The organism is Enterococcus hailinensis (genome assembly GCF_045862035.1).
GTDB classification, from domain to species: Bacteria; Bacillota; Bacilli; order Lactobacillales; family Enterococcaceae; genus Enterococcus_A; species Enterococcus_A hailinensis.
Map to the genome: position 1 here is coordinate 1 of NZ_BAAFRV010000006.1, position 57671 is coordinate 57671.

The 57671-nt window shown below is 38.7% G+C and carries 53 protein-coding genes, 8 tRNA genes, 1 rRNA gene and 2 pseudogenes (1 of these 64 running past the window's edge); 48 read left to right on the forward strand and 16 right to left on the reverse strand.

Features of this window, described 5'->3' with window-relative positions; translation table 11 throughout:
- Positions 1-88 precede the first annotated feature (88 nt).
- From rrf to gor, 14 genes are all read left to right on the forward strand, one after another.
- A 5S ribosomal RNA gene (rrf, locus tag ACKTSC_RS06060) occupies positions 89-204 on the forward strand.
- Positions 205-214: 10 nt separating this feature from the next.
- Positions 215-287: transfer RNA gene (locus ACKTSC_RS06065), tRNA-Val, on the forward strand.
- A gap of 3 nt (positions 288-290) precedes the next feature.
- Positions 291-363 (forward strand) — tRNA-Lys (locus ACKTSC_RS06070).
- Between the two features lie 9 nt (positions 364-372).
- Positions 373-454: transfer RNA gene (locus tag ACKTSC_RS06075), tRNA-Leu, on the forward strand.
- A 20-nt stretch (positions 455-474) separates the two neighbouring features.
- Positions 475-550: transfer RNA gene (locus ACKTSC_RS06080), tRNA-Thr, on the forward strand.
- A gap of 1 nt (position 551) precedes the next feature.
- Positions 552-623: transfer RNA gene (locus ACKTSC_RS06085), tRNA-Gly, on the forward strand.
- 22 nt (positions 624-645) lie between these two features.
- Positions 646-731 (forward strand) — tRNA-Leu (locus ACKTSC_RS06090).
- 12 nt (positions 732-743) lie between these two features.
- Positions 744-817 (forward strand) — tRNA-Arg (locus tag ACKTSC_RS06095).
- A 20-nt stretch (positions 818-837) separates the two neighbouring features.
- Positions 838-911 (forward strand) — tRNA-Pro (locus ACKTSC_RS06100).
- A gap of 118 nt (positions 912-1029) precedes the next feature.
- Positions 1030-1497 carry a CtsR family transcriptional regulator gene (locus ACKTSC_RS06105; protein WP_407855804.1) on the forward strand — a complete coding sequence of 156 codons (468 nt, stop codon included), beginning with the start codon at positions 1030-1032 and terminating at the stop codon, positions 1495-1497.
- Between the two features lie 5 nt (positions 1498-1502).
- The gene (locus ACKTSC_RS06110; protein WP_407855805.1) at positions 1503-3995 is read left to right on the forward strand and encodes an ATP-dependent Clp protease ATP-binding subunit; all 2493 of its coding nucleotides are present in this window, start codon (positions 1503-1505) and stop codon (positions 3993-3995) included.
- 247 nt (positions 3996-4242) lie between these two features.
- Positions 4243-5157, forward strand: a complete 915-nt coding sequence (locus tag ACKTSC_RS06115) for a peptidase U32 family protein (protein ID WP_332581567.1) — start codon at positions 4243-4245, stop codon at positions 5155-5157.
- 26 nt (positions 5158-5183) lie between these two features.
- A complete protein-coding gene (locus tag ACKTSC_RS06120) occupies positions 5184-6425 on the forward strand; it encodes a peptidase U32 family protein (protein ID WP_407857120.1) in 1242 nt (413 codons plus the stop codon).
- A 241-nt stretch (positions 6426-6666) separates the two neighbouring features.
- The gene (gene gor, locus ACKTSC_RS06125) at positions 6667-8016 is read left to right on the forward strand and encodes a glutathione-disulfide reductase (RefSeq protein WP_407857121.1); all 1350 of its coding nucleotides are present in this window, start codon (positions 6667-6669) and stop codon (positions 8014-8016) included.
- A 34-nt stretch (positions 8017-8050) separates the two neighbouring features.
- Here the strand turns inward: gor and ACKTSC_RS06130 are convergent, their stop codons facing one another.
- The 4 genes from ACKTSC_RS06130 to ACKTSC_RS06145 all read right to left on the reverse strand — a co-directional run bounded on the left by ACKTSC_RS06130 (position 8051) and on the right by ACKTSC_RS06145 (position 11799).
- The gene (locus ACKTSC_RS06130) at positions 8051-9004 is read right to left on the reverse strand and encodes a biotin--[acetyl-CoA-carboxylase] ligase (protein WP_332581570.1); all 954 of its coding nucleotides are present in this window, start codon (positions 9002-9004) and stop codon (positions 8051-8053) included.
- A 107-nt stretch (positions 9005-9111) separates the two neighbouring features.
- Entirely contained in the window at positions 9112-9915 is an 804-nt protein-coding gene (locus ACKTSC_RS06135) for an ABC transporter ATP-binding protein (RefSeq protein ID WP_332581571.1), read from the reverse strand.
- Positions 9893-10807, reverse strand: a complete 915-nt coding sequence (locus ACKTSC_RS06140; protein ID WP_407855808.1) for an ABC transporter permease — start codon at positions 10805-10807, stop codon at positions 9893-9895. The genes ACKTSC_RS06135 and ACKTSC_RS06140 overlap by 23 nt, the downstream gene beginning before the upstream one ends.
- Before the next feature lie 26 nt (positions 10808-10833).
- Positions 10834-11799, reverse strand: a complete 966-nt coding sequence (locus tag ACKTSC_RS06145) for an ABC transporter substrate binding protein (protein ID WP_407857122.1) — start codon at positions 11797-11799, stop codon at positions 10834-10836.
- 70 nt (positions 11800-11869) lie between these two features.
- Between ACKTSC_RS06145 and ACKTSC_RS06150 the strand changes: the two genes are divergently transcribed.
- The 5 genes from ACKTSC_RS06150 to msrA all read left to right on the forward strand — a co-directional run bounded on the left by ACKTSC_RS06150 (position 11870) and on the right by msrA (position 21834).
- Positions 11870-12004, forward strand: a complete 135-nt coding sequence (locus ACKTSC_RS06150) for a hypothetical protein (protein ID WP_332581574.1) — start codon at positions 11870-11872, stop codon at positions 12002-12004.
- Between the two features lie 500 nt (positions 12005-12504).
- The gene (gene rpoB, locus ACKTSC_RS06155) at positions 12505-16122 is read left to right on the forward strand and encodes a DNA-directed RNA polymerase subunit beta (protein WP_332581575.1); all 3618 of its coding nucleotides are present in this window, start codon (positions 12505-12507) and stop codon (positions 16120-16122) included.
- A 74-nt stretch (positions 16123-16196) separates the two neighbouring features.
- Positions 16197-19850, forward strand: a complete 3654-nt coding sequence (gene rpoC, locus ACKTSC_RS06160; RefSeq protein WP_407855810.1) for a DNA-directed RNA polymerase subunit beta' — start codon at positions 16197-16199, stop codon at positions 19848-19850.
- Positions 19851-20102: 252 nt separating this feature from the next.
- A complete protein-coding gene (locus ACKTSC_RS06165; RefSeq protein WP_407857123.1) occupies positions 20103-21200 on the forward strand; it encodes an LCP family glycopolymer transferase in 1098 nt (365 codons plus the stop codon).
- A gap of 109 nt (positions 21201-21309) precedes the next feature.
- On the forward strand, positions 21310-21834 hold the full coding sequence (gene msrA, locus ACKTSC_RS06170) for a peptide-methionine (S)-S-oxide reductase MsrA (protein ID WP_407857124.1): 525 nt from the start codon (positions 21310-21312) through the stop codon (positions 21832-21834).
- Here msrA and ACKTSC_RS06175 read toward each other — a convergent pair.
- Both ACKTSC_RS06175 and ACKTSC_RS06180 read right to left on the reverse strand, forming a co-directional pair.
- The gene (locus ACKTSC_RS06175; protein WP_407857125.1) at positions 21831-22262 is read right to left on the reverse strand and encodes an A24 family peptidase; all 432 of its coding nucleotides are present in this window, start codon (positions 22260-22262) and stop codon (positions 21831-21833) included. The two genes, msrA and ACKTSC_RS06175, sit on opposite strands and share 4 nt — an antisense overlap.
- 9 nt (positions 22263-22271) lie before the next feature.
- Positions 22272-22517, reverse strand: a pseudogene (locus tag ACKTSC_RS06180) (prepilin peptidase); the annotation flags it as partial.
- A gap of 116 nt (positions 22518-22633) precedes the next feature.
- On the opposite strand from ACKTSC_RS06180, the gene ACKTSC_RS06185 reads away from it, so the two are divergent.
- Positions 22634-23101, forward strand: a complete 468-nt coding sequence (locus ACKTSC_RS06185; protein WP_407857126.1) for a Dps family protein — start codon at positions 22634-22636, stop codon at positions 23099-23101.
- Between the two features lie 41 nt (positions 23102-23142).
- Here the strand turns inward: ACKTSC_RS06185 and argH are convergent, their stop codons facing one another.
- Together argH and ACKTSC_RS06195 are read right to left on the reverse strand one after the other, a co-directional pair.
- Complete coding sequence (gene argH / locus ACKTSC_RS06190; RefSeq protein WP_407857127.1) at positions 23143-24516, reverse strand: argininosuccinate lyase; 1374 nt, start codon at positions 24514-24516, stop codon at positions 23143-23145.
- 313 nt (positions 24517-24829) lie between these two features.
- Entirely contained in the window at positions 24830-26038 is a 1209-nt protein-coding gene (locus ACKTSC_RS06195) for an argininosuccinate synthase (RefSeq protein ID WP_407857128.1), read from the reverse strand.
- A gap of 351 nt (positions 26039-26389) precedes the next feature.
- On the opposite strand from ACKTSC_RS06195, the gene rplM reads away from it, so the two are divergent.
- The 15 genes and pseudogenes from rplM to ACKTSC_RS06270 all read left to right on the forward strand — a co-directional run bounded on the left by rplM (position 26390) and on the right by ACKTSC_RS06270 (position 37477).
- A complete protein-coding gene (rplM, locus tag ACKTSC_RS06200) occupies positions 26390-26818 on the forward strand; it encodes a 50S ribosomal protein L13 (RefSeq protein ID WP_342741676.1) in 429 nt (142 codons plus the stop codon).
- Positions 26819-26833: 15 nt separating this feature from the next.
- Positions 26834-27226, forward strand: a complete 393-nt coding sequence (gene rpsI / locus ACKTSC_RS06205; RefSeq protein WP_332581235.1) for a 30S ribosomal protein S9 — start codon at positions 26834-26836, stop codon at positions 27224-27226.
- A gap of 217 nt (positions 27227-27443) precedes the next feature.
- Positions 27444-29281, forward strand: a pseudogene (locus ACKTSC_RS06210) (heavy metal translocating P-type ATPase).
- Between the two features lie 49 nt (positions 29282-29330).
- Positions 29331-29555: a heavy-metal-associated domain-containing protein gene (locus tag ACKTSC_RS06215; RefSeq protein ID WP_332581237.1), complete on the forward strand. Its 225-nt coding sequence runs from the start codon at positions 29331-29333 to the stop codon at positions 29553-29555.
- Between the two features lie 4 nt (positions 29556-29559).
- On the forward strand, positions 29560-30081 hold the full coding sequence (locus ACKTSC_RS06220) for a ferritin-like domain-containing protein (RefSeq protein WP_332581238.1): 522 nt from the start codon (positions 29560-29562) through the stop codon (positions 30079-30081).
- A 16-nt stretch (positions 30082-30097) separates the two neighbouring features.
- Complete coding sequence (locus ACKTSC_RS06225; protein ID WP_332581239.1) at positions 30098-30754, forward strand: Crp/Fnr family transcriptional regulator; 657 nt, start codon at positions 30098-30100, stop codon at positions 30752-30754.
- 226 nt (positions 30755-30980) lie between these two features.
- A complete protein-coding gene (locus ACKTSC_RS06230) occupies positions 30981-31397 on the forward strand; it encodes a MarR family winged helix-turn-helix transcriptional regulator (RefSeq protein WP_407857129.1) in 417 nt (138 codons plus the stop codon).
- A gap of 13 nt (positions 31398-31410) precedes the next feature.
- Positions 31411-31977, forward strand: coding sequence for a hypothetical protein (locus ACKTSC_RS06235; protein WP_407857130.1), 567 nt, complete (start codon positions 31411-31413; stop codon positions 31975-31977).
- A 26-nt stretch (positions 31978-32003) separates the two neighbouring features.
- Positions 32004-32213 (forward strand): hypothetical protein, encoded by a 210-nt coding sequence (locus tag ACKTSC_RS06240; protein WP_407857131.1) that lies wholly within the window; start codon positions 32004-32006, stop codon positions 32211-32213.
- 120 nt (positions 32214-32333) lie between these two features.
- The gene (locus ACKTSC_RS06245) at positions 32334-33311 is read left to right on the forward strand and encodes a tRNA dihydrouridine synthase (RefSeq protein WP_407857132.1); all 978 of its coding nucleotides are present in this window, start codon (positions 32334-32336) and stop codon (positions 33309-33311) included.
- 64 nt (positions 33312-33375) lie between these two features.
- A complete protein-coding gene (locus tag ACKTSC_RS06250) occupies positions 33376-33756 on the forward strand; it encodes an ASCH domain-containing protein (protein WP_407855818.1) in 381 nt (126 codons plus the stop codon).
- Positions 33757-33838: 82 nt separating this feature from the next.
- Entirely contained in the window at positions 33839-34342 is a 504-nt protein-coding gene (locus tag ACKTSC_RS06255) for a macro domain-containing protein (RefSeq protein ID WP_407857133.1), read from the forward strand.
- Between the two features lie 556 nt (positions 34343-34898).
- A complete protein-coding gene (locus ACKTSC_RS06260) occupies positions 34899-35555 on the forward strand; it encodes an LPXTG cell wall anchor domain-containing protein (protein ID WP_407857134.1) in 657 nt (218 codons plus the stop codon).
- Positions 35552-37141 (forward strand): SpaH/EbpB family LPXTG-anchored major pilin, encoded by a 1590-nt coding sequence (locus tag ACKTSC_RS06265; protein ID WP_407857135.1) that lies wholly within the window; start codon positions 35552-35554, stop codon positions 37139-37141. Before ACKTSC_RS06260 ends, ACKTSC_RS06265 begins: the two co-directional genes overlap by 4 nt.
- Positions 37142-37183: 42 nt before the next feature.
- Positions 37184-37477, forward strand: a complete 294-nt coding sequence (locus ACKTSC_RS06270; RefSeq protein WP_407855821.1) for a nucleotide pyrophosphohydrolase — start codon at positions 37184-37186, stop codon at positions 37475-37477.
- Between the two features lie 32 nt (positions 37478-37509).
- Here ACKTSC_RS06270 and gloA2 read toward each other — a convergent pair whose 3' ends face one another.
- A complete protein-coding gene (gene gloA2, locus ACKTSC_RS06275) occupies positions 37510-37899 on the reverse strand; it encodes an SMU1112c/YaeR family gloxylase I-like metalloprotein (RefSeq protein ID WP_407857136.1) in 390 nt (129 codons plus the stop codon).
- Positions 37900-37973: 74 nt separating this feature from the next.
- Entirely contained in the window at positions 37974-38327 is a 354-nt protein-coding gene (locus ACKTSC_RS06280) for a winged helix-turn-helix transcriptional regulator (RefSeq protein WP_071857963.1), read from the reverse strand.
- A gap of 144 nt (positions 38328-38471) precedes the next feature.
- On the opposite strand from ACKTSC_RS06280, the gene ACKTSC_RS06285 reads away from it, so the two are divergent.
- Complete coding sequence (locus ACKTSC_RS06285; protein ID WP_407857137.1) at positions 38472-39671, forward strand: MFS transporter; 1200 nt, start codon at positions 38472-38474, stop codon at positions 39669-39671.
- Positions 39672-39689: 18 nt separating this feature from the next.
- Here the strand turns inward: ACKTSC_RS06285 and ACKTSC_RS06290 are convergent, their stop codons facing one another.
- Both ACKTSC_RS06290 and ACKTSC_RS06295 read right to left on the reverse strand, forming a co-directional pair.
- The gene (locus ACKTSC_RS06290; protein ID WP_407857138.1) at positions 39690-41060 is read right to left on the reverse strand and encodes an MFS transporter; all 1371 of its coding nucleotides are present in this window, start codon (positions 41058-41060) and stop codon (positions 39690-39692) included.
- Positions 41061-41263: 203 nt separating this feature from the next.
- Positions 41264-42061 carry a TraX family protein gene (locus tag ACKTSC_RS06295; RefSeq protein WP_407857139.1) on the reverse strand — a complete coding sequence of 266 codons (798 nt, stop codon included), beginning with the start codon at positions 42059-42061 and terminating at the stop codon, positions 41264-41266.
- 396 nt (positions 42062-42457) lie between these two features.
- Between ACKTSC_RS06295 and ACKTSC_RS06300 the strand changes: the two genes are divergently transcribed.
- Entirely contained in the window at positions 42458-42871 is a 414-nt protein-coding gene (locus ACKTSC_RS06300) for a Rid family detoxifying hydrolase (protein WP_407857140.1), read from the forward strand.
- Positions 42872-42907: 36 nt separating this feature from the next.
- Here the strand turns inward: ACKTSC_RS06300 and ACKTSC_RS06305 are convergent, their stop codons facing one another.
- Complete coding sequence (locus tag ACKTSC_RS06305) at positions 42908-43915, reverse strand: YeiH family protein (protein ID WP_407857141.1); 1008 nt, start codon at positions 43913-43915, stop codon at positions 42908-42910.
- Positions 43916-44025: 110 nt separating this feature from the next.
- Here ACKTSC_RS06305 and ACKTSC_RS06310 point away from each other — a divergent pair, with 110 nt between their 5' ends.
- The 10 genes from ACKTSC_RS06310 (at position 44026) to alsE (ending at position 52854) form a co-directional block, all read left to right on the forward strand.
- Positions 44026-44856 (forward strand): LysR substrate-binding domain-containing protein, encoded by an 831-nt coding sequence (locus ACKTSC_RS06310; RefSeq protein WP_407857142.1) that lies wholly within the window; start codon positions 44026-44028, stop codon positions 44854-44856.
- Between the two features lie 81 nt (positions 44857-44937).
- Entirely contained in the window at positions 44938-45969 is a 1032-nt protein-coding gene (locus ACKTSC_RS06315) for a C39 family peptidase (RefSeq protein ID WP_407857143.1), read from the forward strand.
- A gap of 135 nt (positions 45970-46104) precedes the next feature.
- Positions 46105-46677 (forward strand): LemA family protein, encoded by a 573-nt coding sequence (locus tag ACKTSC_RS06320; RefSeq protein ID WP_407857144.1) that lies wholly within the window; start codon positions 46105-46107, stop codon positions 46675-46677.
- Positions 46678-46692: 15 nt separating this feature from the next.
- Positions 46693-48003, forward strand: coding sequence for a TPM domain-containing protein (locus tag ACKTSC_RS06325; RefSeq protein WP_407857145.1), 1311 nt, complete (start codon positions 46693-46695; stop codon positions 48001-48003).
- A gap of 218 nt (positions 48004-48221) precedes the next feature.
- Positions 48222-49709 carry a BglG family transcription antiterminator gene (locus tag ACKTSC_RS06330; RefSeq protein WP_407857146.1) on the forward strand — a complete coding sequence of 496 codons (1488 nt, stop codon included), beginning with the start codon at positions 48222-48224 and terminating at the stop codon, positions 49707-49709.
- Positions 49696-50112: a PTS sugar transporter subunit IIA gene (locus ACKTSC_RS06335; RefSeq protein ID WP_407857147.1), complete on the forward strand. Its 417-nt coding sequence runs from the start codon at positions 49696-49698 to the stop codon at positions 50110-50112. The genes ACKTSC_RS06330 and ACKTSC_RS06335 overlap by 14 nt, the downstream gene beginning before the upstream one ends.
- Positions 50113-50199: 87 nt before the next feature.
- Entirely contained in the window at positions 50200-50517 is a 318-nt protein-coding gene (locus tag ACKTSC_RS06340) for a PTS fructose transporter subunit IIB (RefSeq protein WP_071857973.1), read from the forward strand.
- 47 nt (positions 50518-50564) lie between these two features.
- A complete protein-coding gene (locus ACKTSC_RS06345; protein WP_332581262.1) occupies positions 50565-51014 on the forward strand; it encodes a fructose PTS transporter subunit IIA in 450 nt (149 codons plus the stop codon).
- Positions 51015-51032: 18 nt separating this feature from the next.
- Positions 51033-52133, forward strand: a complete 1101-nt coding sequence (locus ACKTSC_RS06350) for a PTS fructose transporter subunit IIC (protein ID WP_407855831.1) — start codon at positions 51033-51035, stop codon at positions 52131-52133.
- 16 nt (positions 52134-52149) lie between these two features.
- Positions 52150-52854, forward strand: a complete 705-nt coding sequence (gene alsE / locus ACKTSC_RS06355; protein ID WP_407857148.1) for a D-allulose 6-phosphate 3-epimerase — start codon at positions 52150-52152, stop codon at positions 52852-52854.
- 50 nt (positions 52855-52904) lie between these two features.
- Here alsE and ACKTSC_RS06360 read toward each other — a convergent pair whose 3' ends face one another.
- From ACKTSC_RS06360 to ACKTSC_RS06370, 3 genes are read right to left on the reverse strand one after another with little or no spacing between them, the layout of a single operon-like run.
- Entirely contained in the window at positions 52905-54662 is a 1758-nt protein-coding gene (locus ACKTSC_RS06360; protein ID WP_407857149.1) for an ABC transporter ATP-binding protein, read from the reverse strand.
- A complete protein-coding gene (locus ACKTSC_RS06365; RefSeq protein WP_407857150.1) occupies positions 54643-56367 on the reverse strand; it encodes an ABC transporter ATP-binding protein in 1725 nt (574 codons plus the stop codon). Before ACKTSC_RS06365 ends, ACKTSC_RS06360 begins: the two co-directional genes overlap by 20 nt.
- Positions 56368-56405: 38 nt before the next feature.
- Positions 56406-56834 carry a MarR family winged helix-turn-helix transcriptional regulator gene (locus ACKTSC_RS06370; RefSeq protein WP_332581518.1) on the reverse strand — a complete coding sequence of 143 codons (429 nt, stop codon included), beginning with the start codon at positions 56832-56834 and terminating at the stop codon, positions 56406-56408.
- Between the two features lie 510 nt (positions 56835-57344).
- Between ACKTSC_RS06370 and ACKTSC_RS06375 the strand changes: the two genes are divergently transcribed.
- On the forward strand, positions 57345-57671 hold the beginning of the coding sequence (locus ACKTSC_RS06375) for a glucosaminidase domain-containing protein (protein ID WP_407857151.1). The gene runs 1794 nt beyond the window's last position; 327 of the gene's 2121 nt are visible here — the first part of the coding sequence; its start codon is at positions 57345-57347; its stop codon lies off the right edge, out of view.

The following is a 57671-nucleotide window of genomic DNA, read 5'->3' on the forward strand; positions in this document are numbered from 1 at the left end:
ATCGAGGACTTAACCAAAAAAATTGATCTTGGCTGTTTGAATGTTTCTGATCCAGTTTTGAGTGAACGAAGTTTACTCAAACAAATAGTGTGGTGGCGATAGCGAGAAGGATACACCTGTTCCCATGTCGAACACAGAAGTTAAGCTTCTTAGCGCCGATTGTAGTGAGGGGTTGCCCCTTGTGAGATTAGGACGTCGCCACGCGTTTTCTTATGGAGGTTTAGCTCAGCTGGGAGAGCATCTGCCTTACAAGCAGAGGGTCAGCGGTTCGATCCCGTTAACCTCCATTTGAGCCGTTAGCTCAGTTGGTAGAGCATCTGACTTTTAATCAGAGGGTCACTGGTTCGAGCCCAGTACGGCTCATAAGTATATGCGGGTGTGGCGGAATTGGCAGACGCACTAGATTTAGGATCTAGCGCCTAACGGCGTGGGGGTTCAAGTCCCTTCACCCGCATTTCTATTTTTTTGTTTGTTGCCGGCTTAGCTCAGTTGGTAGAGCATCTGATTTGTAATCAGAGGGTCGAGGGTTCAAATCCTTTAGCCGGCACCATGCGGAAATAGCTCAGTGGTAGAGCACCACCTTGCCAAGGTGGGGGTCGCGGGTTCGAACCCCGTTTTCCGCTTTCCTGACCAGAGGAAAAAAACGCCGGGGTGGCGGAACTGGCAGACGCACAGGACTTAAAATCCTGCGGTGAGTGATCACCGTACCGGTTCGATTCCGGTCCTCGGCATTAATTAAATACGCACCCGTAGCTCAATTGGATAGAGTACTTGACTACGAATCAAGGGGTTAGAGGTTCGAGTCCTCTCGGGTGCATAGTTTTTTTTTTTATTTCCCGGGAAGTAGCTCAGCTTGGTAGAGTACTTGGTTTGGGACCAAGGTGTCGCAGGTTCGAATCCTGTCTTCCCGATAAAAGAAGGTAGATACCTTCTTTTTTTTTATCTAAATTTTTAAAGAAAAGCGTTCTTCTTTATTTCAGACTGTAAATTCGTTATAATTATGGTCAGTAATAGTCAATAGGAGGCGATATGGTGAGTAGAAATACCTCTGATTTGATCGAATCTTATTTGAAGGATATCTTAGAAAATAGTGAAATTATAGAAATTCGAAGAGCAGAAATGGCCCAACAATTTAATTGTGTACCATCACAAATAAACTATGTGATTAATACACGTTTTACGTTCCAGCGTGGATATTTAGTTGAAAGTAAACGTGGTGGTGGCGGGTATATCCGAATCAGCAAAGTTAAGATTTCCGATCAGCATTATTTTTTAGAACAGTTGATGGATTCGTTTAGTGGTGAAATTTCTGAAGCAAACGCATTTGGAATTATTCAAAAATTATTTGAAGAAGATATCATTACAGAGAATGAAGGCAATTTAATGTTAAGTGCAATTTCAAAAAATAGTTTAGGAATCAGTCAAATAGAGAATCGATTACGTGCAAGAATCCTTCATGGGTTTTTAGAGCGTTTAAGCTATGAAAAGAAGGAGTGAAGAATATGGATCAGCTATATACAGAACGTGCAAAAGCAGTATTAGCAATTGCTCAACAAGAAGCAAAATATTTCAAACACCGTTCAGTTGGCTCAGAACATTTATTGCTAGCCTTAGTGATCGAGCAACAAGGAATTGCTGGTAAAGCATTGCGTCAAATGAACTCAAATGAAAATGATATTCGTGAAGAAATTGAACACATGACTGGCTATGGGTCTGTTAAATCATATACTGAGGGTGGATATCTCCCGTATTCTCCACGTGCCAAACAAATTTTGATTTTTGCTGATGATGAAGCAAAACGGTTCAATGCAAAATTAGTTGGTACAGAACATATCTTATTAGGTTTATTGAGAGATGATGAAATTTTAGCTTCTCATATTTTAGTAAATCTGGGATTGAGTCTTCCAAAAATGCGTCAAACTTTATTGAAAAAAATGGGTGTGAGTGAGAATACTAACCAAGGAACTGCTAGTCGTAGAAAACCTACAGCCAAACCAACCCAAAGTAATGCTCAAGGGACGCCTACTTTAGATGGACTGGCTCGAGATCTAACAAAATTAGCTAAGGAAAAACGTTTGGATCCAGTAGTTGGACGTGATAATGAGGTTCGCCGGGTTGTTCAGATTTTAAGTCGTCGTACTAAAAACAATCCTGTCCTTGTCGGTGAGCCTGGTGTAGGTAAAACTGCTATTGTAGAAGGTTTGGCGCAACGAATTATTGCTGGTGACGTTCCTGAAGATATGCGTGGAAAGCGATTGATGATGCTTGATATGGGAGCGTTGGTTGCTGGAACAAAATATCGTGGTGAATTTGAAGATCGCTTGAAAAAAGTTATCGATGAAATCTATCACGATGGACAAATTATTTTGTTTATTGATGAATTGCATACATTGATTGGTGCTGGCGGAGCAGAAGGTGCAATTGATGCTTCCAATATTTTAAAACCGGCATTAGCTCGTGGTGAATTACAAACGATCGGTGCAACCACGTTAGATGAATATCAAAAATATATTGAAAAAGATTCTGCATTAGAACGTCGCTTTGCTCGAGTACAGGTTGAAGAACCAACTCCTGAAGAGGCGGAAGAGATATTAAAAGGATTAAGAGCTCGTTATGAAGAACATCATGGAGTCGAAATCACTGATGAAGCTCTTCATGCAGCTGTTTCGTTATCGGTTCGTTATATCAACTCTCGTCAATTACCAGATAAGGCCATTGACTTAATGGATGAATCTTCTGCTAAAGTTCGTTTAGATTCAACGGACGAAGTATCTGAGCTTTCAGAACTAGAAGAAGAAGTTCAAGATTTGGTAACTGAAAAAGAAAAAGCGATTCAAAATCAAGATTTTGAATCGGCAGCTCGTTTACGCTTACGCGAAAAACAGCTTTCAGAAATGTTAGAGCAAGCTAAAATCAAAGCTGCTAAACAAGAGACTGGTTATCTTGATCAAGTAACAGATGAAGATGTGGCAGCTGTTGTTTCTCAATGGACTGGTGTTCCGTTGCAACAATTAGAGAAAAAAGAAAGTCAACGATTATTAGATTTAGAAACTGTTTTGCATAAACGTGTAGTTGGCCAAGAAGAAGCTGTTAAAGCTATTTCAAGAGCTATCCGACGTGCTCGAAGTGGATTGAAAGATCCAAATCGTCCAATTGGTTCATTTATGTTTTTAGGACCAACGGGTGTAGGGAAAACAGAATTAGCCAAGGCATTAGCTGAAGCGATGTTTGGTAGTGAAGAAGCTTTAGTAAGAGTTGATATGTCTGAGTACATGGAAAAATATAGTACTAGTCGTTTGATTGGTTCGCCCCCAGGTTATGTGGGCTATGAAGAAGGTGGGCAATTGACCGAAAAAATTCGTCAAAAACCTTATTCAGTTATTCTATTGGATGAAGTCGAAAAGGCGCATCCGGATGTTTTCAATATCTTATTACAAGTATTAGATGATGGTCATTTGACTGATTCGAAAGGTCGAAAGGTTGATTTCCGCAATACGATTCTAATCATGACTTCTAACATCGGTGCAACAGAGCTTCGTGAAGAAAAAAATGTTGGTTTCAATGCGAAAGATATCACGAAAGATCATTCAGCTATGGAGAAACGAATCCTAGAAGAATTGAAGAAAAGTTTCCGACCAGAGTTTATCAATCGAATCGATGAAACTGTTGTCTTTAAATCGTTAGATCAAGAACAAATCCATGAAATTGTAAAAATCATGAGTCGCTCAGTTTTAGAACGAATGAATGAGCATGAAATAAAAGTGAAAATCACGCCAGCTGCATATGATGTTATTGGTAAAGTTGGTTTTGATCCTGAATATGGAGCTCGCCCAATACGTCGTGCACTGCAAAAAGAAATTGAAGACCGTTTAGCTGAGGCTTTGTTATCGGGGCAAATTCAATTAGGAGATGCTGTAACGATTGGTGCAAGTAAAGGTAAAATCACGTTAACAGTTAAAAATCCGAAAGAAGAAAAAATTCCAGCAAATGTATAAATTGGAAAGAGGCAGGACAGCGTTCCGGCCTCTTTTTGTATGTATATTCTTAAATCTTTCTATTAGCGTTAGTTGGAAACTTTTAAAAGCTGTGATAGTATGGGAAAGTCTAAAAGAAGACCAATCAGCTGAGTTAAGATTAATTATTTTATTAAAAATAATTAGCAACATCAGGTCATTGGCAGATAGGTGAAGGGCAACTCATCTTTTTGAGTGTAATCACCGAGTGAAATTGGGAGGACAACAAATGATCGAAGTAATTGCGACAGCTGAATCAATGGCGCAAGCCGAAGAATTATTAGCTGCCGGAGTAGATACCTTATACATTGGCGAAGAAGAGTATGGTTTACGACTGCCACATTCTTTTACGAGAACAGAACAAAAGCAATTGATTGAATCAGCACACGCTAAAGGTAAAAAAGTGAATATTGCTGTCAATGGGATCATGCATCCTGATAAGATGAAAAAAATTCCAGAATATCTAGATTTTTTAGCCGAAGTAAAACCGGATAATATCGTTGTTGGGGATACTGGGGTAATCTTTTTATTACAAAACTATGATTTATCCTATATCTATGATGCGGAAACACTAGTGACGAATGCGCGCCAAATCAATTTTTGGCATAAAAAAGGTGCGGTCGGAGCTGTATTAGCACGTGAAGTTCCTTTCGAAGAAATGAAAACTTTAAAACAGCATGTTGAAGTGCCAACGGAAGTTTTGGTCTACGGCGCTACATGTATCCACCAGTCAAAACGTCCTTTACTAAATAATTATTTCAATTATACAAAACAAACGGAAGAATCATCGAAAGACCGCGGATTATTTATTTCAGAACCGAAAAAGGCAGAAACACATTACTCTATCTATGAAGATCAACATGGGACACATATTTTTGCCGATAATGATGTCAACTTAATTAATGAAGTTGACGAGTTAGCTCAAACAGGTTATCAAACATGGAAATTAGATGGATTATTTACTCCTGGAAATCAATTTGTAGAAGTAGCTAAGGCATTTATTTCTGCAAAACTAGCGCTTGAAACAGGAACTTGGGATGAAAAAGCTCAACTTGCTGCTCAGCAATTAATCCAAAAAAATCATCCAGTCGAACGTGGAATGGATACTGGTTTTTATCACTTAGATCCCAATGCAATTAAATAAAGAAATTTAGAACTAGGAGCAACAATATGACAAAGAGAAATTTAAAACGGCCGGAAGTTTTAGCTCCAGCCGGTACATTAGAAAAATTAAAAACAGCAATCCATTATGGGGCAGATGCGGTCTATATTGGCGGCGATGCTTACGGGTTGCGTTCACGTGCGGGAAATTTTTCATTTGAAGAGATGGAAGAAGGCGTGGCTTTTGCCAAAAAATATGGTGCAAAAGTTTATGTAGCCGCAAATATGGTAACCCATGAAGGAAATGAAAAGGGTGCAGGAGACTTTTTTAAAAAATTACGTGATATTGGTATCTCAGCTGTAATCGTTTCTGATCCTGCGCTGATTGAAATTTGTGCTACAGAAGCACCGGGATTGGAAATTCATTTATCTACTCAAGCTTCTGCCACAAATGCGGAAACTTTGAAATTTTGGCAAAATGAAGGATTGGAACGGGTTGTATTAGCTCGTGAAGTATCGATGGAGGAGTTAGCTGAAATTCGTCGCAATACAGATATCCAAATCGAAGCCTTCATTCATGGAGCAATGTGTATTTCTTATTCTGGCCGTTGTACGTTATCGAACCATATGTCGATGCGTGATGCTAATCGTGGTGGATGTTCACAATCATGTCGCTGGAAATATGATTTATTTGATATGCCTTTTGCTCAAGAACATCGTTCTTTAACCGAAAATGGTGATGTGACGGAAGAATTTTCAATGAGTGCGGTTGATATGACAATGATCGAACATATCCCCGACTTAATTGAAAATGGCGTTGATAGTCTAAAAATCGAAGGTCGCATGAAATCGATCCATTATGTCTCAACTGTCGCAAACGTTTATAAAGCAGCGGTTGATAGTTATATTGCTGACCCGGATAATTATGTCTGTAAGCAAGAATGGATCGACGAATTATGGAAAGTTGCACAACGAGAATTGGCAACGGGTTTTTATTACAATGTGCCAACTGAAAATGAACAGTTATTTGGACCGCGTCGTAAAATTCCGGTTTATAAATTTATTGGTGAAGTATTAAGCTACGATGAAACAACGGGGATTGCTACTGTTCGTCAGCGGAATCATTTTTCTGTAGGAGATGAAATCGAATTTTATGGACCAAACTTCCATCATTTCGAACAAACAATTACAGAAATGAAAAATGATGAAGGGGAATCGATCGACCGAGCCCCCAACCCAATGATGATTTTAACGCTACCAGTGGCACAACCAGTTAAACCTGGAGATATGATCCGCAAGAAAAAAGACTAAGTGATTCTTAGTCTTTTTTCTTTTTGTATTTTTTATCAAAAGAAAAGTGTTGTTGAGATTAAAAATAGTTAGGCAAAAAAGAATTAATTTTTCAAAGAATGTATTAAAATAGAGATATTGAGTTTATACGCCAGTGCTATTTTTCAACGGGCATGACTGAGTGATTTTTACATAATAAATGAGAACTGTAGATACTTATTAAAATAAGACCATCAAATAAAGGTAACTAGGAGGCAAATGAATGAAAGAGTATGATTATATCGTCGTTGGCGGAGGTAGTGGCGGAATTGCATCTGCTAATCGAGCTGGTATGCACGGCGCAAAAGTTTTATTGATTGAAGGCAATAAAATCGGTGGCACATGCGTCAATGTGGGCTGTGTTCCTAAAAAAGTGATGTGGCAAGCCAGCAGCATGTTAGAAATGATCGAACGGGATGTACCAGGCTATGGTATCCAAGCAGAAGTTGGGAAATTTGATTTCAAAGAATTAGTTGCCCGACGTGAAAAATACATTGATTTTTTACATGGGGCTTATTATCGCGGATTAGACAGTAATAATGTGGAACGAATTGAAGGATATGCTACGTTTGCATCTGATCATGTGATCACAGTCAATGGGGAAGAATATACGGCAACTAATGTGCTGATTGCAACTGGCGGACGTCCTAGTCAAATGAAAATTCCTGGTGGAGAATTTGCCATCGATTCTAATGGCTTCTTTGAATTAACAGAACAACCAAAAGACATCGTTGTTCTAGGAGCTGGGTATATTGCGGCTGAATTAAGCGGTGTATTACAAGGAATGGGTACGCAAGTCCATTGGGCTTTTCGTCATAGTCGTCCATTGCGAACCTTTGATACGATGTTAGCTGATAATTTGGTAGAAATTTATCGCGACAACGGAATGAAACTTTATGATCATCATGTAGCAAAAGAAATTAAACGAACAGAAGATGGACGATATACGGTTCATTTTGAAAATGGCAATACGCTCTCGGGTGAATATGTGCTGTTTGCTGGCGGACGCATTCCAAATACAGATCAATTAGGATTAGAAAACACTTCGGTCACATTAAATGAAAAAGGTTTTGTGATCGTTGATAAATTTCAAAATACGACCAGTGAAGGAGTTTACGCAGTTGGCGATGTTATTGGAAAAATCGATTTGACACCAGTGGCCATTGCTGCCGGCCGTCGATTATCTGAACGAGTTTTTAATGGAAAAACAGAAGAGTTTTTAGATTATGAAAATGTTCCAACAGTGATCTTTACGCATCCAACGATGGCAACTATCGGTTTGTCTGAAGAAACGGCTATAGAGCGTTATGGAAAAGAGCAAATCAAAATCTATCATTCTCGTTTTACACCGATGTATTTTGCTTTAGGTGACTATCGTCAAAAATGTGATATGAAATTAGTCTGTCTTGGTGAAGAAGAAAAAATCATTGGACTTCATGCGATCGGTATCGGTGTTGATGAAATGCTACAAGGATTCGCAGTAGCGATCAAAATGGGTGCAACGAAAAAAGATTTCGATGATACAGTAGCGATCCATCCAACTGGTAGTGAAGAATTCGTTACAATGAGATAAATAAAAAGCTTTGCCATGATGGCAAAGCTTTTTTTTATTGAATCGAACTCAAGCTGATCTCACCAGAAGAAAGTGTCATTTGTTCATCACCTAAATCTACGACTAGTTCACCTGTATCGGTAATTGCGACGGCTGTACCAAAATAGTTTTTTTCTTTACGCTTAAAAGTAATTTTTTTACCTAAGACAAACGATTTTTCACGGTACAGTGCTAAATAGTTTTCAGGTTCTGCTAATAGCGTAAAGAATTGATTCCAAATATCGATAATCAATTGGTTTCGTGTGCAATTTGGTTGTCCATCAGGAAATAAAGAAGAGGCTTTTGATTGTATCTCATTAGGGAAATCTTCTTGAGGGATAGAGAAATTGATCCCCATACCAATGATGATATATTTTAAAGAATTCGTTTCGATATCTGTCATCGCCTCAGAGAGGATACCGGCAACTTTTTTTTGATTGATATAAATATCATTGACCCATTTGATTTGACTATTTACACCCAAATGTTCATCAATCGCTTTTGCGACGGCAACAGCCATCAACACGGTATACTGGGGTAATTCTTGTAATTGTTCTTTTGGTTCTAATAACAAACTCATATAAATCCCTTGCTGCTTCACGGCAAAGAAGGGACGATTGAATCTGCCGTGAGGAGCTTCTTGCATATCAGCAACGATCAATAAAGGAGATTTTTTTCCGTCGATTACGGATAATTGCGCATCTTTCATCGTGGAAGCCGACGTTTCTAAAACGGTCACGTCCAGAGGTTGTTGGATCTGAGTTTTGATTTCGTCAGCATCTAGGATATCAGAAGAATGATAACGATAACCCGTAGCTAAATGTTGAATCTGATACCCTTTTTTTTCTAGTTCTTTGATGGCTTTCCAAATAGCCGTTCGGGAAACGCCCAGTTCTTGTGCTAATGCTTCGCCGGATAAGATTTCGTCAGTAGATTTTAAACGAGCTAATATTTTTTCTTTAGTAGACAAGGGGACACCTCCATTGGTTTTACGGTATTTTTCTATGGGCTCAGTGTAACAAAAAAGCAGACTACATAAAAGTAGTCTGCAAAGAAAGAAGGATTTTACTGCTAAAATTAACTAAGTAGTAAAGCATCATCTTTTAATTCAACACCGGAGTTTTGTTGGAACATTTCCATCAATTTCGGTACAGTTAAATGTTGTTTTTCTTCTTGTTTTAAATCCAAAGCGATTTGACCTTGATGGAGCATGATCAAACGGTTTCCGTAGCGGATCGCATCTTCCATATTGTGGGTAACCATGAAGGCCGTTAATTCTTGTTCACGAATCAATCGTTCAGTCAATTCCATTACAGTTAAAGAAGTTTTTGGATCGAGTGCCGCAGTGTGTTCATCTAATAAGATCAAATCTGGTCGTTGCAAGGTAGCCATCAACAGAGTGATCGCTTGGCGTTGACCGCCAGAAAGCAATCCGATTTCTGCATCTAACCGATTTTCTAAATTTAGATTTAACATTGCTAGTTGTTCTTTGAAGAAGTTTCGATCTTTACTTTTGACGCCTTTTGAGAAACCACGTTTATGACCGCGTTTCATAGCTAGCGCTAAGTTTTCTTGAACAGATAGACGTACAGCAGTCCCCATCTTAGGATCTTGGAAAACACGGCTAATTTTTTTTGAACGACGAGTAACGGAATATTTTGTGATCTCTTCTTCGTTTAAGAACATTTGGCCTTCTTCAATTGGTAAAGTTCCAGCTACACTGTTCAACAAGGTCGATTTTCCAGCACCATTACCACCGATGATCGTTACAAATTCGCCAGGGGCTAAACTAAGATTGATTCCTTTTAAGGCATGGTTTTCATTATTTGTCCCACGCTCAAAATATTGATGTAGGTTACTAATTCTTAAGACTGGTTGCATTTTGTTTTTCCCCTTTCTTTTTTGGTGTGAATTTTGAACGGATCTGCGGCAAGGAAAGGCAAAGAACCAAGACGATTGCTGAGGCTAATTTAGAATCCGTTGGTTGTACATTCATTTCGAATACTAGAGCTAAGATAAAGCGGTAGATGATGGCCCCGGCAACGATTGTTGCTAGACGAATGCCGATCGATTTGTTTCGCAATAATACTTCTGCAATGATGATTGATGCTAAACCAATAACGATCGTTCCAACACCGGAATTTAAATCAGCAAAGCCGTTGTTTTGTGCCAAAAGTGCACCTGATAATGCGATGCTACCATTTGAGATCATGTAACCGACTAATTTCATATTTTCTGTTCGAATACCATTTGCTTCACTCATATCAGGATTATCCCCTGTAGCGCGTACCGCCAAACCAATTTCAGTTTGGAAAAACAAGACTAGAAGTAGGATAACTAAAACAACAATCAAAAGGCCAATCAAAATGACGGCATTGTTTTTTGTTAAGCCTGTATTTTGAGCAGCAGTGAAGACGGTACTCTCGCCAAGTAAAGCGATGTTTGGCGCTCCCATAACTCGAGAGGTAATGGAGTAAAGGCCCGTCATAGTGATGATTCCAGCTAATAAAGCAGGGATTTTAAATTTGGTATTCAAAATTCCGGTCACTAGACCTGCTAGCATGCCGCCGCAAAAGGCTAATAAAGTAGCAAGGATGGGATTCAATCCGTTCACAATCCCGATTGCGGCAATCCCGCCGCCTAAAGGAAAGCTTCCTTCAGCGGTAAGATCAGCAATATCTAAAATACGAAAAGTTAAGTACACTCCGATCGCTAGTAACGACCAAAGCAATCCTTGAGACGTCGAGGATAATAACAAAGAGATAACATTCATGGTTTTTCCTTCTTTCTAAAGCCTATCTATTTTGGTTCTTTAATACTGTCTGGATCAATTCCTAAAGCTTTAGCCATATCTTTATTGACCACTAATTTTAAAGTATCTGCTGATTCTACAGGTGTATCTGCTGGTTTCGCATCACCATCTAAGATTTTTGCGGCCATTTTACCAGTTTGTTTTCCAAGAGCTTCATAGTCGATTCCGACGGTTGCCAAGCCGCCTTCATTAATTTGTTCCGCCGATCCAGCAACTAATGGAATTTTCTTTTCTTTTACTACATCGCCGATAACAGCGGCAGCACTAGCAAAGGTATTATCAGTTGGAACATAGATGCCATCGACATCACTAGCTAATGATTCAGTGACTTGCTGCACGTCATTTGTTGTGTTTGCGGTTTTTACTTTGACATCAACTCCAGCTTTTTTTAATGCTTTTTCAGCTAGGTCTGCTTGAATCTTAGAGTTGGCTTCACCAGCGTTGTACATGATTCCGATCGTTTTAGCATCGGGAATAATGGATAAAAGCAAGTCGACTTGTTTATCGATTGGTACCATATCAGTTGTACCCGTCACGTTTCCCCCCGGTTCTTTATCACTTTTTACTAATTTTGCTTCTTTTAAATCAGTAACAGCTGTGACAGCGATTGGGATATCCGTCGTAGCATTTAATAATGATTGAGCTGCTGGAGTCGCGATTCCTAGTAGCAGGTCTGGGTCATCTTTAATCAATTTTTCACTCATACTCTTCAAGTTGTCTTGGTTATTCTGGGCATTTTGGTAATCGATTTTCAAATTATCGCCCTCTTTGTAGCCACCTTCGGCTAATCCTTCTTTAAAACCTTCATAGGCATTGTCTAACGATGCATGCTGAACTAATTGTAAAACGCCCACATGCTTCATATTGTCATCGCTTGCGCTATCCTGGCTTCCGCAAGCACCTAACATCAATAAACTAACCAATCCAATTCCTGCTAATACTGTCTTTTTCATCTTTTTTCTCTCCTTTATAGTAAAAAAATCACCCACCTAGAAGTATAGAAATTCTAAGTGGGTGATATGAATGCAAGAAAGTATTATGCTTCAGCCACTTAGATTTCTCTATGCGGCCGGCGGTACGTCAAAATTCTCTAGCCATCATAGATACAAAAAACACTTAGGTCGTTTGTATCCATTCAATGAATACAAACCTATCTAAAATAGCTAAAGTAATAGCGGTTATTCAGTTGTAAGTTTTGTGTGTTCAACATAAGAACAACCTCCAACGTGTTAAGATGTACATTAGTATACGTGAAGAAAAATGAGATGTCAATAATAAAAGGGAGAATATTCAGAATATTCGAAAATGTAAATCATATGATAAAGCGATTGGTTTACTGAAAATGTTAAGAAAAGGTTGCGTGGTGAGTTACTAGCCTTTGAAGCTATTGACTTTTATGTTAAATTTATGTATTATATTAATTTGCTAAAACTATCTGAAATGATAAAAGGCAGGAACGAAATATTGTCCGTTCCGGCTTTTAATAGGAAACAAAAGTAGAAGCTCGCGAATATGTCTTCAAGAGAATGTTCTATTTTTGGTTTTTTTTTGCCTAAAAGCCGCAAAAAATGTCGGGTGTTACATTAATTTAATTTTTGTAACATGAATGTAATTTATCTTCGGATCGGTTTTCAAAACTTTTAAGAGGGGTGAAGAACTTGGCTGGACACGTAGTAAAATACGGGAAACACCGAGAACGTAGAAGCTTCGCACGAATCAGTGAAGTGTTGGAATTACCGAATTTGATCGAAATTCAAACAGATTCTTATCAATGGTTCCTAGATGAGGGCTTGCAAGAAATGTTTGAAGACATTTTGCCAATTGAAGACTTTAATGGAAACTTGTCACTTGAGTTTGTTGACTATGAATTAAAAGAACCTAAATACACGGTAGCGGAGGCTCGTTCACACGATGCAAACTATTCTGCGCCATTACATGTTGTATTACGTTTAGTAAACCGCGAAACTGGTGAAATCAAATCTCAAGAAGTATTCTTTGGTGATTTCCCATTAATGACTGAACAAGGAACCTTTATCATCAACGGAGCAGAACGTGTTATTGTATCCCAATTAGTTCGTTCTCCTGGCGTTTATTTCCATGGAAAAGTGGATAAAAATGGTAAAGAAGGCTTTGGTTCAACTGTTATCCCTAACCGTGGAGCATGGTTAGAAATGGAAACAGATGCTAAAGACATCTCATATGTACGTATCGACCGTACACGTAAGATTCCTTTGACGACTTTAGTTCGTGCATTAGGTTTTGGTTCAGATGATACGATTTTTGAAATTTTCGGCGAAAGTGAATCATTACGTAACACAATCGAGAAAGACTTGCACAAAAATCCAAGTGATTCTCGTACAGAAGAAGGTTTGAAAGACTTATATGAACGTTTACGTCCTGGTGAACCTAAAACAGCAGACAGCTCTCGTAGTTTGTTAACTGCTCGTTTCTTTGATCCAAAACGTTATGACTTAGCTAATGTTGGTCGTTACAAAGTAAACAAAAAATTAGATCTTAAAACCCGTCTATTGAATTTAACATTAGCAGAAACGCTAGTGGATCCTGAAACAGGCGAAATCATCGTTGAAAAAGGGACTGTTCTTACACACCAAGTAATGGAAGAAACACTTGGCGAACGTTTAGAAAACGGCTTGAATTCAGTGACTTATTATCCAACAGATGATGCAGTCGTGACTGATCCAATGACTGTTCAAGTCATCAAAGTCTTTTCACCAAAAGATCCTGAACGTGAAGTAACAGTGATCGGTAATAACTATCCTGATTCTTCAGTTCGCACGGTTCGTCCGGCAGATATCATTGCTTCAATGAGCTATTTCTTAAACTTAATGGAAGGTATCGGCAATGTCGATGATATCGACCATTTAGGAAATCGTCGTATCCGTTCAGTAGGTGAATTATTACAAAATCAATTCCGTATTGGTTTAGCTCGTATGGAACGTGTTGTTCGCGAACGTATGTCGATTCAAGATCAAGAAACATTGACACCACAACAATTGATCAATATTCGTCCAGTTGTTGCTAGTATCAAAGAATTCTTCGGTTCTTCTCAGTTGTCACAGTTCATGGACCAAACCAATCCTCTAGGGGAATTGACACACAAACGTCGTCTATCTGCCTTAGGACCTGGTGGTTTGACTCGTGACCGTGCCGGATATGAAGTTCGAGACGTTCACTATTCTCACTATGGTCGTATGTGTCCGATTGAAACGCCCGAAGGTCCAAACATCGGGTTGATCAATAGTTTGGCTTCATACGCGAAAGTGAATAAATTTGGGTTTATCGAAACACCTTATCGTCGTGTGGATCGTTCAACTGGTCGAGTAACCGATAAAATCGATTACTTAACTGCTGATATCGAAGACCATTACGTTGTTGCCCAAGCAAACAGCAAGTTAAACGAAGATGGCACTTTCGCAGAGGAAGTTGTTATGGCTCGTGCTACTTCTGAAAACTTGGAAGTAACGATCGATAAAGTGGATTACATGGATGTATCACCAAAACAAGTAGTTGCAGTCGCTACTGCATGTATTCCGTTCTTAGAAAACGATGACTCTAACCGTGCCTTGATGGGTGCCAACATGCAGCGTCAAGCAGTACCTTTGATCAATCCTAAGTCTCCTTGGGTTGGTACGGGTATGGAATACAAAGCTGCTCATGACTCAGGTGCAGCTTTACTATGTAAACACGATGGTGTTGTTGAATTTGTTGATGCTCACGAAGTTCGTGTACGTCGCGACAATGGCGCATTAGATAAATACGACATCACAAAATTCCGTCGTTCAAACTCTGGGACTAGCTACAATCAACGTCCATTAGTTGAATTAGGCGAAAAAGTCGATACTGGCGATATCTTAGCTGATGGACCATCTATGGAAAACGGCGAATTGGCTTTAGGTCAAAATGTTGTCGTAGCCTTCATGACTTGGGAAGGTTACAACTATGAAGATGCGATCATCATGAGCCGTCGTTTAGTAAAAGACGATGTCTACACTTCTGTCCATATCGAAGAGTATGAATCAGAAGCACGTGATACTAAATTAGGACCTGAAGAAATCACACGCGAAATCCCTAATGTTGGGGAAGACGCATTGAAGAACTTAGATGAAATGGGTATTATCCGTATCGGTGCAGAAGTACAAGATGGCGATTTACTAGTTGGTAAAGTAACACCTAAGGGTGTTACTGAATTATCTGCTGAAGAACGTCTATTACATGCGATCTTTGGCGAAAAAGCCCGCGAAGTTCGTGATACTTCTCTACGTGTACCTCACGGCGGCGGCGGTATCGTTCACGACGTGAAGATCTTTACACGTGAAGCAGGCGATGAATTATCTCCAGGTGTGAATATGTTAGTGCGCGTTTATATCGTGCAAAAACGTAAGATCCATGAAGGTGATAAAATGGCCGGTCGTCACGGAAACAAAGGGGTCGTATCTCGCATCATGCCTGAAGAAGATATGCCATTCTTACCAGACGGTACACCAGTTGATATCATGTTGAACCCATTAGGGGTACCATCACGTATGAATATCGGACAAGTATTGGAATTACACTTAGGGATGGCTGCTCGCCAACTAGGTATCCATGTTGCAACACCGGTCTTCGATGGTGCGCAAGATGGTGATGTTTGGGAAACTGTCCGTGAAGCTCGTATGGCTGCGGATGCTAAAACTGTTCTTTACGATGGACGTACTGGTGAACCATTTGATAACCGTATCTCTGTCGGTGTAATGTACATGATCAAATTGGCCCACATGGTCGACGATAAATTACATGCTCGTTCAATCGGACCATACTCTCTTGTTACACAACAACCATTGGGTGGTAAAGCTCAATTTGGTGGACAACGTTTCGGAGAAATGGAAGTTTGGGCATTAGAAGCATATGGTGCTGCTTATACATTACAAGAAATCTTGACTTACAAATCAGATGATGTAGTCGGTCGTGTAAAAACTTACGAAGCCATCGTCAAAGGTGAACCTATTCCAAAACCAGGAGTACCTGAATCTTTCCGCGTATTAGTGAAAGAATTACAAGCACTTGGTTTAGATATGCAAGTCTTAGATATCAACGATAAAGAAATCGAGTTACGTGACATGGATGACGATGATGATGATTTGATCACAGTAGACGCTTTGACAAAATATGCAGAACAACAACAATCTGCTAAAGAAGTCAAAGAACAAGCTGCTGCTGAAAAAGCAGAACAAAAATCTGATTTGATCCAAGAAATCGAAACTGCCGAAGACTTATAAGAGTCACACTTGCCATACGTAAGTCAGCTGATCATTAGCTGACTTACGATAATATGAATTGGAGGGAAACCCTTTTGATCGATGTAAATAAATTCGAAAGTATGCAAATAGGTTTGGCTTCTCCTGAAAAAATCAGAAGCTGGTCATACGGTGAAGTAAAAAAACCGGAAACCATTAACTATCGTACATTGAAACCTGAACGCGAAGGTTTGTTCGATGAAAGAATTTTTGGGCCTACCAAAGACTGGGAATGTGCCTGTGGTAAATACAAACGGATCCGTTATAAAGGAATCGTCTGCGACCGTTGTGGCGTTGAAGTCACACGTTCAAAAGTTCGTCGTGAACGTATGGGTCATATCGAATTAGCAGCTCCTGTAACACATATCTGGTATTTCAAAGGAATTCCTTCTCGTATGGGTCTTGTATTAGACATGAGCCCACGTGCGTTAGAAGAAATCATCTACTTTGCATCATATGTCGTAATCGATCCAGGCAATACTAGCCTAGAGAAAAAACAATTATTAACTGAACGTGAATACCGTGAAAAACGTGAACAATACGGTCAAGAATTCCAAGCGGCAATGGGTGCTGAAGCCATCAAACAACTACTTGATAAAGTAGACTTAGAAGGCGAAACTGTTGAATTAAAAGAAGAATTGAAAACTGCTCAAGGACAAAAACGTACACGTGCCATCCGTCGTTTAGATGTTTTAGAAGCATTCCGTTCTTCAGGAAACCTTCCTAGCTGGATGGTTATGGATGTTATTCCTGTCATCCCGCCAGATCTACGTCCAATGGTACAATTAGAAGGTGGCCGTTTTGCTACGAGTGACTTGAATGATCTGTATCGTCGTGTGATCAACCGTAACAACCGTTTGAAACGTTTGTTAGACTTGAATGCGCCAAACATCATTGTTCAAAATGAAAAACGGATGCTTCAAGAAGCTGTCGATGCATTGATCGATAATGGTCGTCGTGGCCGTCCAGTTACTGGACCAGGTAACCGCCCATTAAAATCTTTATCTCACATGTTGAAAGGGAAACAAGGTCGTTTCCGTCAAAACTTATTGGGTAAACGTGTCGATTACTCTGCTCGTTCAGTTATCGTTGTTGGACCATTCTTGAAAATGTATCAATGTGGTCTACCAAAAGAAATGGCAATCGAATTGTTCAAACCTTTCGTTATGAAAGAATTAGTTCAACGTGAAATTGCTTCAAATATCAAAAATGCGAAACGTAAAATCGAACGTCAAGAAGACGTTGTATGGGATATCTTAGAAGAAGTTATCAAAGAACACCCTGTTTTACTTAACCGGGCACCGACACTTCATAGATTAGGTATCCAAGCATTCGAACCGATCTTAGTTGAAGGTCGTGCAATCCGTCTTCACCCATTAGTATGTGAAGCCTACAATGCCGATTTCGATGGAGACCAAATGGCCGTCCATTTACCTCTAGGTGAAGAAGCTCAAGCAGAAGCTCGTATGTTGATGCTTGCTGCTACACATATCTTGAACCCTAAAGATGGTAAACCAGTAGTAACACCATCTCAAGATATGGTCTTAGGTAACTATTACCTAACAATGGAAGAAGAAGGCCGTGAAGGCGAAGGAATGATCTTCCGTGACATGAATGAAGCTGTCCTAGCATGGCGTAATGGATACGTTCACTTACACTCACGTGTAGCTGTTGATCCTAATACATTAGGCGACAAGCCATTCACTGAAGAACAAAAAGAACGTATGCTGATCACAACTGTTGGTAAAATCATCTTCAATGAGATCATGCCACAAGAGTTCCCTTACTTGAACGAACCAACTGATTTCAACTTAACAAAACGTACACCTGACAAATATTTTGTCGAAAAGGGTACAGATATTCCTGCAGTAATCAAAAAACAAGAAATCATCTTGCCATTCAAGAAGAAAAATCTTGGAAATATCATTGCTGAAGTCTTCAAACGTTTCAAAGTCACTGATACATCCATGATGCTTGACCGTATGAAAGACCTTGGTTACAAACACTCAACTCATGCTGGTATGACTGTTGGTATCGCTGATATCATGGCTTTAGCTGAGAAACAAGAAATCATCGATAATGCCCATAAACAAGTGGCTACGATCACGAAACAATTCCGTCGTGGTTTGATTACGGATGATGAACGTTATGAACGTGTTATCGCTGTTTGGAATGCAGCGAAAGATGAAATCCAACAACGACTAATGGAATCATTAGATGCGAAGAACCCAATCTTCATGATGTCTGATTCTGGAGCCCGTGGTAACATCTCCAACTTTACTCAGCTTGCTGGTATGCGTGGCTTGATGGCCGCTCCGAATGGTCAAATCATGGAATTGCCAATCATTTCTAACTTCCGTGAAGGTCTATCTGTCTTGGAAATGTTTATCTCTACCCATGGGGCTCGTAAAGGGATGACCGATACTGCCTTGAAGACAGCCGATTCAGGTTACTTAACTCGTCGTTTAGTTGACGTTGCTCAAGATGTTATCGTACGTGAAGAAGATTGTGGTACTGACCGCGGTCTAGAAATCTCTGCGATCCGTGAAGGTAACGAAATTATTGAATCATTAGAAGAACGTCTAGTTGGACGTTATACTCAAAAATCAGTGAAACATCCTGAAACAGGTGAAGTATTACTTCCTGCTGATGCTTTGATCAGCGAAGAAGATGCAAAACGCATCCTTGATGCAGGCGTTGAGAAATTAACGATCCGTTCAGTCTTCACATGTAATACAAAACATGGTGTATGTAAACATTGTTACGGCCGTAACTTAGCAACTGGAGACGACGTTGAAGTCGGTGAAGCAGTTGGTACGATCGCTGCCCAATCAATCGGTGAACCTGGTACTCAATTAACCATGCGTACATTCCATACCGGTGGGGTTGCCGGAGACGATATCACACAAGGTCTTCCTCGTGTCCAAGAAATCTTCGAAGCACGTAATCCTAAAGGTTTGGCTGTCATCACTGAAGTTACTGGTGAGGTAGTAGAAATCGTTGAAGATGCAGCAACTCGTTCGAAAGAAGTCACTGTCAAAGGTGAAACAGATACTCGTACGTACACTGTTCCTTATACATCTCGTATGAAAGTTGTCGAAGGCGACATGGTTCATCGTGGTGCACAATTGACAGAAGGTTCAATCGATCCTAAACACTTGTTGCAAGTTCGTGATGTTATCTCAGTTGAAACATACTTATTACGTGAAGTTCAACGTGTTTACCGTATGCAAGGGGTAGAAATCGGCGACAAACATATCGAAGTAATGGTTCGTCAAATGTTGCGTAAAGTCCGCGTTATGGATCCAGGTGACACAGACATCTTACCAGGTACATTACTTGATATTGCTGATTTCAAAGATCAAAACTACACTACATTGGTTTCTGGTGGAACTCCAGCAACATCTCGTCCAGTCTTGCTTGGTATTACAAAAGCATCATTGGAAACAAACAGTTTCTTATCTGCTGCATCATTCCAAGAAACAACTCGCGTCTTGACCGATGCTGCGATCCGCGGTAAGAAAGATCCATTACTTGGATTGAAAGAAAATGTTATTATCGGTAAAATCATTCCTGCTGGTACAGGTATGGCAACTTACCGTAATATGGAACCAAAAGAAGTCGTTGTAGCAAGCGAAAATGTGTATAGTATCTCTGATATTGAAGCACAAATGGCTGCTGAAGATGCTTTGAACAATCCATTAAGCTAATTTTTACATTTGATTTTGTAGCGAAATTGAACGGAATCAAATAAAATATGTCAAAAAAGACCATAAGATTCGTTTAGAATCTTGTGGTCTTTTTATTTTCACGGTATTATAGGAAAGTATTTGCATAAATGAGAGCGGTAACTTTAAAGAGATATTAAATTTCGTTTAGAGCAATGAATAAAACCTATTGTTATAGCGGTCTTTATGAGAAAATAACTTGAAAATATATGGATATGATGTTTGAGGTGTGGCATGAGCAAAGCGAAGAAAATTATTTTGATCGTCATTGGGATCATTGTGGTACTTGTCGGCGGCATAAGTGTTTATTTATTAAAGGTGAACAGTGATGTCGATCAGGCCGTATCGAAAATGACGAAGACAGTCAAATATACAAATAAGCGATCAGATACAGTTGATTTAAACAATGGGGAGCCTTTCTCTATTTTATTGATGGGAACAGATACTGGCGACAAGGGTCGAACATATCAAGGACGTTCAGATTCAATGATGGTCGTAACGATCAATCCTAAAAAGAAACAAACGATCATGACGAGTTTGGATCGTGATATTTATACTCAAATGGTTGGCTATAAAGGGGATGAAAATACCTATGTAGCAGAGGGCGATACGTACTATGATAAGTTAAATGCAGCGTATTCTTTAGGCGGCACTAAAATGGCGATCGAATCAGTCCAAAAAATGATGGATATTCCCATCGACCATTATGTGGAAATCAACATGAAAGGTCTAAAATCTTTAGTTGATGCTGTTGGCGGAATCGAAGTCGATAATAAAATTGAATTTACATTAGATGGTGTTCACCTGAAGAAGGGTAAGCAGACGTTAGATGGCAGACATGCATTGGAATATGTTCGGATGCGACATGAAGATCCAAAAGGGGATGTCGGACGTCAAGCACGGCAACGAGAAATTTTAACGAAGATCGTAAAAAAAATGATTTCAGTGGATTCTGTGACGCAATATAAAAAATATTTGCGCGCTGTTGAAGATTATGTCCGTACTGATCTAACATGGAATCAAATGTTGACGGTAGCTAAAGATTATACTCCCGCAGCAGAAACAATCAAGCAAACTCAGGTAGAAGGTAACGGGGAAATGATCCAAGGGATTTATTTCCAAATCTTAGGTCTGAATAGCTTGTTGGAAGATCAAAACACCTTAAAAAAACAATTAGGCTTACCGACGAAAAAAGAGTTGCCTAATTATGACGAAGACGATACGAATCAGTTGTTCTTTGATGACAGTGATGTCAAAGTCAGCGCTGGAACGCATTATGATTACACCGGCTACGGGAACATCTTATATCCAATCGATAGTGAAAATTATTAGAACTTGAGCGATTGCTCAAGTTCTTTTTTTTGGATTTATTTAATCAATGAGCAGATTGATATCTATTTTTTGAGAAAGGACTATGATAAGAGAAAAGGAGGCTGATTGTATGAAAGAAGAAACAGCGATATTTGCCGGTGGTTGTTTTTGGTGTATGGTAAAGCCGTTTGATCAAATGCCAGGCATCAAGAAAGTAGTGTCAGGCTATACAGGTGGACATGTTGCTAACCCTACTTACGAAGAAGTTTGTAGTGGAACAACTGGGCACACAGAAGCGGTCGAGATTATATTTGATCCAGAAGTCGTTTCTTATCAACAACTGGTCGAAATCTATTGGCAACAAACAGACCCGACAGATGCATTTGGTCAATTTGCGGATCGCGGTGATTCGTATCGTCCGGTGATTTTTTATGCTTCGCTTGAACAAAAGTCAGTCGCAGAACAATCAAAAGAACAGTTACAAACTAGCGGCCACTTTAAAGCGCCAATCGTAACAGCGATTGAACCGGCCCAACCTTTTTATCCGGCAGAAGAATACCATCAAGCTTTTTATCAAAAAAATCCTGCCCACTATAATGCTTACAGTGAAGGTTCTGGTCGAAAAGGTTTTATTCGCCAACATTGGGATACTTAATTTTTTAGTAACAACAAATAGAGCAAACCGATAAATAAAAAAGGGACAAAGGGAAGTTGTTCGAGTTGTTTTTGGTGTCGGGAGTGGTAAAGATAATAAAAAATCCCCGTCAGTGAAGCAACAAAAAGCAATTGGATCAACTCATAACCAGACAAGAAAAAACTCCATAGTCCAAGTATCCAAAGATCTCCCAGACCTAGACTGTTTGGGAGTATTTTTTGGCTTAGATAGAAAAATACTATAACGACTAACGGCTGCGACCAATAAATAGTAGGAAGCAAGAAAAGCGCAGTTATGAATAGAAAAATACCACTTAGAAAAAAGATCCGCATCTCTACGATCAAAAACTCCCAATCGATCACCGCTAAGACAAGAGTGCTCGTCAACCAAATCAATTTCCAAAGATTGAACCATTGAAACGTGGGCATACACCAATAGAAAAGCATTCCACAAAAAAATTCCAGCCCAAAGCTGCGCGCTGAAAATCGTTGATGACAATGTCTGCAGTGAAAACGTTGAATCATAGCAGATAATAATGGAATCATCTCCCAAGAATGAAGCCGTGTTTTACAGTGATCGCAATGAGATGGAGGAAAGACTAAGGATTGATTGTTTGGGAAGCGTACACTGACTAGTGATAGGAAAGACCCGATAATAGTTCCTAAAATAAAAGCTAGGATAATATTCCCCTCCTTTTTCGAATAAGGTACGAAAAAAGAGACAACTTGGCGTTTTCTTTGTAATTTTGGCGAAAGTGTATTATGCTTTTAGTGAAGCAAATATTAGGAGGTATAGTGAAATGAAATTCAAACAAACAAAAGAAGTATTGAACCAATTAGTAGCAGACTTAAGCCAAATGTCTATGGTCATCCACCAAACACATTGGTATATGCGCGGACCTGGTTTCTTGACATTGCACCCAATTATGGACACATTCATGGATGATGTGAACGATCAATTAGATGAAATTTCAGAACGTTTGATTACATTGGATGGTGCTCCTTATTCAACTTTACGTGAAATGGCTGACCAAACAAAAATCCCAGACGAAGTAGGCCGTTGGGATCGTACGATGGAAGAACGCTTGGCTACGTTAGTTGAAGGCTACCGCTATTTAGCTGATCTTTATCAAAAAGGGATCGAAGTATCTGGTGAAGAAGGCGATGATCCAACACAAGATATCTTCATCGAATTTAAAACAGCCACTGAAAAACGTATCTGGATGATCCAAGCACACCTTGGAAAAGCACCAGAAATTGACCAATAAAAAATAAAGCAAAAGGACGAGCAAATTTGCTCGTCCTTTTTTTATGCTAAAACTTGTTTAGCGGCGTTTATTTGAGCTATGACCTGATCAAAACCAGTACCACCTAATGAGTGGCGACGAATAACGGCTGTCTTTGAAGCCAAGGTCTCATAGATATCTGATTCGATCACAGGGCTGATAGCTTGGTACTCTGTTAAGGGCACATCTTGTAAGAAGATTCCTTTTTGTGTACAAGAAAGGACAAGCTTTCCAACGATTTCATGAGCTTGACGGAAGGGAATTCCTTTAGCGGCCAAGTAGTCGGCCAATTCTGTTGCATTTGAAAAATCTTTTTCTGTCGCATCGTGCATGACTTGCTCGTTGACCTTCATGGTAGCGATCATGCCAGCCATGATATCAAGGCTGGTGGATACGGTATGGACAGTATCAAACATACCCTCTTTATCTTCTTGCAAATCTTTGTTGTAAGCTAACGGTAAGCCTTTCATCACAGTCAGTAATCCCATCAAATCACCGAATACACGACCTGATTTTCCACGGATCAATTCAGCCATATCAGGATTTTTTTTCTGAGGCATGATTGAACTACCGGTTGAAAATGTATCGGTCAATTCCACGAATTTAAATTCATGACTACACCATAAAATCAATTCCTCACAAAAGCGTGACAGATGCATCATCAAGATCGAGCTGTTGCTAAGAAATTCTAAAATAAAATCTCGGTCGCTGACACCATCTAAACTATTGGTGTATAAGGCAGCAAAGCCTAATTCATCTGCGGTCATTTGACGGTCGATAGGGAAGGTCGTTCCAGCTAGCGCCGCACAACCTAAGGGTGAGATATCGACACGTTTGATACTTTCTGTGAAACGTTCTTGGTCTCGAGTCAACATACCATAATACGCCATCAAATGCTGGCCGAATGAAATGGGTTGAGCATGCTGCAAATGTGTATAGCCGGGCATGATCGTTTCGACATGTTTTTCCGCCTTTTCAACTAAGACTTTCCGGAATTCTTGAATTTTTTCAATAATCAGTTGGAGTTGTTCTTTTAGATATAAATGCATATCCGTTGCTACTTGATCGTTTCGACTACGAGCCGTATGCAATTTCCCGGCTACTGACCCGATCTCATCGTGCAGCATCTTTTCTAGATTTAAATGAATATCTTCGTTTTCAATCGTGAAATCTAGTTCTTCTTTGGCCGCTTTTTCTGCTAACTGCTGCAAGCCAGTTGAAATTTGAGATGCTTCTTTCTGCGTAATGATACCTGTAGCACCTAGCATTTTGACATGTGCTAAGCTGCCGATGATATCTTGCTTTGCTAATTGATAATCAAATGGGATCGAAGCACCAAAAGCATCGATCCAGGCTTCATTTTTGCCGTCAAAACGGCCGCCCCATAATTTTGCCATCGTTCATTCCTCACTTTTTTAACGAGTTCATTTAACAAAAAAGACCGCTGCAACGGTCTATTCTGTCTTGATTAGATAACCAAAAAATATTTTTTGGTTTTTATTCATAGGAGGAGGCATCTATACAGATACCTCAGGATGAAATCATTGCTGGTTTCCTTATTCCCTACCCGGAAAAGAAACTCACCTAGGAGCAATGGCAAGATGTGAAACCGGACGGCCTTATTTACCGGCAAGTAAAAGCCGCCTCACATCTGGTTTTTCTTGCAATCATCTAGTGGATCAAGAAAGCTGCAGCATCTAACTGTTCCTGTTAAACAGTCGGCTGTTTGCTTTTTGCTTGGACTTCAGCATTGACCTTTGTTGGCAGGCCCCATAGTTTGATGAAGCCGACCGCTGCTTCTTGGTCGAAGGTATCGGCAGAAGTATAAGTCGCTAAGTTTTCGTTGTATAAGCTATTATCAGATTTACGTCCTTCAACGATGACATTGCCTTTAAATAATTTGACACGCAAAATCCCATTGACCACTTCTTGCGATTGTTTCAAGAAGGCGATCAAGGCATCCATTGTTGGATTGAACCAAAGGCCGTCATAAATCATTTGGCTCAATTGTTGCTCGATCACGGGTTTGAAATGTGCCATCTCACGAACAAACGTCAAATCTTCTAACTCTTTGTGAGCTTTCATCAACACTTCTGCGCCAGGGCATTCATAGACCTCACGTGATTTGATACCGACTAAACGATTTTCGATATGATCGATTCGTCCGATACCATGGACACCTGCAATAGTATTCAATTTTAAAATTAAGGTAGCTAAAGACAATTCTTCACCATCTAAAGCTGTGGGTACACCTTTTTTAAAGGTGATTTCAATTATGGTTGGTTTGTCTGGTGTTTCTTCTAATTCTGAAGTAATCGTATAGGCACCAGCGGGCGGAGTTGCCCATGGGTCTTCTAAAACCCCACACTCACAAGCACGCCCCCATAAGTTTTGATCGATCGAATAAGGATTATCCAAATCTGCTGGGATTGGCACGCCTTTTTCAGCTGCATAATGAATCTCTTCTTCCCGCGACCATTTCCATTCGCGGACAGGAGCGATGATTTTCAAATTTGGATCTAGTGCTGCGATCGATACTTCAAAACGAACTTGGTCATTGCCTTTGCCTGTACAGCCATGGGCAATCGTAGTAGCTCCTGTTTGGTGCGCTAGTTCAACCAATTTTTTTGAAATCAGCGGACGAGACAGGGCAGAAACAAGTGGGTATGAATTTTCATAATACGTATTGCCTTGTAATGCAACTAAAACGAAATCTTGCGAAAACTCTTCACGTGCATCGATTGCATATGATTCTGATGCCCCGACTTGTAGGGCTTTATTTTTAATAAACTCGGTATCGCGACCTTCACCAATATCTAAACAGCAGGCGATGACGTCATAACCTTCGTCAACGAGCCATTTAATTGAGACTGAAGTATCTAATCCACCTGAGTATGCTAAAATCACTTTTTCTTTCATCCTGATTACTCCCTTATCGCTTTTTCATTAAACTTTAATTAATGTGTTGAAGTCATATTAGCACCGTAAAATACAAAAAGCAAGCATTTTATAAATATTTATGCAAAAATATTTCAAAATAACGTTTCTTTATTCATTTTAGGGTGGGTATATAAGTTTTGAATGTATAGTAGGAAGAACTTAATAAAGAGAAAATATTTCACGGTTTCAAAGATAAAAACATTGACATAGCAACTCATTGCAAGTATTATGGTAAATGGTATTGTTTGCCCCATGAGAGCCCCGGAAACTCAAGTGTTTGTCAAACATTCGAAACTGAAATTGGAGGAAAAAAACGTGCGTACAACATATATGGCTAAGCCAGGCGAAGTAGAACGTAAATGGTACGTAGTAGACGCAACTGATGTTCCTTTAGGACGTCTTTCAACAGTTGTTGCATCTGTACTACGCGGAAAAAATAAACCAACATTCACACCACATGTAGATACTGGTGATTTTGTAATTGTAATCAATGCAGATCAAATCAAATTAACAGGTAAGAAAGCAACTGACAAGATTTACTACCGTCACTCAAACTTCCCTGGTGGATTGAAATCTGTCTCAGCAGGCGAATTGCGTGCTAAAAATTCTCGCCGTTTGATCGAAACTTCTGTTAAAGGTATGCTTCCTAAAAACACGTTAGGACGTGCTCAAGGCATGAAACTTCATGTATACGGTGGAGCAGAACATCCACATGCAGCTCAACAACCAGAAGTATTAGATATCACAAACTTAATTTAATAGGAGGGAAATTCATTGGCACAAGTTCAATATAGCGGTACAGGCCGTCGTAAAAATGCAGTTGCTCGTGTACGTTTAGTACCAGGAACTGGTAAAATTACTGTAAATAAAAAAGACGTTGAAGAATATATCCCACATGCTGACCTACGTTTAGTAATCAACCAACCATTTGGTGTTACTGAAACAACTGGTTCATATGATGTATTCGTAAATGTAAACGGTGGGGGCTACGCAGGACAATCAGGCGCTATCCGTCACGGTATCTCACGTGCTTTATTAGAAGTAGATCCTGACTTCCGTGCACCATTAAAACGCGCTGGATTACTTACTCGTGATTCACGTATGGTTGAACGTAAAAAACCAGGTCTTAAGAAAGCCCGTAAAGCTTCACAGTTCTCAAAACGTTAATTGCTGGAATCGTTGCGAATTTATTCGCTTACGAATACAGTATGGGACGGAGATTTCAACGAAATCGAGTACCATTCATTTAACATTTCAAGACACTTTCCAATTTGGAAGGTGTCTTTTTTATTTTCATCAATCTTGATACTTATCAATGTGTTATCCTTTCTATTTCTTCATAATCGAAGGTGTTGAAGAGATAGAAAAAATGGAGGAATTGAAGATGAATATCAAGCAGCGGATTTTAGCGGCAAAAAATCAAGTGGCAATCATCAGCGGCATCCTGATCCTGATCGCCTTAGTAAGCAAATTTTTCTTAAATGAAAGTTTAATCTATGAAGTGAGTATGATCATTGCATCGGTTTTGGAGTTTTTACCGATTGGGTTACAGGCCTATCAAGCCATCAGGATAAAAGTTATAAGTATCGATCTATTGGTGACTATTGCGGTGATCGGCGCTTTTTTAATTGGAGAATACAATGAATCAGCGATCGTTACGTTCTTATTTTTGTTTGGCAATCTATTGGAACAAAAAACATTAGAAAAAACGCGTTCGGCTATCAAAAAACTGACGCAATTGGCTCCGGCAAGTGCGCTTAAAATCAAAGCACATGAAATCGAAAAAATCGATATCGAAGAAGTGGCAGTCGGAGATATACTCTTAGTCAAAACCGGCGCTCAAGTACCGGTCGATGGTGTGATCACGCAAGGTTGGGGACATGTGAATGAAGCGAGTGTCACAGGGGAATCCCAGTTGGTTAAAAAAAGATTGGTGATTCGGTTTTTTCGGGCACACTCTTAGAGAATGGTACGCTTCAAGTCAGAGCTGAAAAAATTGGCGAGGATACGACATTTGGGAAAATTATTGAGTTGGTAGAAGAAGCACAAGATAATAAGTCTGCGGCTGAAGGATTTATTACTACTTTTGCTAAATATTATACGCCGATTATTTTAGTGTTAGCAGTAGTTTTAGGTTGTCCAGGAGCTTTAGTGATTGGGGTGCCGGTCTCAAATGTAGCCGGAATCGGAAATGGTGCTCAAAATGGTATTTTGATCAAAGGTGGCGAAGTGATCGATCACTTCAAGCAAGTAGACACTTTTGTGTTTGATAAAACCGGAACATTGACGGAAGGTATTCCCACAGTTGCTAAAAATATCGAATATTCCAACGAATTTCCTCATAGTGTAGACTACGCGGCTAGTATCGAAAAAGAATCGGATCATCCTTTAGGGCGGGCAATTATTGATTTGGCTAAGGACAGCGATCAAAAAGTAACAAATACGATCGTTGTGAAAGGAAAAGGGATTACGGCCACAGTTGATGAACATCAAGTGTTAGTTGGTAATCAAAAATTATTAGCAGACTATCAAATAGAGCTGCCGGATCAGGTCCAAAAAGATTTAACAGATTTACAAGAAAATGGGCAATCGATTGGATTGATCGTGGTTGATCAACAAGTGACGAATTTGATTGGGATCAGGGACCAAGCGCGTGAAGGGGCGAAAGAAACATTAGCAAATTTGAAAAAAATGGGGGCTAAACGGTTGATTATGTTGACCGGAGATAATCAGCGGACGGCTGAAATCGTCGGAAAAGAATTAGGTCTAGAGGAAGTATATGGCAATTTATTACCAGAAGAAAAAAGTCGATTCATTAAAAAGTTACAACAAACGGGCAATAAAGTCGCTTTTATTGGAGATGGCGTGAATGACAGTCCGTCGATTGCTTTAGCTGATATTGGGATCGCTATGGGAAATGGTACGGATATTGCGATTGAAACATCTGATGTCGTGTTGATGAACTCTGATTTTAATAAATTGGTTCAAGCTTATGGGTTAACGAAAAAAACTTTTTTAAATATGCAGGAAAATATTTTGATTGCTATTGCGACGGTCATTTTTTTGATGCTGGGTTTAGTTTTTGGCTATATTTATATGGCTAGTGGGATGTTGGCACATGAAATAAGTATTTTGATCGTGATCCTCAATGGGATGCGCTTGTTAACTTATCATAAAAAACTTGATAGCTATCAAGGAAACCATCCAAGAACCGCTTTATAATTTATTTGTTAAATAAAAACAGTGTTTTTTTTACAAGGAGGAAATCACTATGGAAAAAGTTATTTTACAATTAGATACATTGAGCTGTCCATCATGCATGCAAAAAATAGAAGCAGCGTTGAGCCAACAAGCCGGAGTCAAACAAGTAAAAGTGCTATTCAATGCTAGCAAAGTCAAAGCAGAAATCGATAGTAGTTTGACAACTGCAGCGACTTTAAAAACGACGGTTGAGAATTTAGGTTATCAAATCAAATCTGTTAAAGTGAAAGCGTGAGAATATGAATGCCGAAGAACAATATCAAGCTGAATTGATCAAAGTGAAAGAAAGTCACCACACCCCAACTGCAGGAGCGATGACTAGCCATGTTTTAGCGAACTTAATGATCCATGCAACAAAATTATTCCAAGCGTATTATTCGATCAAAGGCTCATCGATCAATGGAAAATTAAAAGAATTGGCCCAAAAAGAGCAGGCGATGGCAGAGCGGCTAAATGAATTACTTTTAGCAGAAGGAGAAGTCATTCCGACTACGACCGAAGAATTTAAGCAGTACACCATGCTCGAAGAAAGTGGGGAATTTAAATATTTACCCACCGCAGATATATTGACTGCACAAGTTGCTGATTTTAATACCGAATTATTATTTATTACTAGAGCGATCAAGCTTGCTGAAAAAGCCGATTATTTTGGTTTGTCAGAATACTTAAAAGAGGTATACACTAATATCAAGGAAGCAATTCTATATTTACAAACGTATTTAGGTCATGAAGTCACCTTTGGTTTGGAAGAGGACGAATAATTAGGAGGATAAGGCGATGAACCACGATCATTTATGTATTACTCTTGTTCCTTTGTTTAATCATTTACCTTTGAAAGATCAGCAAAGGATTAATCAAGTTGTTAATCATCGGAATATTTCTAAGGGCGAAATGATTATGTCACCAGGAAAAGCAGAATTGGTGATCGTGGCGAAAGGCGCTATGAAATTATTTCAACTTTCTAGTAATGGAAAAGAACAGTTGCTTCGCGTAGTTGAACCTGGAGCTTATGAAGGAGAGACATTATTATTTGGTGCTGAAAACGAAAATCTATTTGGCGAAGCACTCCAACCAACAGAAGTTTGTGTGATAACGAAGCAGGATTTTCAGCAATTGTTGAACCGTTATCCTGAACTAACTTTGAAGTTATTGGAGATCAATGCTAAAAAAATGAATGCGATGCAACAACAGACTCAATTTTTAATGATGGAAAAAGTTGAGGAACGTTTGGCAACTTATTTATTAGACTTAGCTAAAGTAGAGGCAAGCAATCACTTCTTATTACCGATGAAGATGAAGGAACTTGCAGCTTTTTTAGGAACGACTCCCGAAACACTTTCCCGGAAATTCAAACTTTTAGAAAATCAGCAAACGATTAAACGTGAGGGATATGAAGTATCGATATTAAGTGTCGATGCTTTAGAAGATATTTAAAGTATCAATTATGGTAACAAAAGATATTCAGAAAAATACTACCGATTAATGCTTCAAGTACTATTTTTTCTAACCGTTCAATCAGATGTTTTTCAAGGCCCTTCTTCAATCAGAAGAAGGGTCTTTTTTTAGCTAGTAGAGGTAATTGATTTGACAAAAGGAATAACGGAGAATAAAATATGCTTGCGCACGCAAATAAAATAGATTTCGTGAGAGGAGTCTTTATATGAATGAACAGCAAGAGAGCAATCTAAAATGGTTGGCTAAGTTAACGAGAGAGTATCAAAAAAGTTTGGATCAAGCGTTGGTGCCGTTGCGTTTGAATTCTTCAAACTATTATTTCATTATGAAGATCCATGATTTTGGTCGTTTACCGCAAGAAAAGCTAGCGTCGCTAACGGGATTGAATGGCAGCAATGTCACTCGGACCGTTCAGAAGCTGATCGATCAAGGTTTTGTAGTTAAAGAAAAGAATGAACAGGATCGCCGTGGCTTTCTATTAGCTCTAACAGGTGTAGGGGAAGCGATCTATGGACAAGTGTTAGTGGCTGTAAAAGATGCGCAAGCAACTTTTTATACTAACTTGAATACAGAGGAACAAGAACTATTTGAACAGTTGCTAGGTAAGCTAGCAGAAGAGTGAGAGGATGAATGGAATGAGTCGTCATTTTGTAAATGAATTAATAGAATTGCCGCAAAATTATCGTATCGTTAGTGAGACGAATGAAAAAAGAAACAAACAGCTTGTAGAAGTTACACGTTATCAAACAGCCGGCGACTATACGTATAACGGCCCACGGGTCATTGAAGTCGTGGGTGCTGACCAATTGATCAGCTTTAAAAATCTAACGACTGTTCCGAAAGGTCAATTATTGAAAGCTGAACAAGCTCGGGTGTTAGCAGAGCAGCTTTTTGCTAAAACGAATCCTGTCTATGCGAAAGATCTATCTTTTATTCGTATCGAGCAACAAGAACGTTCTTTTTGGGATGACCACGGAGAATTACAGACTTTTCCAGTTCAGTGGATCAAGTTTGCTCATCAAAATGGCAGCTATAATTGGGTCACTTTAGGGGCAGCAGGAATGGTGATCGAATTGGAGATTGATTCACGTTGGGATTATTTCCGCGGCCGGCGAAAAACGGAAATGTGGGACAATGATGATTGGGTGCTGGCTCGTGAAGGGAAAGGGCCGCAATTAGCAAGCCCCAATGCGCTGGCATAACTTTGTTGAGGTGTGGAGAAGAGTAGATGGACGAACTTCGATATGAACAAGAGCTTGATTTATTAGGTCAATTAAGAGCGCGGTTACAGCGTTTAGAGGATACAGAGTACATGACTGCTTATTACAAAGGCTATAGTTCTAGTAGGATGACTGTCGATGAGATTAAAGATGCAATCGAAGAATTGACCCAAGAAATTCAATTGTTGGAAGAACGATTAGCAGAGTATGAATGGTAAAACCATGGATAAAAAATAAAGACTAAACGGCAATTTTGCTTCTTTGTTCGATCCCTAGTATAATAACGATGTTTTGAAAGGATCGCGTTGTAAGTGACGTGTCAGGAGGAAGTATACATAATGACTAACAATTTTTGGGCAGAATTGCCAAAGCCCTTTTTTATTTTGGCACCAATGGAAGATGTGACGGATGTTGTTTTTCGTCATGTCGTTAAAGAAGCCGGTGCGCCCGATGTCTTTTTTACCGAATTTACGAATTCAGATAGTTTCTGTCATCCGGACGGTATCGAAAGCGTCCGTGGACGCTTGGTGTTTACGGAAGACGAACAACCGATGGTGGCGCACATTTGGGGAGACAAACCAGAATTTTTCCGAGAAATGAGTCTTGCATTAGCCGATATGGGTTTTAGTGGAATCGATCTGAATATGGGTTGTCCCGTTCCCAATGTTGCTGAACGCGGCAAAGGCAGCGGGTTGATCTTGCGTCCAGAAGTGGCAGCTGAATTGATTGAAGCAGCTAAAGCTGGCGGTTTGCCAGTTAGCGTGAAGACTCGAATCGGTTTTTATGAACAGGCGGAAATGAAAGACTGGATCAGTCATTTATTGAAGCAAGATATTGCAAATCTATCGGTCCATTTGCGGACACGAAAAGAGATGAGTAAAGTCGATGCTCATTGGGATTTGATTCCTGAAGTAGTAAAATTGCGTGATGAGATCGCTCCGCAAACGTTATTAACGATCAATGGCGATATTTTAGACCGAAAAATGGGTTTAGAATTAGCCGAAAAATACGGGGTAGATGGTTTGATGATCGGGCGCGGGATTTTTAAAAATCCGTATGCCTTTGAACAAGAGCCTCAAGAACACACGCCAACAGAAATGATCGGGTTATTGCGTTTGCAGTTGGACTTGCAAGATCAATATGCAGAACAAGTCCCACGTTCGATCGTAGGATTGCATCGATTCTTTAAAATCTATGTCAAAGGCTTTCCTGGAGCCAATGATCTGCGGATTCGTTTGATGAATACGAAATCAACTGCTGAAGTTCGTACTATCTTAGATGACTTCGATAAAAATCAAGCAGCACTTCTTTCATAGTTAAAAAGACACTTTTACTAAGTGTCTTTTTTATTTAACGAATAAAAAGTCAGGTGGGAATAAAATGAAAGCATTATCGATTCATCCAGAATATGCTTTGGAAATTTTAAAAGGTCAAAAGACGGAAGAATACCGCACGTGGTCAACTAAGTATCGTGGCGATTTATTGATTTGTGCGACGGCTAAAAAAACACCGGGAGCTATTTCAGGCCACGCTCTTTGTGTTGTTTACCTAGATGCCATCAATGTCTTAAATGATGGGACCTATGCTTGGAAATTGACCAATCTTCGTTACCTAAAACCGTTTAAAATCAAAGGCAAACAGCGATTATATGATGTTGATGACGTAGTGATTCAAGAAGCGTTAGCTAAGCGCGATGTAGAAAAACATTTCCAAAATTTTGAGCAGATTTGGCAGAACTATTATCAAAGCTTCCTCGAATAAATCCTTTTTGAATCAAAAAAATCGTCTTTAGTCAGTAATCGTTTTATGATAGAGAAATAAAGACCAAAGATGAGGTGATCAGATGATCGAAATCAAATTAGGTGATCTTTCGCAGTTAGATTTTTCAGTTGACGCAATCGTTAATGCCGCCAATCAAGCACTGATTCCTGGTGGTGGTGTCGATGGTGCATTGAATCGTGCTGCTGGTCCGGAATTAAAACAAGCGATGGCGAAAATTGGTGGAACGCCTCCAGGAACAGCGGTGATCACGCCAGCATTCAAATTGCCGGCGAAATATGTCATTCACGCAGTCGGTCCACGTTATCAGGATGGTCAACACCAAGAACAACAAGTATTGACGAAGGCATACGAAGCAATTTTTCAATTGGCTCATGCGTATGACGTGCGTACAATTGCGATGCCAGTATTAAGTGCAGGTATCTACGGCTATCCTAAAGAAGAAGCAGCAGAAATTTTACTGTCTGTTGCAGATCGTTCAGAAAATCAAACAATTACTACGACAGTTATTATTTTCGAAGCAGCCTGGTTTGCAGTTTTTGCAAAAGTTCAGGCAGAATTAACGTAAAATTATTTAGAAATTAAAATTGAGTAACGCTTATTTTCACCCCAACATGAATAACGTCATATTTTTACTTTTTGATTGTTGGCTACCAGAAAATGGCAGAACGTAAAAACACCTACTAAAAATGTAGGTGTTTTTATTTTGTCTAGAATAATAAAAATAAAAAATTATAAACATAAATATCACTAATTAAAAAAGTTTTATAACAATAAAATTAGTTTTAAAAGCGAATAAACCGCTTTAAATAAAGTTTATTTTAAAGAAAAATAACTAGTTGTTAATTAAAGTTCAAAAAGCGCTATGAATTTATTTTGCTTAAAATTGATTATGAGCAAGTAAGGAAGGAGGGCGTTGATTGAAAAATGGGATCTGTCATTACTTGTTGGAGTCCACAAGTATTCAAGAAAAACATTTTTTCAATAAAATATGTTGAAAAATAGAACGAAGTATTTGGTGAGTTGTTGTGAACGGCCTGTCGCTGCAAAAGTTCACTTATCTGCGCAAGCTGAAAATGAGTGAATGCGAAATGAAGAACTTTTAAAAGAGGGAGGTATTGGGTTTGAAAAAAAGGATTCTGCTTTTTATTTTGTTAGTTAGCTGGTTGTTTGCACCCTCTTCTTATGCTTCAGAAGCCGAAGTTACATTGACGATCGATACTAAACAAGCTGGAGAAAAAGTAGCGGGGACAGAAGCGATTACTTTTGATCTTTTTGATTTAACTGCTTGGTGTAGCAGCCAAGATCAGAGTGAAAAAGATATCAAGCAAACATGGTTGAACCAGTATCAAAACAAAAATCAATTTCAACAATTGATCCAACACACTGGCTTGGTAAAAGTGAATGAGCAGTCGATACCCACCAATTATGATGGCATCGCTGAAACAACTGTCCCTTACCAACAATCAGGACAAAAGGCTGTCTATTTACTTGTTACTTCAGGTGAAACAGGCAATAAAGAATTTTTGCCGATGGTCATTTTTATGCCACCGGAGTTATTTAACGGATCGATGTCTCTTTATGGAAAGTATCAGGAAATCCAGCTGAAAGAATCGATCACCACTGAAAATGATACGAATAAGACGAGCACTATCGGAAAACAATTACCACAGACAAATACCGTGAATTCTAATTTTATCTTAGGCGGATTGGTTTTAGTTGTGATTGGCAGTCTTGGTCTCGTATATAAAAACAAAAATAAGGGGAGAAAAAAAGAATGAAAAAAAGAACCACACGTTTGTTGGTCACACTGACTTGTCTATTGCCATTGATCATGGGAGCATTCGGCTTTGGAAATACTACGTATGCTGATGAAAGTGAAACAGTCGATGTGACTTTACACAAGAAAAAAATGGACCAATTTCCAACTACTACGATCCAAAATACAGGGGATTTGATGTTTGAGTTTGATCGTTATGAAGGATTGCCGGGAGTAAAATTTGATGTTTGGGAAGTCAGTGCTGATTTTTATCAGCAGTTGAATAAAATTATCAAACAAGACGCTAGCGATGCGGAGTATCAAAAGGCAGTAAAAGACTTGATGAGTACGTATAAATTATCAGAAAAGGCTGGCAACCCTTTACAAACAGTTGTAACAGATGAAAATGGTGAAGCTAAATTTGAAGGACTCGAAAAACGCAACGCCGATGGGACCTATAAAATTTATCTATTTGTAGAAGAGATTGCAGAAGGTAGAGAAACAATTTCAGCACCGCTTATTTTGATTTTGCCGGTAATGAATAGTGAGGGTACGGAAAATACGGATATCCATTTATATCCAAAAAACAAAATCAAAACAGAGGTCAGCAAAGAATTATTAGATGATGCGGGTAACCCTGTAACGAATGACACCGCTGTTGATTACGAAATCGGCAAAAAAATTACGTACCGTGTTGGATTTACGATCCCAAATCAAATCGGTGAACTGGTAACGAAAGATGGGCAAGAAACACCACGTTATACCGCCCTAAACTTAAAAGATGCTGTCACACAGACTGGTTTGAAGTTTGAAGGAATCGATAAAATCGTAGTTGGAGCTGGTGATACAACAGATATCAAAACGGATTTCCTTAGTCATAGTACACCTAAATATACGAATGCAGCAGATGATTTTTCAGGCTATGCTGGATTTGAGATCAAGATGAATCTAGATCCTCAAAATCTTGATGAAGCAAAGGAAACAGCTGATTATTTGAAGCAATATGCAGGGAAGACAATCTATATTTATTACGCAGTGTCATTTACAGATAAAACGCCCGTCGATACAACGGTAGACAATAAATTTACGGTTGAGTTAGGGCATGATGGTCAAACAGACAAAAAAGAGACGGACGATGCTCCTGCGATCATTACCGGAGGGAAAAAATTCTTCAAACATGAAGCAGGTAAAGAGACACAAGCATTACAAGGCGCAGAGTTCAAAGTTTACAAAGTAGTTGATAAAAAAAAGCTTTACTTGAAGCAAGGTGAAAATACGATTTCGTGGACAGAAAATCAAGTGGAAGCAACAGTCTATACTTCAGATAAATTTGGTCAATTGCAAGTAACAGGTCTATCATTTGGTACGTATTATTTACAAGAAACGAAAGCGCCAAATGGCTTTCAATTATTGGAGAAAGACCAAGAGTTTGAGATAAAAGAAGGTTCGTTTAATGTTGCTAATCAGTTATCGATCGCCAATGTTTCAAAAGGTGGCTTCTTACCATCAACTGGTGGTACTGGGATCATCGCCTTCTTAGCGATTGGATTGGCAATGATGTTGGGCGCTTTCATTAGATACCGTCGCATCCAGCAAGCAGTAAACTAAAGGCTTTTCTGTGGTAAAATGGGAGCGAAAGAAGGTTGAGCGATGACAAGTATGGAAAAAATCAACCAATTTCGTGATGAACGAAACTGGCGCCCATTTCACAATGAAAAAGATTTAGCTTTGTCGATTTGTTTAGAGGCAGCGGAATTACTGGAACTTTTCCAATGGAAAGATTCGGCCGAGGCACGGGTACAGACGGAACGTTTGAAAGAAGAACTCGCGGATGTTTTGATCTACTCGTATATGATGGCAGACAACCTGGATTTTGACATCGATGAGATCATCAGTGAGAAATTAAAGAAAAACGCAATCAAATATCCAGTAGAGAAAGCTTAAAAAGACGTACGACATTTTGTCGTACGTCTTTTTTATTCATGTAATTCTAACGGCAAGCCATCAGGATCAAAGAAGAAGGTCATTTTTTCACCAGTATAATCGTCAGTACGTAAAGGTTCGCATTCGACCCCTTGTTCGGTTAAATAAGTAACCATTTCTTCAATATTATCTGTCTTGAAAGCGAGATGGCGTAAGCCCGCCGCTTCTGGAAAACTTGGTCGCTTTGGCGGATCTTGAACGGCAAAAATTTCTAGCTCGGCACCTTGTAATTGTAAATCTAATTTATAATCTTGGCGTTCTGGTCGATAGTTTTCACGAATGATCGGTAGTCCTAAAATATCGACATAAAAGTGTTTTGCTTTTTGATAATCAGAGACGATGATCGCCACATGGTGGATGGCAGAAAAAGTTGGTTTTGGCATAAAAAATTCCTTTCGCTTTTTCTTTAGTATAACGGATAGTAGAAAAATAAAAGCAGAGGAAGGATCGTCTGCTTTTATTTACTTTTTAACGAGATCGCTTGGCCTTGTTGTTGCAAATGATTGACGTGTTGTTCACCCCAATTACATAAACTATCTAAAATATTGGATAAGCTAAGTCCATATTCGCTTAAGGAATATTCAACTTTCGGCGGAACCTGCTGATAGACTTTACGATCAATGATTTTATCATCTTCTAATTCACGTAATTGTTGGGTCAGCATTTTTTGACTAATACCAGTGATCCCGCGTTTCAAATCACTTGGGCGCATCGGTCCATGACGTAAGTTGCATAAGATGATCGGTTTCCATTTTCCGCCGATAACATCCATCGTTGCTTCGACTCCAATCATATATTCACGATTTTCCAAAAAAAATTACCTCCTAAAACATTGATAAGACACAAAAGTTACTAAAAGGTACCTATGATACAAAAAAGTGGGTACTTATCAAAAGTTCATCAACAGTATATAGTATCTTCTCGTAGGATACAAATACTTTTTTTGGAGGAAATTATGGAAAAGAAAATATCACCAAATCTAACTTTATTGGCATTAGCGATCAATGCATTTGCGATTGGTTCAACTGAATTTATTAGTGTCGGATTATTACCAATGATCGTCAAAAGTTTCAATGTCATATTAGCTCAAGCAGGATTGACAGTCTCACTTTATGCGTTAGGGGTCACGATCGGAGCTCCATTATTGACAGTTTTAACAGGTAAATGGAATCGTCGTAATTTAATGCTGGGAATCATGATCCTATTTATCAGCGGTAATTTATTAGCGGCCTTTGCGCCAACATTTTCGATCTTATTAGTCGGTCGTATCTTAGCGGCCTTAGCACATGGTATTTTTATGTCGGTCTCAACAGTTATTGCAGCCGATGTCGTAGAACCCTCTAGACGGGCTAGTGCGATTGCGATTATGTTTACTGGCTTGACTGTCGCGACCGTTACAGGTGTACCGCTAGGAACTTTTATCGGCCAACAAACAACATGGAATATGTCCTTTATATTTATTGCCGCTGTTGGTTTCATCGGTTTAGTCGCTAGTAGTTTCTTAGTGCCACGTCACTTGCCGATTCCGGGTAAAGTTGATTTAAAAGGATTCAAACGAATTTTTTCCAATAAACCATTAGTGATGTCTTTCTTGATCACAGCTTTTGGTTACGGTGGAACTTTTGCAGCTTACACTTATCTATCACCTATTCTGGAAGATTTTGGTTTTTCAGCTAGCGCGATCGTGATCATCTTGATTGTTTATGGTTTGATGGTTGCGGTGGGTAACACTGTTGGCGGTCATTTTGCCAATGAAAATCCTTTAGCTTCATTGATCAAAATGTTCGGTTTGTTGATGGTTGCGTTATTCTTCTTATTCGTGACGATCATGATTGGAAATAATATTTTAGGCTTGATGGCAGCATTACTTTTAGGCTTGTTTGCCTTTATGAATGTACCAGGATTACAATTGTATGTTGTTCAATTAGCAGAAAAATATGTTCCACAAGATATTACGCTGGCCTCTGCTTTAAATATTGCGGCCTTTAATATCGGGATCACTTTAGGCTCAACAGTTGGAGCACAAGTAACAGGTAAAATGGGAATTGCTTATACGCCAATTTTTGGAGCAATCATCGTTCTATTAGCAATTCTTTTGACCTTTCAAGTCCGAAAAAGTGAATCAAAAACAGTTTTAACTGAATGTGAAGACTAAAAAAGAACCAACCCTGAATTAATTCAGGGTTGGTTCTTTTTTGAAGTGGATGAGACAGGCAATCAAGACGATCACTAACAAAGCCAATAGAAAAAGCAATGAGCCTTGCGAACCAGTAACTGTTCCAGCGATAAAATCATCATTGGCTTGTTGCGACAGATTGATGATCGTTGCGACGATCGCAGTAGCAACTGCGCCAGAAAATTGTTGCAGCGTGTTGAACAATGTATTGCCATCACCGTAATCTTCTTCTGATAATAAGTTCATGCCAGTTGTCATCAAGTTGCTATAAGCAAATCCGATACCGATCATATAAACGACATGACCAGCTACGAAGCCCAGTAAAATTGGCATCCGTAATAAAACAGTCAATCCAATCCAACCAATCGTTGCTAAACTTAAACCAAATAAAATCGGTTTTTTAGAACCAAATGTGTCCAAAACACGGCCAGATACCGGTGCGAGAATCGCTCCCACAGCAGCTCCCGGCATCATAACTAAACCGGCAATAAAGGCATCTTTACCTAAGACGATTTGGATAAAATTAGGGAGGACAAAAGAAATACCCAATAGTAAAAATTGACAGACGAGAAAACCACATAAGAATAAAACAAAAACTTTATTTTTCAATACGGTGATCCGAACTAGTGGATTGGCTCCGCGAGTTGCTTGGCGATAGAAGATGACGAGCCCGACAATCCCAACAGCTAATGAAATCAAACAGAACCAGCTGCCTAATTGATTTAAGAACATTAGTAAACCACTAAACAAAAGTGCTACGCCGATCAAACTGATCCAATCGAGTGAACCTGTTTTTTGAATCGGCATTTCTGGGATCGCATAAAGTCCGATAACTAAAGAAATAATCAAGATCGGCAATAAAAAGAAAAAAATTGCATGCCAGGATAGACTAGCAGTCATGATCCCGCCGTAAGTCGGCCCAATAGCTGGCGCGATCGAAGTCGTCAATGTTCCGACGCCCATCATCGTGCCTCGTTTGTGCATGGGAGTAAAGTTTAAAATGATGTGGAACATCAATGGCAAAGCGATCCCGGTACTGACTCCTTGTAATAATCGGCCGGCTAATAGAACAGCATAGCTTGGCGACCACAAATCGGTGATCAAGCCGGCAATAAAGAATAAATTAGCAATAATAAATAATTTCCGAATCGAGTAGTTTTTTAGTAGATAATTGGAAAAAGGAACCATGATGGAGATCACTAATAAGTAAATTGTCGTGACCCATTGGACCATTCCAGTAGAGATCCCAAATTGCTCGATCAAAGTAGGGAATGTCACGTTCATAGCAGTCTCGATCAATACGCCCGCAAATGACATGATCCCAGTAGCCAAAACGGCTAATAATAAATGGATGTTCTTTTCTTTCATTTTATATCCCTCGCTTTATTTCTATAACTATTAACGATGAATGGAATCGTTTTGTTCAATTGTTAAATGTTCAAAATTAACAAAAAAAGAGAGATGGTTTCTAAATTAATAGAAACCGCCTCTCTCTCGACACGCAACAACGTGTTATCTGTACGATTTATTCACATTAAGCATTGTAAGGTGTTTTGCAATCTAGGTCAAGTCTATCGTTGCATTAAGAAACTGATGATTGCAAATACGGTAATGTGAGCAGGGTAGAAAATATAGAAGAAATTGCGCATCCCGCGACCTTTTTCACCATTGTAAAGAATGATCGGAATCGCTGCGAACAGCATCATCCATTGGTAATTTGTTGTAAAAGCACTAGCAACCCCGCCGCTGCCAGTAACTAAAGTAATCACAGCAATCACTACTAAAGCAGCAACTTGCAAATATTTTTTTCCATGGAAAAGATAGAATAAAACAGCAAGTAGCACAAATAAAAAGCCGCCCTCAGTCAGTAGTAATGTTGGGATTAAAAACGTGTATATTCTAAAGAACCACATACCTGAAGTAGATCCAAGTACCGCTGGATTGGTTAATAATAGTACTGGAATAATACTTAAAATAATTGGAACAAAGAACCAAGCCAAGCCTTTAAGTAAAGTCTGTTTTTGTTTTAAGTATTCACAGGCTTGCATATAGACAGTCCCTAAAAAAATCGTTCCAAAAATATTATTGATAACAACGGCGTCACCCACCATAAAATATTTGCTTAAGATCATGGTGATGATCCCCATGATCCAATAGCCGGCTAAGAGGCGGAACATGTATCTTTTTCGATTGCGTGTATGAATAAACCCTTCTGAACTTTCAAATAAAAAGATTGGTGCCGTGATACGGCCGATCCAATTAAACCAACCCGGTATTCCCGCGAATGAGAAAAATTCCGATAAATGGTCGAAAACCATCGTAATAATCCCTAAAACTTTCAACTGGAAACCCGTCATACCTTTTTTCATAAATAAATTCGCTCCTTCTTTTTTAATAAAATAGCAAATTTTTCAGTCATTAGCCATCTTTTTGTCGAACATCGAACTTACAAAAATGTGAGATAACTAAATTAAATGATCGAAAAGAGATTGACAACAGATAGCCATTGATTTAGTATTGCAAGCATAAATTAATTTTTTTGCCATTTAAATTTAACTTAAAATGAGGAGTATCTTTATGAATTCAATGAAAATCAAACAAATTATTATTATTAGACAGAGGGCTTGAAGCTTGTTTTGAAAAAAACAGTTTGAGGTCCTGTTTGACATTTGTTGAGTGGGACGCTCCAAACGTCTCACTTCTAAGAAGTGAGACGTTTTTTATTAGCTGAAAGACCTATTAATCTAACGAAGGAGTTGTTCAAAATGAATGTAACCAAAGTAAAATTTAACGCATCAGCTGTTTACAATGTCAAAACGACGGAGGCACCACAAGCAATTGGCCCCTATGTACAAGCAAAAGTCGTCAATGGTCTTTTATATGCTTCTGGCCAAATCGCGTTAAATCCTATGAGCGGAGAATTGATCGGAAAGACGATTGAAGAGCAGACCCAACAAGTATTATCAAATGTAGGAGGATTGTTAAAAGCAGTGGGGGCTGATTATGATCAAGTCATCAAGACTACATGCTTCTTAAAAAATATGAGTGATTTTTCGATCTTCAATCAAGTTTATGAGCAATTTTTTATGAATGAAAAACCTAGTCGTTCTTGTGTCGAAGTTGCTGCATTACCTAAAGATGCTCTAGTAGAAGTCGAAGTTGTGGCGATGATCGAATAAAAAATTCGTAAAAGCCTTGGCTTTTACGAATCTATTTTAAAGCTTTAATAAGAAAATAAATAGGATAGCTGCAAGGGTTTGAACCACACCTACGGATAATCCATAAATCAAAAAACGTGGACCTTCTTTAAGGAATTTCCGAAAATCTAAACGCAGACCGATCGCGGCTAAAGCAATCGTCTCAAACCATGTACTGATGATATGGGCAGTTTGATTAAGGATGTTTGGTAGTGGGAAAAAGCTATTTACAATACAAATTATTAGAAATCCCATCACATACCAAGGAATCGGAAATTTCTTTTTCGTTACTTGAGCAGATACAGTACCGCTGCGTCGAACCTTTTGTTCAAATGAAAAAACGACAACGACTAAAAAGATGATCCGAGTGATTTTGAATAGCATGGAGAATTGAACAGTTTCGGGACTAATCAAACTAGCACCTGCGACCACTTGACCCACAGATTGGAGTGTTCCGCCTAATAAAGCACTTTTGCCTAATGAGTCATTGCCGTACAAAGCAATCCCTAAAAAAGGCAATGTAAGCATCATTATAGTACCCAGTAGATTTACTAGCGTAATGATCTGACCTTTTTCTTCATCATTTGCTTCAATGGACGGGGCGATCGCTCCGATGGCAGAGGAACCGCAAACGGCATTTCCACCGGCCATCATTAACGCCATTTTTTCGTTAAAGCCCAATTTGCGACCAATAAAATAAGTGCCTAGGATCACAGTTGTCATGATCAAAATAATAAAGCACAATCCTTTGAGCCCCATTTGACTAATAGTTTGGAAAGTCACAGTGAATCCTAGCAGGACAACGGAATATTCTAGTAAGCGACTCTCTGAAAATTTAGTTCCTTGAGCTAAAATAGGTTGTTTAAAGATAGTATTTCCCAGAATAATTCCTAATAAAATAGCAATTGTTGCACCGCCAAGTTTTGGTAGTAAAAGAGCCAGTAGTTTAGCTATTATTGCAACCCCGATCGATAATCCTAAACCAGGAAGTATCTGATTTGTTTTAGCTGTTCCATTTTTTGACATAAAAAAATCCTCTCTAAAAAAACTATGATTGTTTATTTGATAAATTTATTATAACTGAGAATTAACATTGGTATAATTTATTGATATAATAGTTTAAATAGAAAAAACTGATGGAAGTGATTGCAATATTTAAATGGTTAGAAACATTCAAAGTCGTTTACGAAACCAAGAACTTTTCTAAAGCTTCGGAAATTTTATTTATTTCACAACCAACCGTTTCAGCGCAAATTAAACAACTGGAAAATGAGTTGCGTACACAATTGTTTATCCGTAATGGTCGTAAGGAAATCATCGTTACTGCGCAAGCTGAACTCTTGTATGAGAGAGTCAGTGATTTGATCGATGATTGGGAGAAAATACAGCAAGCGGTTCAAACGGATCAAAATCAAGTGATACATTGTGTGATCGGAGCCTCTCATACATTTGCTAATTATGTTCTGCCTAAATTAATGATCGAGTTATATCAAGCATTTCCTCAGATGCATTTTAAAATCAAAATGATGAACTCGATGGAAGTCTTGCAAGCTCTAGAACAACATACGATTGATTTAGGATTTATCGAAAAACCTCTTTCTAGTAATCAAATCACCCGCTACCCATTGATGGAAGATCAACTCGTATTGGCTGGTGATGTACTAGCTGGTCCATGGTTGGTTCGCGAAAATAGCTCCGGTGTGTATTATTATACGAAACGTTTTTTAGATGAAAAAGATATCAAGCAACCCACAATCGAAATCCAGAATAATGAAGTCATCGTTGGGTTGCTGAAACAAGGATTTGGCTGTTCCGTGATTTCAGAACGTGCGGCTGCCGGAATCGCTTATCAAAAATTAGACGATAGCTTTAAACGAAAATTTTATCTAATCAAACGAAAAACAAAATCAGTCGAAGAAATCGAACGTTGTGCTGAATTTGTCACTAAGTGGGATGAACCATTCTGATTAAGAGCATAGAGATGGTATACTTATTATATTGATTAAAAGTAGCTAGCTTCTTCGAGCGAGAATAGGGAGGATATTAGATTGAAAAAGGTTAGTTTATTACTAGGATTGATTGTCGGTTTATTTTTGTTACCCGTCTCAGCAAAGGCTTCGGGAATTGCGATGTCACGAATGTATAACCCGAACAGCGGGGAGCATTTTTATACGGCGAACACCTATGAACGAGATAATTTAAAAAAAGCTGGGTGGCGTTATGAAGGAATTGGTTGGAATGCCCCTTCAACTGGTAATCCTGTCTATCGTTTATACAATCCAAATGTAGGAGATCATCATTACACATTAAATGCAAATGAGCGTGATAATTTAAAAAAAGCTGGCTGGCGTTATGAGGGGGTTTCTTGGTATTCTCCAAGTAGTGGAGCTCCTCTTTATCGATTGTATAATCCCAATTCACGTACTGGGACTCATCACTATACTCTGTATGCCTATGAGCGAGATGATTTAAAAAAAGCTGGGTGGCGCTATGAAGGAGTTGCTTGGAATGCGATTCAAGACAGTTCTGCTAATTATGTTTTATTGAATGCTCCTTATATCAATCAAAACTCTGCTGGCATGCCAATGGGATGCGAAGCAGCTTCATTATTACAGGCTTTACAGTTGAAAGGCTATGCAAAAAACTATAATTTAAAATCTTTTATCAAGGAAATGCCATTAGCAGCAGATAATAATCCTAATAATGGTTTTGCTGGTCGTCCGGATATAGTGATGAATAATGTTTATCAATCTATTTTTCCAGCTCCGCTAGCTAACTGGGGCAATAAATATGGTAAAGCGGTTAATATCTCTGGGAGTTCTACAGCTACATTAAAACAAGAACTAAATAATGGAAACCCAATAGTGGTTTATGTTACCTTGAATTTTGCGAATCCTCAATATGGATCATATTTCTGGGGAACGGGTATCAATAATGCACATGTCATGACGCTAGATGGGTATAATTCAAATAATAATACGTACCATGTTTCAGATCCTAATGCAGGTAAATACTGGGTTTCTGCCAGTAAATTTGAAACAAGCTACAATCTAAAAAAATATGCAGTTGTAATTCGTTGATCTGCAACCTTCATCTAATCGGATGAAGGTTTTTTATTTTGTCAATGCAGTTTCTTAAAAATCAGCCGAAAGTCTGAGGTGAGGTTTTTAGCAAGTGCTATACTTAAGGCACACATATAATAAGGAGTGGGGAAAATGAAAAAAACAGGATCGGGTGTTATTGTCGGGATCGTTGTCGTTCTTTTAGCGATTGGGGTATATGGTGTTACTACATATAATTCATTGGCTGCTGAAGAAAATAATGTTGAAGCAAAGTGGTCTCAAGTAGAGAATGTTATGCAAAGACGGGCGGATTTGATTCCAAATCTAGTCAACAGCGTCCAAGGCAGCATGAATCATGAAGAAAAAATTATCAAAGAAATCACGGATGCACGTAAAGCCTATAATAGTGCTTCAACTCCATCAGAAAAGAATGAAGCGAATAATCAAATCGAACAGAGTTTAGGAACGATGGTCAACGTGATTCAAGAAGATTATCCTACATTAGCTTCAAATGAAAATGTAAAAACATTGATGGTACAGTTGGAGGGAACAGAAAATCGTATTTCTGTTGAAAGAAAAAATTACATTGAAGAGGTCAATACGTACAATCAAAGTTTAGTGCGTTTCCCCAAAAATTTAGTCGCAAAGGCGTTAGGATTTGATAAAAAAGCAAATTTCAAAGCAGACGATAGTGCCAAGGTCGTGCCAGACGTTAGCTTTGAATAAGAATGGGTGAATAAAATGAGGAAGGGTCAAAATACTTCAGGAGAAGCATTGGAGCAAGAGGTTGTTGGTAATTATCAAAAAATCAAAAAACGAAACAGCTTGATTAGCTTTGTTTTATTGATCGTCTTACTGATCAGTAGTTATTCGTGGGTTCAATTGATCGCTGATGAGGAGTATCCGCAGCAAAAAGCGGCATATACTAAACAATTAGCAAATTTGGATCAAGAGCGAGAAGCGATTTTGTCAGGTAAAAAAGCCACTGTCAGTCAATCATTCACGACTACTTTGAATGAGAATCTAGCAAAATTAAAAGAATACCCGCAACAAGCTGATAATTATAAGGTTGCAATCAAAGGGACTGAAGGACAATTAACCTTGAACAAAAATAATATCTTTGTCTCTGATAATGCCAAAATGCTTAGTTCTGAAACTAAGCAAAAAATTTACCAGTTAAACAAACAATTGGCGGCTAGCACAAATGGTGCTCAATTAGAGGTGGTCACTGTGTCTGAATTGCCTCGAGGTGAAGATATTGAATCCTATGCGAATACAATTTTTAATCAATTAGGGATCGGGAATAAGAATGAAAATAATGGTGTCTTGTATTTGATTTCTCTAGCGGACAAAGAATTTCGCTTAGAAGTTGGTTATGGCTTGGAAGGCTTGATCCCCGATGGCAAAGCCGATGATTTGATCAATGATGATAACGTGGTCGATGATTTTAAAGATGGAAATTATGATCAAGCAGTGGGAACAGTCGTAAACAATGTCTTTAATATCATGAATACCAAAACAGCGTTAGTCGATTCTCAAATTAAAAAAGTGAAGAGTGAACAAACAGAGCTCACGGCTACTTATTGGGGCAGTATCGTCATCGTTGGTTTCATAATCGCAGCTAGTATTGTCATGATCATCAATTTAATTAGAGGACGTATCTTATTAAAAGAAAAATATTTACTTTATCAAACGGACACAGCTTATAGTCAAAGCAATGAACGTTGGAGTCAAAAAATCAAAAATACCGAATTGTATTTTATTTTATTGAGCGGGATTCTATTGGCAAAATCAAAACGCTCCGTTGAATATGCGGTAGCACAAGGGAATCTATTACGAAACCCCGCAGCTAAGAAACAAATGCTGGGACGAATCTTGATTGGGGACACCTTATATGCAGGGAATGGCGATATTTTGACGACTGCTTATTTAGCTTCAAATTATAATACCAGTAATTGGTCTAACAATAATGGCGGCTCTGGCGGTGGCTCTTCATGGGGATCTTTTGGCGGTGGCTCTTCGGGCGGCGGCGGTGCTTCGGGTGGTTGGTAAGATAGAATAAAAAGAGTGCATAAATTATGTACTCTTTTTATTTTTTGAAAAAAATGAATCGGTCCAGCTAAATTAGACTTCTTTTTTAGTTAATTTGGCTATAATATAGGGAAAACATATCTGACTTTGATAAATTGTCCGTTGCAACGGACAAAAACGAGTGAAGCGTTTTCTTTTTTAGCAGTTATGATAAAGACAGGAAGGGGAGGTCAATAGCCATGGGAGCAAAGAAAGATCGTGAACAAAGGCTCTTACTACTTCTAACTAAACGACATGACTATATAACGTCCGAAGAATTAGCGGAACATTTAGCAACATCACAAAAAACGATTTACCGCTTAATCAAAAAAATCAATGAGACCTATGGTGAAGGACTGGTTCAGTCAGAAAAGGGGCGAGGCTACAAATTAAACTACGAAAAATATATCGGCCAGACCACTATTCAGCCGAGTCAACGAAGTCAATATTCACCGCAAGAGCGGAGAAACCGCGTGATGGAAGAACTGTTACTATCTTCCCCGCACGCTAAAAATGTCTACAGTTTATTCGAAGAATATTATGTTGGGGAATCAGTGATTTTCAGCGATGAACAACTGATCGTTGAGCACTTGCAGCATTATGATTTAAAATTAGAGCGCAAACAACGGACATTAGCTGTTCTAGGAAAAGAAGCCAATATCCGACGTGCCATTGCTGATTTGATCCAAATGCACAATATCATTGAAATCGATGAACTAAAACATAATGCAGAACTTAATTTTAATCATTACGATGTTTTGTTTATTTTAGATCAAATAAAATTGATCGAAAAAGAATTAGAGATGACGATACCCTATCCTTACAACATCAATATTTTTTCTCACTTATATATTTTGATCAGCCGTTTACGGAAAGTTCATCATCTATCTAACAATGAACTGAGCCCGCTCTCAGACAAAGAGCAAGAACGCTTAGAGCAAGATCAAGCATTATATCAAGTGGCAAAGGCAGCAATTGCCAATGTTGAGAATTATTTACACAATAGTCTGCCAGAAGCAGAGGTATATTATCTTTACCAATACCTGACTTCTTCAAGAATGCAAGGCTCCTTGAGTAAAGTGACGAAGTTCTCTACCCGCGTAGTTGAATTGACGAACAAGTATTTAGACGGAATGAGTGAGCGGCTACATATCCCAATCAAAGGGGATTCGATCTTCTTAGATTTAGGTAATCATATCAAACCAATGATCAATCGGTTAGAGCATGGTATCCATGTAAAAAATAGTTTGTTGGAGCAAATCAAAATGACGTACGAAATGATTTTTTCTTACGTTACCGAAGTTTCCGCAGAAATAAGCCAAGAATTTTCACTCCCAGAAATCAATGAAGATGAAAATGGATTTATTACATTGTATTTTGCTCGGATCATTGAAACCAATCAATTGCCGATTCGCACGGTGATCATGTGTACGACAGGTGTAGGGACATCAGAACTTCTACGAGTCAAAATCGAGAAAAAATTTCCAGAACTAGAAATCGTTGATGTGATCGCAACGAGAGATGCACAACGATTTACAGAGAAATATCCAGGAATCGATTTGATCTTAACCACGATCAATGTTAGTGATAGGATCCCGGTACCTTCATTATTAGTCAGTGCAATGTTCACCAGAGATGATCAGAACAGATTACAAAAGAAAATCGAGGCGATTTATGATGAACGATAAATTTTTCACGATTTTCTTAGATCAAAAGCTGACAACGAAAGAACAGATCCATCGATTTATCGCGGAATTTGCCAATTCTGATGCAGTAGAAGAAATCATTGGTTTATTGCAGCGGCGAGAAACAGTTGGCAATACGATGATCGCTGAACATGTGATTTTACCTCATCTAGAAAGTACTAAAGTGAAACAAAGCCAAGTTTTAGTCATTCGTTTAGTTGAACCCATCGATCTTGATGACGAAACACCAGAAATTCAATTGATCGTCACTATCTTATTAAAAAGTGAGGAAGAACAAGCAACAAAACAAAAAATTGCTCAATTCACTCGCCGCTTAGCAGATGATGATTTTTTAGCAGAATTACTTACGAATCCATCAGAAAAAAATATTTATCAATTATTATAAGAAATCAGGAAGTATTCCTGATTTTAACAACAATAAAAATGTGAACGCTTTACTAAAAAGTAATCAATTAATTAGGAGGAATTTATTATGAAAATCGTTGGAGTAGCAGCATGTACAGTAGGGATCGCTCATACATACATTGCACAAGAAAAATTAGAAAATGCAGCTAAAAAAGCTGGACACGAAATGAAAGTTGAAACACAAGGAACGATCGGTATCGAAAATGAATTGACACAAGCTGAAATCGATCAAGCGGATATCGTGATCTTAGCCATCGATGTAAAAATTTCTGGTCGAGAACGTTTTGAAGGCAAGAGAGTCATTCAAGTTCCAACGGAAGTAGCAGTCAAATCACCAAATAAATTAATCGAAAAAGCGCAAGAAGTTGTCGCTCAAAAGGTATAAACAGTCAAGCAGCAGTTAGCTGGTTGCGCTAGAAGGAGGATCTTAAAATGGAAGTAAAAGATATTGTCGATGTAGACATCGTCAAAACGAATATGAATGCTAAAACGAAAGCGGATGCATTAAATGATTTAGCTAATCAACTCTTGGAAAGTGGTTATATCACAGAAGTAGATGGGTTTATCAAAGATATCTATGAACGGGAAGCAGAAGGTCAGACAGGAATCGGTAATTATATCGCGATTCCTCATGGCAAGAGTGCATATGTCAAAAAAGTAGGTGTAGCAATCGGAATCAATCAAGAAGAAATTCCGTGGGAAAGTCTGGATGGGAAAGGAGTAAAGGGGATCATTTTATTTGCAGTCGGTAATGATAATGAAGGTGCTACAAAGCATTTGAAGTTATTATCACTGTTTGCTAGAAAACTTGGAAATGATGAAGTAGTTGGTAATCTGTTGCAGGCGAAAAAGCCAGAAGATGTTGTCGAAGCATTTGCTTAAGTTAATGGAGGAAGAAAAATGAAAACAATTAAACAATTAAAGCTTAAAGAACATTTATTGACAGCTATCTCATACTTGATTCCGATTGTTTGTGGGGCAGGATTCCTGATTGCGATCGGGATGGCCTTTGGCGGAACAAGTCAAGACGCCTTGATTCAAGGGCAATTTTCTATCTGGGACGCATTAGCCACGATGGGTGGAAAAGGTTTAGGTTTATTGCCAGTCGTTATTGCTACAGGGATTTCTTTCTCAATTGGTGGAAAACCTGGGATCGCACCTGGCTTTATTATTGGATTGACAGCAAATGCTATCGGAGCAGGATTTATCGGCGGGATTTTAGGCGGTTATATCGCAGGTTATTTAGTTTTAGCAATTTTAAAATATGTCAAATTGCCAAATTGGGCAAAAGGTTTGATGCCGACTTTAGTTATTCCGTTTCTAGCATCACTTGCTGGTGGTCTGATCATGGTTTATATCATCGGAGCACCGATCGCAGCATTAACATCATTATTGACTAACTTTTTAGATGGTTTAGGTAACTCATCATTATTGATCTTTGGTGGTGTGATCGGTCTATTGAGTGGAGTCGATTATGGCGGTCCAATCAACAAAACGGTATTCGCTTTTGTATTGACGATGCAAGCTGAAGGCGTGAATGGACCGATCACTGCATTGCAATTAGTTAACACGGCAACTCCAATTGGTTTTGGTTTAGCGTATTTTGTCGCAAAATTATTTGGCAAAAATATTTATACAAAATTAGAAGTAGAAACATTGAAGTCAGCTGTTCCGATGGGTGTGATTAATATCGTTGAAGGTGTCATCCCATTAGTAATGAACGACATCGTTCGCGGTGTAGTCGCTACAGCTATCGGTGGTTTTGCCGGTGGAGCAACAACGATGATCCTTGGAGCGGATGCTACGGTTCCATTTGGCGGGGTCCTGATGATTCCGACCATGTCGCGTCCTTGGGCTGGAGTGATCGCCATCTTAGTCAACGTTGTAGTAACTGCAGTTGTTCTTGCAGTGATCAAGAAAAATGTTACAGCTGAAGATGAGTTGTCTCAAGTAGAAAAAGAAGAAGCAGATATTGATTTAGAAGATATTCAAATTTTTTAGGAAAGTGTGACGATAAATGAGAAAAGTAGAATTTTCACCTTCGTTGATGACGATGGATTTAGATAAATTCAAGGAGCAAATCACTTTCTTGAATGACAAAGTAGACTCATATCATATTGATATTATGGATGGACATTATGTACCGAATATTACATTATCCCCTTGGTTTATCGAAGAATTGCGAAAAGTGACCGCACTACCGATGTCTGCTCATTTGATGGTGACAGATCCAAGTTTTTGGGTTCAACAATTGATCGATTTAAATTGCGAATGGATCTGTATGCATGCGGAAGTACTAGATGGCTTAGCCTTTCGATTGATTGATCAAATCCACGATGCAGGATTAAAAGCAGGTATTGTGATCAATCCTGAAACACCGATCGAAGCGATTTTCCCATACATCGAGTTAGTCGACAAAATTACAATTATGACGATCGATCCAGGTTTTGCTGGTCAACGTTTTATTGAAAGCACATTGGATAAAATCGTTGCTTTAAGAGAACTGCGTGATGAAAAGGGCTATGACTATGTAATCGAGATGGACGGTTCTTCTAATCGAAAATCTTTCAAACGCATCGATGCAGCGGGCCCAGATATTTATATCATTGGTCGCAGTGGACTATTCGGATTAGATGAAGACATCGCAAAAGCGTGGGATATCATGGAAACAGATTATGAAGAAATAACAGGCAAGAAAATTTCTTATGAAAAAGTGAACTAAAAAAGAAGCTTGGAAAAAGTAGACGCTACTTTCTCCAAGCTTCTTTTTCTTTAATTCTCGAATTGAGCTTGATGCAATTGATAATAACGACCTTCTAAAGCTAGTAGTTCGTCGTGAGTTCCTTGTTCGACGATGTTGCCGTCATCTACGACTAAAATCAAATCTGCTTCACGAATCGTTGATAAGCGGTGAGCAATGATGAATGACGTTTTATTGAGCATCAATTGTCCCATCGCTTCTTGGATCTGCAATTCAGTTTGTGTATCTACGTTCGATGTCGCTTCATCCAGAATCAATAAATCTGCATTCAAGATCATTGCGCGAGCAATCGTCAATAATTGTTTCTGTCCTTGGGAAATCGCCAAACCATCTTCACTCATCATGGTATCGTACCCTTTTGGCAGCTGCGTAATAAATTCATGTATATGAGCTGCTTTGGTTGCACGGATCACATCTTCTAAAGTCGCTTGTTCATTGCCGTAAGTCAAGTTTTCAAAAATCGTTCCGGTAAACAACCAAGTATCTTGTAAAACCATCGCATATTGCTTACGCAAACTATTTCTAGTGGCTTCCTTGATATTGTGACCATCTAAATAAATCGCTCCATTATCAGGATCATAAAAGCGCATCAATAAATTTACGATCGTTGTTTTTCCAGCACCAGTTGGGCCGACGATAGCAACGACATTGCCAGCAGAAATCTCAAATGATAAGTCTTTGATCACCGGTTGATTTGCTTGATAACCAAAATTGACATGATCAAAACGAACATTTCCTTGAGCTGTTTTAAATACATAAGCTTGTTTAACATCTTGAACTTCGGGTTCTTCGTCTAATAATTTAAAAATTCGTTCAGCAGCTGCAATCGATGATTGAAGATCACTGAAAATATTTGCTAATTCATTGATTGGTCCAGAAAATTTACGCGAGTAAAGCACAAACGAAGAAAGTTTTCCTAAAGTCAGATGGCCAAATAGAAATAAGAAAGCTCCTAAAATACTGATCAATGATAAGGATACATTGTTGATAAAATTGACAGAAGGACCGGTCATACTGCCGTAATACTCCGCATTATAATAGGCAGACATTGCCTCATCATTCTTTTTACCAAAACGAGCAATCATCGTTTTTTCTTGGTGATACACTTTAGTTGTTTGTTCACCAGATAAAAGTTCTTCGGCCATCCCGTTTAACTCACCCAGTTCAGCGGAACGTTTGCGAAACAGAGGTTGGAATTTATTTGTTAAAAAACGGGTAAGTAAGATCGAGGCGGGGACAGTAATTAAGAAAATAGTTACCATCAATGGAGAGATGATCAGCATCATCACAAATGATCCAATAATGGTCACTAAACTACTTAATACTTGAACCGAATCACTAGCCAAAGAAGTATTGATCGTATCAATATCATAACTCATTCGACTAACGATATCGCCTGTTTGATGTTGGTCAAAATAACCGACTGGAAGTGAGACGATTTTATCAAATAAATCCTTTCTTAACCGATACGCTGTTTTTTGACTTAGATAGATCATCAAGCGACTGATTCCATAACTTAATATCGCTGAAGCGACATAAAAGAAAACCATCAGTAAACAATAGTAAAAAACTTTTTGAAAGTGGACATGGCCTTTACCGATTTGGATCGCATCGATCGCATAACCAGAAAGTAGTGGACCGACTAAGGCAAATAAATTACTGGCGATCGTTAAAATCACTGCTAAAAATAATAGCCATTTGAATTGATATAAATAGCCCCACAAACGAAGGAGTGTTCCTTTTTTTATATTATTCTTCTTCAAGTACATTTCCTCCTGTCTGACCTTGATAGATTTCTTGGTAAGTGGTATTTGTCGCGAGTAATTCCTCGTGAGTACCATAACCAATCATCTTTCCTTTTTCCAACAATAAAATTTTATCGGCATGTTGAATCGAGCTGATTCTTTGGGCAATCAGTATTTTAGTAGTTGAAGTAAAGTGCGTTCGAAGTGCTTTGCGTAAATTAGCATCTGTATGGTAATCCAGTGCACTGGAAGAATCATCTAGAATCAAGACATCCGGTTGCCCAATCAAAGCGCGAGCTAAAAGGACACGTTGTTTTTGACCACCACTCAGATTTTGTCCTTTAGCTTCTAAATGATGATCTAGCCCATCAGGTAATTTATCGATAAATTCACGTGCTTGAGCATTATCGATCGCTTGTTGCAGTTGTTCTTCTGAAAAAGAACGCCCAAACAAAATATTTTCGCGAATCGTATCTGCGAAGAGGACATCTTTTTGTAAGACAGCACCGATATTCTGATGCAAGGCATCCAATGTGTAATGTTTGATTTCTTGGCCATCAAACAAGATTTGACCAGAACTTCGATCATATAAACGCAGAATCAAACTAGCAATCGTTGTTTTTCCGCTTCCGGTTGCCCCCATGATCCCCAACGTTTCGCCACTGGCAATACTAAAACTAATGTTTTCGATCGCCGGTCCGCCGTCTGGATAGGCAAAAGTCACATCTTCAAAGACTAGTTTTGTTGCGTTATTTGTCCGTTGCGTCAATGTACCAGGAACGACAGCAGGTTTTTTTCGTAAGACTTCATCGATCCGATTTGCAGAAGCAATTCCGCGAGAATACAAAACAAAGATTCGTGTGATCGACAGCATCGCATTCAAGATGATCGTGAAATAAGTTAGAAATGCAACGATCACTCCAGGTTGCGTCAGTCCAGCATTCACTCGATAGGCACTGACTAAGATGACTAGTGTCAATCCAAGATTTAAAAATAGATCCAGTAAAGCAGGTGAAGCCGCGAGTGTCACATTCGCAGTGGTTTCTGCGTTCACGAGTGATTGATTGACGGTTTCGAAACGTTTGCGCTCAAAAGATTCTTTTGAGAGAGCTTTGATCACTCGTGCGCCGGTCACATTTTCTCGTACAGTCAAGACGAGTTGATCGACTTGCTTTTGTAATTTCCCAAAAAGTGGAACACCTTTTTTAGAAATATGTGTGACCATCACAAAAATAATTGGCATCACAGCTACCAATACCAAAGTCAAAACGGGATCTAAAGTAGTAGTGATCAAGATACCACCGACAAGTAAAATCGGTGCACGAATCCCCATTCGCATCATTACACCTAAAGTTAGGTGGATATTATAGCTATCAGTAGTTACTCGTGAGACGAGTGAAGATACGCTGACTTCTTCGATTTGGGTGGTATCTAAATAAGAAATTTTATGGAAAAGGTCATCGCGAATATTTTTCGTGGTATCTTTAGCGATTCGCGAGACCATTCGATTGGCGATCACATTTGCCCACAAAGCAAAAGCTGATGCAGCTAACATGACGCCACCCCATAAAAGAATCTTATGAGGATCTTTTTCTGGAATGACATGATCTAAGATAAAGGCCAATGTCCAAGGCAAGACCAATTCCATCATTGTTCCAAGAAATTTTATCAAAACGCCGATTGAAACGCGTGAGCGATACGGCTTCAGATAATGAATGATTAGTTTCATAGTAGCTCCTTAATGAAATATATTTTTTAAAATACTGGTTATTTAGGACACATAATAGCTTCTGCTCGTTCCATGATTTGATGCAACTCAATCGAAAGCTGTTCTTGTCTTTCCAATGGGATATCAGCTAATAATTGAGCATTCCAATTAGTTAATATCTTACGAACATCAGCTTCGATCGCTCGTGATTTTTCTGTAGGGAACACTTGCAATTTGCGAGCATCTTTCTCATCGTTTTTTCGAGTAACAAAGCCTTTTTGCTCAAGTTGTGCAAGTTGACGAGCAACATTGCTTTTGTTGATGAAAATCTTACAAGCTAATTCTTCTTGTGAAATTCCAGGTTGATTACATACACCTAAGATGTAGGCGTGATGCATTTCACCTAAGCCGAGCTTTTTAAATTCTTGTTCACGATACAATGCAGAGAGTCTAGCGATCCGATTGACCATTTTAGTTAAAGAATCCATAGGATCATTCCTTTCTAAATAAACAATTTTGTCCGGTTTATAAAAACAAGCACAGTATAGTATAGAAGAAAAAAGTTGCGGGTGCAACTATTAGTCGTGAGACTGCTGATGAGGTATTTATTTTTTTATTTCAAAAGGCAAATAAAAAAAACAAAAAAAGAATAAATTTGGTAATTTAAATGACGGTTGAACTGAATGATAGCTATTTGTAGTCAGAACAATTAATTGAGTAATTTTTTTGATTTCTAATAGTTATGTATATCCAAAAAGTAAATTTAATCTTTCAAAAATGGCTGGGACTTTGGCTTTAAATGTAGGTAGAATGAAATATATTAATGGGCGCAGTTTATCTGAGGGAGAAAGTGATTTTTATACTTGGTTTATTTTTATGAATAATTATTGAAACAAGACACAAGTATAAAATAACGTAAAAATTATAGTTGAATGATAGAGCTGATCTTTTAGGCAATCGTTTTTATCTAGTTTATAAGAATAGTGAGAGGAGTAGCGATGAAAAAAATTTTTATAGGGATATGTGGATTTGCAAGTTGTTGCTGGCTTATCGCGACTTTGTCTAACGAAGCGGTCTTAAAAGCTGGGGAGCAAACCAACGATCCAGTTGGAGAAGTAACAGTTTCATCAGAAAGTAGCTTGACTGATTCCTCCACAGTCTTTCCATCTGAAACGATTGTTTGGATGGAAGAAAATGATAACCCAAATGAGTCTTTAGCAGAACCTAGCAATCCAACGGAGTCTGCTGAAATCGAAGATTCTGGCATGACGAGTGAATCTGACCTATTACCAGAAAGTAGTACATCAGATGTAAGCCAAGAATCT

Bases quoted from the DNA above. Each gene is read 5' to 3' on its own strand.
- ACKTSC_RS06240 (WP_407857131.1), top strand. From the start codon at position 32,004: ATGGACGAACTTCGATATGAACAAGAGCTTGATTTATTAGGTCAATTA.
- ACKTSC_RS06235 (WP_407857130.1), top strand. From the start codon at position 31,411: ATGAGTCGTCATTTTGTAAATGAATTAATAGAATTGCCGCAAAATTAT.
- ACKTSC_RS06350 (WP_407855831.1), top strand. From the start codon at position 51,033: ATGAAAACAATTAAACAATTAAAGCTTAAAGAACATTTATTGACAGCT.
- ACKTSC_RS06330 (WP_407857146.1), top strand. From the start codon at position 48,222: ATGGGAGCAAAGAAAGATCGTGAACAAAGGCTCTTACTACTTCTAACT.
- ACKTSC_RS06185 (WP_407857126.1), top strand. From the start codon at position 22,634: ATGAAATTCAAACAAACAAAAGAAGTATTGAACCAATTAGTAGCAGAC.
- ACKTSC_RS06230 (WP_407857129.1), top strand. From the start codon at position 30,981: ATGAATGAACAGCAAGAGAGCAATCTAAAATGGTTGGCTAAGTTAACG.
- ACKTSC_RS06120 (WP_407857120.1), top strand. From the start codon at position 5,184: ATGACAAAGAGAAATTTAAAACGGCCGGAAGTTTTAGCTCCAGCCGGT.
- ACKTSC_RS06270 (WP_407855821.1), top strand. From the start codon at position 37,184: ATGACAAGTATGGAAAAAATCAACCAATTTCGTGATGAACGAAACTGG.
- gor (WP_407857121.1), top strand. From the start codon at position 6,667: ATGAAAGAGTATGATTATATCGTCGTTGGCGGAGGTAGTGGCGGAATT.
- ACKTSC_RS06265 (WP_407857135.1), top strand. From the start codon at position 35,552: ATGAAAAAAAGAACCACACGTTTGTTGGTCACACTGACTTGTCTATTG.
- ACKTSC_RS06320 (WP_407857144.1), top strand. From the start codon at position 46,105: ATGAAAAAAACAGGATCGGGTGTTATTGTCGGGATCGTTGTCGTTCTT.
- ACKTSC_RS06310 (WP_407857142.1), top strand. From the start codon at position 44,026: ATGGAAGTGATTGCAATATTTAAATGGTTAGAAACATTCAAAGTCGTT.
- ACKTSC_RS06290 (WP_407857138.1), bottom strand. From the start codon at position 41,060: ATGAAAGAAAAGAACATCCATTTATTATTAGCCGTTTTGGCTACTGGG.
- ACKTSC_RS06175 (WP_407857125.1), bottom strand. From the start codon at position 22,262: ATGCCCACGTTTCAATGGTTCAATCTTTGGAAATTGATTTGGTTGACG.
- ACKTSC_RS06365 (WP_407857150.1), bottom strand. From the start codon at position 56,367: ATGAAACTAATCATTCATTATCTGAAGCCGTATCGCTCACGCGTTTCA.
- ACKTSC_RS06105 (WP_407855804.1), top strand. From the start codon at position 1,030: ATGGTGAGTAGAAATACCTCTGATTTGATCGAATCTTATTTGAAGGAT.
- ACKTSC_RS06255 (WP_407857133.1), top strand. From the start codon at position 33,839: ATGATCGAAATCAAATTAGGTGATCTTTCGCAGTTAGATTTTTCAGTT.
- rplM (WP_342741676.1), top strand. From the start codon at position 26,390: ATGGCTAAGCCAGGCGAAGTAGAACGTAAATGGTACGTAGTAGACGCA.
- ACKTSC_RS06250 (WP_407855818.1), top strand. From the start codon at position 33,376: ATGAAAGCATTATCGATTCATCCAGAATATGCTTTGGAAATTTTAAAA.
- ACKTSC_RS06370 (WP_332581518.1), bottom strand. From the start codon at position 56,834: ATGGATTCTTTAACTAAAATGGTCAATCGGATCGCTAGACTCTCTGCA.
- ACKTSC_RS06115 (WP_332581567.1), top strand. From the start codon at position 4,243: ATGATCGAAGTAATTGCGACAGCTGAATCAATGGCGCAAGCCGAAGAA.
- ACKTSC_RS06360 (WP_407857149.1), bottom strand. From the start codon at position 54,662: ATGTACTTGAAGAAGAATAATATAAAAAAAGGAACACTCCTTCGTTTG.
- ACKTSC_RS06345 (WP_332581262.1), top strand. From the start codon at position 50,565: ATGGAAGTAAAAGATATTGTCGATGTAGACATCGTCAAAACGAATATG.
- alsE (WP_407857148.1), top strand. From the start codon at position 52,150: ATGAGAAAAGTAGAATTTTCACCTTCGTTGATGACGATGGATTTAGAT.
- argH (WP_407857127.1), bottom strand. From the start codon at position 24,516: ATGGCAAAATTATGGGGCGGCCGTTTTGACGGCAAAAATGAAGCCTGG.
- ACKTSC_RS06305 (WP_407857141.1), bottom strand. From the start codon at position 43,915: ATGTCAAAAAATGGAACAGCTAAAACAAATCAGATACTTCCTGGTTTA.
- ACKTSC_RS06325 (WP_407857145.1), top strand. From the start codon at position 46,693: ATGAGGAAGGGTCAAAATACTTCAGGAGAAGCATTGGAGCAAGAGGTT.
- ACKTSC_RS06195 (WP_407857128.1), bottom strand. From the start codon at position 26,038: ATGAAAGAAAAAGTGATTTTAGCATACTCAGGTGGATTAGATACTTCA.
- ACKTSC_RS06340 (WP_071857973.1), top strand. From the start codon at position 50,200: ATGAAAATCGTTGGAGTAGCAGCATGTACAGTAGGGATCGCTCATACA.
- ACKTSC_RS06145 (WP_407857122.1), bottom strand. From the start codon at position 11,799: ATGAAAAAGACAGTATTAGCAGGAATTGGATTGGTTAGTTTATTGATG.
- ACKTSC_RS06150 (WP_332581574.1), top strand. From the start codon at position 11,870: ATGCAAGAAAGTATTATGCTTCAGCCACTTAGATTTCTCTATGCGGCC.
- ACKTSC_RS06215 (WP_332581237.1), top strand. From the start codon at position 29,331: ATGGAAAAAGTTATTTTACAATTAGATACATTGAGCTGTCCATCATGC.
- ACKTSC_RS06225 (WP_332581239.1), top strand. From the start codon at position 30,098: ATGAACCACGATCATTTATGTATTACTCTTGTTCCTTTGTTTAATCAT.
- ACKTSC_RS06295 (WP_407857139.1), bottom strand. From the start codon at position 42,061: ATGAAAAAAGGTATGACGGGTTTCCAGTTGAAAGTTTTAGGGATTATT.
- msrA (WP_407857124.1), top strand. From the start codon at position 21,310: ATGAAAGAAGAAACAGCGATATTTGCCGGTGGTTGTTTTTGGTGTATG.
- gloA2 (WP_407857136.1), bottom strand. From the start codon at position 37,899: ATGCCAAAACCAACTTTTTCTGCCATCCACCATGTGGCGATCATCGTC.
- ACKTSC_RS06135 (WP_332581571.1), bottom strand. From the start codon at position 9,915: ATGCAACCAGTCTTAAGAATTAGTAACCTACATCAATATTTTGAGCGT.
- ACKTSC_RS06165 (WP_407857123.1), top strand. From the start codon at position 20,103: ATGAGCAAAGCGAAGAAAATTATTTTGATCGTCATTGGGATCATTGTG.
- ACKTSC_RS06110 (WP_407855805.1), top strand. From the start codon at position 1,503: ATGGATCAGCTATATACAGAACGTGCAAAAGCAGTATTAGCAATTGCT.
- ACKTSC_RS06335 (WP_407857147.1), top strand. From the start codon at position 49,696: ATGATGAACGATAAATTTTTCACGATTTTCTTAGATCAAAAGCTGACA.
- ACKTSC_RS06245 (WP_407857132.1), top strand. From the start codon at position 32,334: ATGACTAACAATTTTTGGGCAGAATTGCCAAAGCCCTTTTTTATTTTG.
- ACKTSC_RS06300 (WP_407857140.1), top strand. From the start codon at position 42,458: ATGAATGTAACCAAAGTAAAATTTAACGCATCAGCTGTTTACAATGTC.
- ACKTSC_RS06285 (WP_407857137.1), top strand. From the start codon at position 38,472: ATGGAAAAGAAAATATCACCAAATCTAACTTTATTGGCATTAGCGATC.
- ACKTSC_RS06140 (WP_407855808.1), bottom strand. From the start codon at position 10,807: ATGAATGTTATCTCTTTGTTATTATCCTCGACGTCTCAAGGATTGCTT.
- ACKTSC_RS06220 (WP_332581238.1), top strand. From the start codon at position 29,560: ATGAATGCCGAAGAACAATATCAAGCTGAATTGATCAAAGTGAAAGAA.